The 57,252-nt window shown below is 74.2% G+C and carries 44 protein-coding genes, 3 tRNA genes and 1 pseudogene (2 of these 48 running past the window's edge); 12 read left to right on the forward strand and 36 right to left on the reverse strand.

Translation table 11 applies throughout. The annotated features are described in order from the left end of the window. Both QQS41_RS02020 and QQS41_RS02025 read left to right on the forward strand, forming a co-directional pair. On the forward strand, positions 1-371 hold the 3' end of the coding sequence (locus QQS41_RS02020) for an acyltransferase family protein (protein ID WP_448851026.1). Its footprint begins 1,855 nt before the window's first position; the window shows 371 of its 2,226 coding nt (coding positions 1,856-2,226); its start codon lies beyond the left edge, outside the window; the stop codon is at positions 369-371. A gap of 45 nt (positions 372-416) precedes the next feature. Continuing rightward, positions 417-2,972, forward strand: coding sequence for an acyltransferase family protein (locus QQS41_RS02025; RefSeq protein WP_448851027.1), 2,556 nt, complete (start codon positions 417-419; stop codon positions 2,970-2,972). A 138-nt stretch (positions 2,973-3,110) separates the two neighbouring features. Here QQS41_RS02025 and ffh read toward each other — a convergent pair whose 3' ends face one another. The 3 genes from ffh to ftsY form a co-directional block, all read right to left on the reverse strand. Continuing rightward, complete coding sequence (ffh, locus tag QQS41_RS02030) at positions 3,111-4,739, reverse strand: signal recognition particle protein (protein WP_448851028.1); 1,629 nt, start codon at positions 4,737-4,739, stop codon at positions 3,111-3,113. Positions 4,740-5,114: 375 nt separating this feature from the next. Then, a complete protein-coding gene (locus tag QQS41_RS02035) occupies positions 5,115-6,482 on the reverse strand; it encodes an ammonium transporter (protein WP_448851029.1) in 1,368 nt (455 codons plus the stop codon). Between the two features lie 1,442 nt (positions 6,483-7,924). Continuing rightward, entirely contained in the window at positions 7,925-9,679 is a 1,755-nt protein-coding gene (gene ftsY / locus QQS41_RS02040; protein WP_448851030.1) for a signal recognition particle-docking protein FtsY, read from the reverse strand. A gap of 170 nt (positions 9,680-9,849) precedes the next feature. On the opposite strand from ftsY, the gene QQS41_RS02045 reads away from it, so the two are divergent. After that, entirely contained in the window at positions 9,850-11,232 is a 1,383-nt protein-coding gene (locus QQS41_RS02045) for an FAD-binding oxidoreductase (protein ID WP_448851031.1), read from the forward strand. A gap of 330 nt (positions 11,233-11,562) precedes the next feature. Then, a complete protein-coding gene (locus QQS41_RS02050; RefSeq protein WP_448851032.1) occupies positions 11,563-13,062 on the forward strand; it encodes a metallophosphoesterase in 1,500 nt (499 codons plus the stop codon). Between the two features lie 37 nt (positions 13,063-13,099). On the opposite strand, the gene smc is transcribed toward QQS41_RS02050, so the two are convergent. From smc to QQS41_RS02135, 17 genes and pseudogenes are all read right to left on the reverse strand, one after another. After that, positions 13,100-16,684 (reverse strand): chromosome segregation protein SMC, encoded by a 3,585-nt coding sequence (gene smc / locus QQS41_RS02055; RefSeq protein WP_448851033.1) that lies wholly within the window; start codon positions 16,682-16,684, stop codon positions 13,100-13,102. A gap of 183 nt (positions 16,685-16,867) precedes the next feature. After that, the gene (locus QQS41_RS02060; protein WP_448851034.1) at positions 16,868-17,191 is read right to left on the reverse strand and encodes an acylphosphatase; all 324 of its coding nucleotides are present in this window, start codon (positions 17,189-17,191) and stop codon (positions 16,868-16,870) included. Then, entirely contained in the window at positions 17,188-18,648 is a 1,461-nt protein-coding gene (locus QQS41_RS02065) for an alanine/glycine:cation symporter family protein (RefSeq protein WP_448851943.1), read from the reverse strand. Before QQS41_RS02065 ends, QQS41_RS02060 begins: the two co-directional genes overlap by 4 nt. Before the next feature lie 240 nt (positions 18,649-18,888). Next, entirely contained in the window at positions 18,889-19,743 is an 855-nt protein-coding gene (gene mutM, locus QQS41_RS02070; RefSeq protein ID WP_448851035.1) for a bifunctional DNA-formamidopyrimidine glycosylase/DNA-(apurinic or apyrimidinic site) lyase, read from the reverse strand. A gap of 181 nt (positions 19,744-19,924) precedes the next feature. Next, on the reverse strand, positions 19,925-20,740 hold the full coding sequence (locus QQS41_RS02075) for a hypothetical protein (protein ID WP_448851036.1): 816 nt from the start codon (positions 20,738-20,740) through the stop codon (positions 19,925-19,927). A gap of 198 nt (positions 20,741-20,938) precedes the next feature. Further along, positions 20,939-21,670, reverse strand: coding sequence for a ribonuclease III (gene rnc, locus QQS41_RS02080; protein ID WP_448851037.1), 732 nt, complete (start codon positions 21,668-21,670; stop codon positions 20,939-20,941). Beyond that, a complete protein-coding gene (locus QQS41_RS02085) occupies positions 21,667-22,269 on the reverse strand; it encodes a YceD family protein (RefSeq protein WP_448851038.1) in 603 nt (200 codons plus the stop codon). Before QQS41_RS02085 ends, rnc begins: the two co-directional genes overlap by 4 nt. A gap of 40 nt (positions 22,270-22,309) precedes the next feature. Further along, the gene (locus QQS41_RS02090) at positions 22,310-22,669 is read right to left on the reverse strand and encodes a hypothetical protein (RefSeq protein ID WP_448851039.1); all 360 of its coding nucleotides are present in this window, start codon (positions 22,667-22,669) and stop codon (positions 22,310-22,312) included. A gap of 41 nt (positions 22,670-22,710) precedes the next feature. Continuing rightward, the gene (locus QQS41_RS02095) at positions 22,711-22,959 is read right to left on the reverse strand and encodes a hypothetical protein (protein ID WP_448851040.1); all 249 of its coding nucleotides are present in this window, start codon (positions 22,957-22,959) and stop codon (positions 22,711-22,713) included. Positions 22,960-23,170: 211 nt separating this feature from the next. Beyond that, a complete protein-coding gene (locus tag QQS41_RS02100) occupies positions 23,171-24,004 on the reverse strand; it encodes a DivIVA domain-containing protein (protein WP_448851041.1) in 834 nt (277 codons plus the stop codon). 75 nt (positions 24,005-24,079) lie between these two features. Further along, positions 24,080-24,559: a pantetheine-phosphate adenylyltransferase gene (coaD, locus tag QQS41_RS02105; RefSeq protein WP_448851042.1), complete on the reverse strand. Its 480-nt coding sequence runs from the start codon at positions 24,557-24,559 to the stop codon at positions 24,080-24,082. A gap of 141 nt (positions 24,560-24,700) precedes the next feature. Beyond that, positions 24,701-25,267 (reverse strand): annotated as a pseudogene (rsmD, locus tag QQS41_RS02110) (16S rRNA (guanine(966)-N(2))-methyltransferase RsmD); the annotation flags it as partial. Continuing rightward, the gene (locus tag QQS41_RS02115) at positions 25,264-25,572 is read right to left on the reverse strand and encodes a biotin/lipoyl-containing protein (RefSeq protein WP_448851043.1); all 309 of its coding nucleotides are present in this window, start codon (positions 25,570-25,572) and stop codon (positions 25,264-25,266) included. The pseudogene rsmD and the gene QQS41_RS02115, both read right to left, overlap by 4 nt. A 33-nt stretch (positions 25,573-25,605) precedes the next feature. Continuing rightward, positions 25,606-28,128, reverse strand: a complete 2,523-nt coding sequence (locus QQS41_RS02120; protein ID WP_448851044.1) for an ATP-dependent DNA helicase RecG — start codon at positions 28,126-28,128, stop codon at positions 25,606-25,608. 6 nt (positions 28,129-28,134) lie between these two features. Then, positions 28,135-29,823, reverse strand: coding sequence for a DAK2 domain-containing protein (locus tag QQS41_RS02125; protein ID WP_448851045.1), 1,689 nt, complete (start codon positions 29,821-29,823; stop codon positions 28,135-28,137). 10 nt (positions 29,824-29,833) lie between these two features. Continuing rightward, positions 29,834-30,502 (reverse strand): uracil-DNA glycosylase, encoded by a 669-nt coding sequence (locus QQS41_RS02130; RefSeq protein WP_448851944.1) that lies wholly within the window; start codon positions 30,500-30,502, stop codon positions 29,834-29,836. 80 nt (positions 30,503-30,582) lie between these two features. Next, a complete protein-coding gene (locus QQS41_RS02135) occupies positions 30,583-31,689 on the reverse strand; it encodes a thiamine-phosphate kinase (RefSeq protein WP_448851046.1) in 1,107 nt (368 codons plus the stop codon). Between the two features lie 68 nt (positions 31,690-31,757). Between QQS41_RS02135 and QQS41_RS02140 the strand changes: the two genes are divergently transcribed. Then, the gene (locus QQS41_RS02140) at positions 31,758-32,708 is read left to right on the forward strand and encodes a DUF3515 domain-containing protein (protein WP_448851047.1); all 951 of its coding nucleotides are present in this window, start codon (positions 31,758-31,760) and stop codon (positions 32,706-32,708) included. Positions 32,709-32,853: 145 nt separating this feature from the next. Here the strand turns inward: QQS41_RS02140 and QQS41_RS02145 are convergent, their stop codons facing one another. Then, entirely contained in the window at positions 32,854-33,948 is a 1,095-nt protein-coding gene (locus QQS41_RS02145) for a D-alanine--D-alanine ligase family protein (RefSeq protein WP_448851048.1), read from the reverse strand. A gap of 149 nt (positions 33,949-34,097) precedes the next feature. Beyond that, positions 34,098-35,096 carry an NAD(P)H-dependent glycerol-3-phosphate dehydrogenase gene (locus QQS41_RS02150; RefSeq protein ID WP_448851049.1) on the reverse strand — a complete coding sequence of 333 codons (999 nt, stop codon included), beginning with the start codon at positions 35,094-35,096 and terminating at the stop codon, positions 34,098-34,100. 847 nt (positions 35,097-35,943) lie between these two features. Between QQS41_RS02150 and QQS41_RS02155 the strand changes: the two genes are divergently transcribed. Further along, on the forward strand, positions 35,944-36,927 hold the full coding sequence (locus tag QQS41_RS02155) for a bifunctional NUDIX hydrolase/histidine phosphatase family protein (protein ID WP_448851050.1): 984 nt from the start codon (positions 35,944-35,946) through the stop codon (positions 36,925-36,927). Between the two features lie 197 nt (positions 36,928-37,124). Here the strand turns inward: QQS41_RS02155 and QQS41_RS02160 are convergent, their stop codons facing one another. From QQS41_RS02160 to leuC, 3 genes are all read right to left on the reverse strand, one after another. After that, a complete protein-coding gene (locus tag QQS41_RS02160) occupies positions 37,125-37,466 on the reverse strand; it encodes an HU family DNA-binding protein (protein WP_448851051.1) in 342 nt (113 codons plus the stop codon). A gap of 170 nt (positions 37,467-37,636) precedes the next feature. After that, positions 37,637-38,230 carry a 3-isopropylmalate dehydratase small subunit gene (leuD, locus tag QQS41_RS02165; protein ID WP_448851052.1) on the reverse strand — a complete coding sequence of 198 codons (594 nt, stop codon included), beginning with the start codon at positions 38,228-38,230 and terminating at the stop codon, positions 37,637-37,639. 111 nt (positions 38,231-38,341) lie between these two features. Continuing rightward, complete coding sequence (gene leuC, locus QQS41_RS02170) at positions 38,342-39,808, reverse strand: 3-isopropylmalate dehydratase large subunit (protein ID WP_448851053.1); 1,467 nt, start codon at positions 39,806-39,808, stop codon at positions 38,342-38,344. Positions 39,809-40,012: 204 nt separating this feature from the next. Here leuC and QQS41_RS02175 point away from each other — a divergent pair, with 204 nt between their 5' ends. After that, the gene (locus QQS41_RS02175; protein WP_448851054.1) at positions 40,013-40,768 is read left to right on the forward strand and encodes an IclR family transcriptional regulator; all 756 of its coding nucleotides are present in this window, start codon (positions 40,013-40,015) and stop codon (positions 40,766-40,768) included. Between the two features lie 289 nt (positions 40,769-41,057). Then, the gene (locus QQS41_RS02180) at positions 41,058-41,387 is read left to right on the forward strand and encodes a rhodanese-like domain-containing protein (protein ID WP_448851055.1); all 330 of its coding nucleotides are present in this window, start codon (positions 41,058-41,060) and stop codon (positions 41,385-41,387) included. Between the two features lie 784 nt (positions 41,388-42,171). On the opposite strand, the gene QQS41_RS02185 is transcribed toward QQS41_RS02180, so the two are convergent. The 6 genes from QQS41_RS02185 to QQS41_RS02210 all read right to left on the reverse strand — a co-directional run bounded on the left by QQS41_RS02185 (position 42,172) and on the right by QQS41_RS02210 (position 48,729). Then, on the reverse strand, positions 42,172-43,902 hold the full coding sequence (locus tag QQS41_RS02185) for an ABC transporter permease subunit (RefSeq protein WP_448851056.1): 1,731 nt from the start codon (positions 43,900-43,902) through the stop codon (positions 42,172-42,174). Next, entirely contained in the window at positions 43,899-45,392 is a 1,494-nt protein-coding gene (locus QQS41_RS02190; protein ID WP_448851057.1) for an ABC transporter substrate-binding protein, read from the reverse strand. The genes QQS41_RS02185 and QQS41_RS02190 overlap by 4 nt, the downstream gene beginning before the upstream one ends. Continuing rightward, positions 45,389-46,897 (reverse strand): MFS transporter, encoded by a 1,509-nt coding sequence (locus QQS41_RS02195; protein ID WP_448851058.1) that lies wholly within the window; start codon positions 46,895-46,897, stop codon positions 45,389-45,391. The genes QQS41_RS02190 and QQS41_RS02195 overlap by 4 nt, the downstream gene beginning before the upstream one ends. Beyond that, positions 46,894-47,574 carry an ABC transporter ATP-binding protein gene (locus QQS41_RS02200; RefSeq protein WP_448851059.1) on the reverse strand — a complete coding sequence of 227 codons (681 nt, stop codon included), beginning with the start codon at positions 47,572-47,574 and terminating at the stop codon, positions 46,894-46,896. The genes QQS41_RS02195 and QQS41_RS02200 overlap by 4 nt, the downstream gene beginning before the upstream one ends. Beyond that, positions 47,558-48,199, reverse strand: coding sequence for an ATP-binding cassette domain-containing protein (locus QQS41_RS02205; protein WP_448851060.1), 642 nt, complete (start codon positions 48,197-48,199; stop codon positions 47,558-47,560). Before QQS41_RS02205 ends, QQS41_RS02200 begins: the two co-directional genes overlap by 17 nt. Positions 48,200-48,656: 457 nt before the next feature. Next, a tRNA-Glu gene (locus QQS41_RS02210) sits at positions 48,657-48,729 on the reverse strand. A gap of 212 nt (positions 48,730-48,941) precedes the next feature. Between QQS41_RS02210 and QQS41_RS02215 the strand changes: the two genes are divergently transcribed. Further along, a complete protein-coding gene (locus QQS41_RS02215; protein ID WP_448851061.1) occupies positions 48,942-49,715 on the forward strand; it encodes a metal-dependent transcriptional regulator in 774 nt (257 codons plus the stop codon). A 477-nt stretch (positions 49,716-50,192) separates the two neighbouring features. On the opposite strand, the gene QQS41_RS02220 is transcribed toward QQS41_RS02215, so the two are convergent. Next, entirely contained in the window at positions 50,193-50,933 is a 741-nt protein-coding gene (locus tag QQS41_RS02220) for a flavin reductase family protein (RefSeq protein WP_448851062.1), read from the reverse strand. A 360-nt stretch (positions 50,934-51,293) separates the two neighbouring features. On the opposite strand from QQS41_RS02220, the gene nrdI reads away from it, so the two are divergent. Together nrdI and QQS41_RS02230 are read left to right on the forward strand one after the other, a co-directional pair. Continuing rightward, positions 51,294-51,716, forward strand: coding sequence for a class Ib ribonucleoside-diphosphate reductase assembly flavoprotein NrdI (gene nrdI, locus QQS41_RS02225; protein ID WP_448851063.1), 423 nt, complete (start codon positions 51,294-51,296; stop codon positions 51,714-51,716). A 77-nt stretch (positions 51,717-51,793) separates the two neighbouring features. After that, positions 51,794-53,542, forward strand: coding sequence for a formate--tetrahydrofolate ligase (locus tag QQS41_RS02230; RefSeq protein WP_448851945.1), 1,749 nt, complete (start codon positions 51,794-51,796; stop codon positions 53,540-53,542). A 198-nt stretch (positions 53,543-53,740) separates the two neighbouring features. Here the strand turns inward: QQS41_RS02230 and QQS41_RS02235 are convergent. The 3 genes from QQS41_RS02235 to gltX form a co-directional block, all read right to left on the reverse strand. Beyond that, positions 53,741-53,813 (reverse strand) — tRNA-Glu (locus QQS41_RS02235). Positions 53,814-53,834: 21 nt separating this feature from the next. Next, positions 53,835-53,906: transfer RNA gene (locus QQS41_RS02240), tRNA-Gln, on the reverse strand. Between the two features lie 247 nt (positions 53,907-54,153). Continuing rightward, positions 54,154-55,653, reverse strand: a complete 1,500-nt coding sequence (gltX, locus tag QQS41_RS02245; RefSeq protein WP_448851064.1) for a glutamate--tRNA ligase — start codon at positions 55,651-55,653, stop codon at positions 54,154-54,156. Between the two features lie 217 nt (positions 55,654-55,870). On the opposite strand from gltX, the gene QQS41_RS02250 reads away from it, so the two are divergent. After that, positions 55,871-56,962, forward strand: a complete 1,092-nt coding sequence (locus QQS41_RS02250) for an SLAC1 family transporter (RefSeq protein WP_448851065.1) — start codon at positions 55,871-55,873, stop codon at positions 56,960-56,962. A 28-nt stretch (positions 56,963-56,990) separates the two neighbouring features. Here the strand turns inward: QQS41_RS02250 and QQS41_RS02255 are convergent, their stop codons facing one another. Then, on the reverse strand, positions 56,991-57,252 hold the 3' end of the coding sequence (locus QQS41_RS02255; RefSeq protein WP_448851066.1) for a TIM barrel protein. 494 nt of this gene lie beyond the right edge of the window; the window shows 262 of its 756 coding nt (coding positions 495-756); its start codon lies beyond the right edge, outside the window; its stop codon occupies positions 56,991-56,993.

Raw genomic sequence — 57,252 nt, forward strand, 5'->3', positions numbered from 1 at the left:
TGGCGGAGGAGGACATCCCGGTGCTGGGCTTCCGCGACACCCCGTGGCCGGTGGAGGACGACCTCGAGCCGTACTACCCGGCCGAGTGCGTCGCCGCCGGCGGCGATCCGGTGGAGTGCGGCCCGCTGCGCGAGCTGTCCTACTCCCCCGTCGACGACGGCGTCGAGGCGCTCGCCGATCACCCGGGCGCGATGACCGTGGACGTGTCCGACGTCCTGTGCGGTCCGGTGCACTGCCCCGCGGTCATCGGCAACGTGTGGGTGTACCGTGACGACGACCACCTGTCCGACCACTTCGCCCGCTCGCTGACGCCCATGCTGCGCGACCTCATCGCGCCGCACCTGCGGAAGCTGGAGCGGGGCGGCGCCTGACGCCGGGTCGGGAATCCAGCCACGCGACGAGGAGGACGCGCCCGCATGACCGACGGAGCCGACGGGGACGATCGGGCCGACGCCGCCGAGGGGCGCGCCGGCGACGAGCCCGCCGACGCCGCCCGCGACGGCGCCGCGGGGATCGTCCCCGCGGAGCTCCGCCGCCCCGAGGCCATCGAGCCGGGCGCACCCGCGCCGGAGGACGCCCCTGCCGCGGACGAGACGGATGAGCGTGACGACGGCTCCCCCGCCGGCTCCGAAGCCGCCGACGCGAAGGACGACGCCGCGGACGCGGATGAGCGTGACGACGAGTCCCCCGCCGGCTCCGGGTCGTCCGACGCGGACGGGGACACGGACACGGACACGGACACCGACGGGGCCCTCTCCGAAGCCGACGAGAGCGACGCGGACGACGACGCCCCCGACTCCGACGACGCCTCCGCCGACGCGGACGACGCCCCCGACTCCGACGACGTGACGACGGCCACCGCCGCCGAGCCGCTGCCCGCCCGCCGCAACGATCTCGACGGCCTGCGCGGCATCGCCATCGGCCTGGTCGTGCTGTTCCACGTCTACGCCGGCAAGGTCTCCGGCGGCGTCGACGTGTTCCTGCTCCTGTCGGGCTTCTTCTTCCTCGGCTCGCGGCTGCGGTCGGCGGAGGACCCGTCGCGGCCCATCCGGCCGGTGGCGTGGGCGTGGCGGGCGATCCGCCGCCTGCTGCCGGCACTGCTGACGGTGCTGGCGGCGACGACCGCGGCGATATTCCTGTGGTTCCCGCAGCTGGCGACGCTGGACTTCGCCCGCCAGCTCACGGCGAGCGTCCTGTACTTCCAGAACATCGAGCTGTCCCGCCAGTCGGCGGAGTACGCGGCGGCGTCGGTGGACGTCTCGCCGCTGCAGCACCTGTGGTCGATGTCGCTGCAGGGGCAGTTCTACCTGGGCGCCATCGTCGTGGTGGCGGTGGTCGGCGCCATCGCCAGGGGCCGGACCCGCGCGGTGCTGGCGCTGCCGCTCGTCGCGGCGACGGCGGCGTCGTTCTGGTGGGCGTGGCACCTGGAGGGCGTCGATCAGGCGCAGAACTACTACTCCACGTGGTCGCGGATGTGGGAGCTGCTGCTCGGCGGCGCCCTGGCCGTCATCGGCGCCCGCGCCCAGCTGCCCGCGACGGTCGCGCGGTTCGCGGCGCCGGCGGGCCTGCTGATGATCATCGTCACGGGCGTCCTCTTCGACGGCGCCGCGCAGTTCCCCGGCCCGGCGGCGCTGTGGCCGGTGGCGGGCGCGGTGCTCATCATCATCTCGGCGCGCGGGGCGAACCCGGCGTCGTCGGCGCTGCGCTCCGGCCTGGCGCTGTTCCTCGGCCGCACCGCCTACGCGCTGTACCTGTGGCACTGGCCGCTGCTCATCCTGGCCACCGTCGCGCTGCCGGGCGACGACGAGCGCCCCGGGTTCCTGCTGGGCACCGCCGTCATCGCGGTGTCGGTGCTGCTGGCGTGGGCGACGCACCGCTTCATCGAGGAGCCGCTGCGCGACCGCCGCTCCTCCCGCCAGGCGGGGCGGGAGCTGGCGGAGCGCCGCTCCCCGCTGCCGCCGCTGCCGCGGACGTGGCCGGGCGTCGGCCGGGCCGTGGCGGGCATGGTGCTCGTCGGCGTCGCGGCGACGCTGCTGACGGTCCTGCCGAACCAGCAGCAGCGGCTCGACGACGCGTTCGCCGGCCGCCTCGACCCCACCCGCCACCCCGGCGCCCTGTCCGTCACGGACGACTGGGACGTGCCGGAGGGCGTGGAGCCGGGCCCCGACCCCGAGCTGGTGCGCGACCTGGTGCCCGGCCCGGGCCTCGACGACTGCCTGACGTGGGGCGACGAGGAGCCGGACCGCATCACCACCGTCAAGCGCGCCGGCCCGGGCGAGGGCGCGGAGTGCGTCTACGGCGACCCGGAGGGCGACCGCACCGTCATGCTCGTCGGCGGCTCCCACAGCGAGCAGTGGTTCCCGGCGCTGGACGCCGTGGCCCGCGAGCGCGGCTGGCGGATGCCGGTGGTGCTGCGGCAGGGCTGCGGTCTGGCGCTCGGCCCCATCGAGGGCGTCAACGAGGCGTGCCCCGAGTGGACGGAGGCCGTCGTCAAGCACATTGAAGAAGGGAAGCCGGACGCCGTCGTCTTCAGCGCCACCCGCCCCGAGGGCGTGGAGGGCTTCGAGGGCGACCGCGACGGCGACTACGTCCCCGACCCGTACGTGGAGTTCTGGGACGAGCTGGACCGGATGGGCGTGCCGTTCGTCGCGCTGCGCGACAACCCGTGGCCGACGGACGAGGAGGGCGTGCCGTTCGAGCCGACCGAGTGCGTCGCCGACGGCGGCTCGGAGGCCGAGTGCTCCTTCGACCGGAACATCGCCCTGGACCGGGAGAACCCGGCGGACCGGCTGCTGGAGGACTACGACGGCGCCCTGTCCGTCGACCTCACCGACGCCATCTGCCCGGGCGACGAGTGCCCGCCGGTCATCGGCAACGTGTACGTCTACCGCGACTCCAACCACCTGACGCAGGCCTACGTCCTGACGATGCAGACGGAGCTCTCCCGCCGCCTCGCCGGCTTCCTCCGCTAGGCGGCGCCGGGGCCGCGCGCGGGAGCCGTCGCAACGCCTCCCACCGCGCGCGACGGGGTGCGTGACGACGGACGCCGCCCGCGACCACGTGCGGTCGCGGGCGGCGTCGTCGTTCCCGGGGGCAGCCGGGGAGAAGGCCTAGCGGCGCTTGCGCTTCGGCCCGTTCTTGCCCTTCGCCGGCGGGCGGGCGGAGTAGCCCTTCGGCACGCCGCCGGGGCCCTGGGGGCCGCCGCCGAGGTCGAGCTTCGACAGGTCGATGTCGTCCATGCCCGGGGGCAGCTGGTCGCCGAACTGCTTCTGCAGCTCCTTCATGTCGGGCATGCCCTCCATGCCCGGCATCCCCGGCATCCCGGGCATCCCCTGCGGGCCCCGGCCGCCGCCGCCCTTGCGGCCCTTCTTGCGCTTGCGGTTGTTCTTGCGGCCGCCCGGCAGGCCCATGCGGCCGGCCATCTGGCCCATCATCTTCTTCGCCTCGTTGAACCGGTCGACCAGCTGGTTGATGTCCGAGACGGTGACGCCGGAGCCGTTGGCGATGCGCTTGCGGCGGGAGGCGTTGAGGATCTTCGGGTTGGCGCGCTCCTCCGGCGTCATGCCGCGGATGATCGCCTGCACCCGGTCGAGCTGCTTCTCGTCGACCATGTCGGCGATCTCCGACATCTGGGAGCCGCCCGGCATCATCTTCAGCAGGTTGCCGATGGGCCCCATGCGGCGGATCATCAGCATCTGCTCGAGGAAGTCGTCGAGCGTCAGCTCGCCGGTGCCCATCTTCGCGGCCGTGGCCTCCGCCTGCTTGGCGTCGAAGACCTGCTCCGCCTGCTCGATGAGCGTCAGGATGTCGCCCATGCCGAGGATGCGGTTGGCCATGCGGTCCGGGTGGAAGACGTCGAAGTCCTCCAGCTTCTCGCCCGTCGACGCGAAGAGGATCGGCTTGCCGGTGACCTCGCGGATCGACAGGGCGGCGCCGCCGCGGGCGTCGCCGTCCAGCTTCGTCAGGACCACGCCGGTGAAGTCGACGCCGTCGCGGAACGCCTGCGCCGTGGTGACGGCGTCCTGGCCGATCATCGAGTCGATGACGAACAGGACCTCGTCCGGGTTGATGGCGTCGCGGATGTCGGACGCCTGCTTCATCAGCACCTCGTCGATGCCGAGGCGGCCGGCGGTGTCGACGATGACCACGTCGTGGCGGTGCTGGCGGGCGAACGCCATGCCGCGGCGGGCGGCCTCCACCGGGTCGTCGCCGGACGTGCCCATCTCGTGGACGGAGTCGACGGCGGTGCCGGGGAACGGCGCGAACGTCGGGACGCCGGCGCGCTCGCCGACGATCTCCAGCTGCTGGACGGCGCCCGGGCGCTGCAGGTCGCACGCCACCAGCACCGGGGTGTGGCCCTGCTTCGCCAGGTGCTTCGCCAGCTTGCCCGCCAGCGTCGTCTTGCCGGCGCCCTGGAGGCCCGCGAGCATGATGACGGTCGGCGGGTTCTTCGCCATGTTGAGGCGGCGGGTCTCGCCGCCGAGGATCTGGATGAGCTCCTCGTTGACGATCTTGACGACCTGCTGCGCCGGGTTCAGCGCCTGCGACACCTCCGCGGAGGCGGCGCGCTCCTTGATCCGCTTGATGAAGGCGCGGACGACCGTCAGCGAGACGTCGGCCTCCAGCAGCGCCAGGCGGATCTCGCGGGCCGTGGCGTTGATGTCGGCCTCGCTCAGGCGGCCCTTGCCGCGCAGATCCTTCAGTGCGCCGGTGAGCCTGTCGGACAGCGATTCGAACACGTGGCGTCTGCTCCCTGTGTCTGTGGTCGGCGGGGTCGCGGCGGTCGACGGCCGCCGCCCCCGGTCGGGCTTCAACCCCGTAACCATACCCGCCGGCGTCCGCCGCCGGTCCAGGCGGTGCCGTGCGGCACGTGGGGTGCGGCGCGCGGCACGTGGCCCAGGGAGGGTCGCCGCGGGATGCGGCGGGCGCGTCGCCGGGCCGCGCGTGACGACGCCGACCGCTCCCCTCCCGCGCCGGAAACGCGCGGCCGCCCCGCCCGGCGGGTGCCGGGCGGGGCGGTGGACGTCGTCACGCGGAAACCGGTGGCGACGGAACGGGTGCGTCGGACGCGGCGGGCGACCCGGCCCGCGCGCCGTCCGCGCGGACCCGGGGCCCTAGCGGGCCGCGGCGGCGACGGGCTCCTCCTCGGAGGAGTCGGAGAGGAGCTCCTCGTCGTCGTAGCGGTAGGCGTCCTCTCCGTGGACCGAGGAGTCGATGCCCGCGGTCTCGGCGGTGCCGCCGATGCGCCAGCCCATCGTCTTCTTCAGCAGCAGCGCCAGGATGAGGGTGACGACGCCGGTGAAGGCCATGGCGACCAGGGCGATGACGATCTGGACGACGAAGAGCTTGAAGCCGTCGACGCCGCCGGTCAGCCAGCCCTTGTCGGTGGCCAGCAGGCCGACCGCCACGGTGCCCCACAGGCCGGCGACCAGGTGCACGCCGACCACGTCGAGGGAGTCATCGTAGCCGAAGCGGTACTTCAGGCCGACGCCCAGGCAGGCCAGCACGCCGCCGACCGCGCCGAGGATGAGGGAGGTCACCGGGGTCATCGTGCCCGCGGCCGGGGTGATGGCGACCAGGCCGGCGACGATGCCGGACGCGGCGCCCAGGGAGGTGGAGTGGCCGTCGCGGATGCGCTCCACGGCGAGCCAGGCGAGCATCGCGGCGGCAGTCGCGGCGGTGGTGTTCAGCCACGCCAGGCCCGCGGCGCCGTCGGCGGCGAAGGCGGAGCCGCCGTTGAAGCCGAACCAGCCGAACCACAGCAGCGCGGCGCCGAGCATGACCAGCGGCAGGTTGTGCGGGCGGTGCGGGGCCTGCATGAAGGACAGGGACTTGCCGATGACCAGGACCAGGACCAGGGCCGCCATGCCGGCGTTGATGTGGACGACGGTGCCGCCCGCGAAGTCGATGGGCGCGATGGCGGCGACGGTCTCGCCGTCCTCGGTGACGGTGCCGAACATCTTGGCGGCCAGGCCGGACTCGGAGTGGCTGAGCAGGCCGCCGCCCCACACCATGTGGGCCATCGGGAAGTACGCGAACGTCGCCCACAGGCCGGTGAAGACCATCCAGGTGCCGAACTTCACGCGGCCGGCCAGCGCGCCGGAGATCAGCGCGGTGGAGATGATGGCGAACGTCAGCTGGAAGCAGATGTCGATGACGTTGGCGTAGCCGTAGGCGCCCTCGACGTAGTTGCCCTCGGCGTCGACGATCTGGTCGGTGAGGCCGAACATCTCGAACGGGTTGGAGAAGATGCCCGCGATGGACTGGGTGCCGTAGGACATCGACCAGCCCCACAGGACGTAGATGACGCCGACGACGCCCATGGCGCCGAAGGACATCATCATCATGTTGATGGCGGCGCGGCGTCCGGCCATGCCGCCGTAGAACAGCGCGAGGGCGGGGGTCATCAGCAGCACGAGTGCCGCCGAGATGAGCATCCATGATGCGTTGCCCGAGTTTGTCATCATCTGATCCGGTGTCATCGAGTCTCCTCCGGTGGCACCGGGTCCGCAGAGCGGCCCGGTGGGGTCGTTTCCTTTGACGCTCCTGAGAATGCCGGGGCCGTGTTTCGCCGATTCGGCGCCGAAGGTTACGTGTTCATCTCCTTTCGTCACGTGATGCGGCCGTAATGGCGGTTTATTTTTCGTGTGCGTTACGACGGAATGCGAGGCCTGTTGCGCGGCCGCGGCGGGCGCCGGCGGGGTCGGCGGCGGGGCGCCGGCGGGGTCGGCGGCGGGGCGCCGGCGGGGTCGGCGGCGGGGCGCCGGCGGGGTCGGCGGCGGGGCCCTGCCGGGACTCCGTCGTGCCGCAGCCGCCTCCCAGGCTCGCCGCCGGGACTCCGCCGGCACGCCGCCGGGTTCCCGCCGGGCGCCGTACTCCCCCTCTCCGGCGTCAATATCTTCCGCATCGCGGAAACCGTGGGAGCCTGCACGCCCCCTCCCCTCTCCCACCCGCCGGCGCTGCGTCAACCCCGCCCCGCCGACCCCTCAACCCGGCCCCGACGGCCCTCAATGCCGCCCCGGCGGCCGACAACCCCGCCCACACCCGGGCGCCGGCACCCCGCACCAGGGGTTAACGCCCTTTAGCGGGCCCAACACCTCAAAACCGACCCCAAAACCCCAGGACCACTCGTGCGCCTGGCCCGCTAAAGCGCGTTAACCCCATCGGCATACGCGTTCCGATGCCCACGACCCGCCTCAGCGGCCCGCTCCACTCCTCTCCGCCCCTCGCCCGCCCGGCCGAACCCGTCCAACGCTCCTCCGTCGCCGGCCGGACGAACCGCGTGCCCCGAATCCACCGCCCCCATCCCCACCTGGCGGGGGTTAATGCGGTTTAGCGGCCCAAACACGATCCGGCACCTGGGGTTTTGCCGCCGAATCTGTCGCGTACGGGCCGCTAAATCCCGTTAACCCCGTCGACATGCACGGTCATGCGGGTTTACGAGTCCCCGGACCTGCAGCTTCGGCGCTCCCCGGCCCCGTCAGCCCCCAACCAACTCCGGCCATCGCCGACAACCGCCGGCCACCGCTGACCACCGCCCGGCTCCGGCCCGACAGGGGGTTAATGCGGTTTAGCGGGATGAACGCGATTCGGCTCCTGGGCTTTTGCCGCCGATTTCGTCGCGTTCATCCCGCTAAAAGCCCTTAACCCCTCGGACGCCGACGCTCCGGCGCCGGAAGCGCACTCCGCTGCCCTCCCTGAGCGAGTGAAAAGGGCTCCCCTCCCGAACAGGCGAAACGGCCAACGCCCCGGACACGTGAAAACCCCCGGACGGCCCCCGGCACGCGAAAAGGCCGCCGAGCCAGACGACCCGGCGGCCTCCACCGCGGCTACGCGGCACCGCGACACTGCAGCACCGAGGCTATGCGGCCCTGCGACACCGCGAAACCGCGGCTACGCAGCGACGCCCATCAGGGCAAAAGCACTACTTCCCCTTGCCGCCGAGCAGGGCGTCGACGAAGCCCTCCGGCTCGAACGGAGCGAGGTGGTCGGCTCCCTCGCCGAGGCCGACGAGCTTCACGGGCACGCCGAGCTCGTGCTGGACCTGGAAGACGATGCCGCCCTTGGCGGTGCCGTCGAGCTTGGTCAGGGCGACGCCGGTGATGTCGACGACGTCGCGGAAGATGCGCGCCTGCATGAGGCCGTTCTGCCCGACGGTGGCGTCGAGGACGAGGATGACCTCGTCGACCTTGGCCTTCTTCTCGACGACGCGCTTGACCTTGCCCAGCTGGTCCATGAGGCCCTGGGAGGTGTGGAGGCGGCCAGCGGTGTCGACGAGGACGACGTCGGCGCCCTGGTCGACGCCGGTGGCGACGGCGTCGAACGCGACCGAGGCGGGGTCGGCGCCCTCGGCGCCGCGGACGGTGTCGGCGCCGACGCGGCGGCCCCAGGTCTCGAGCTGGTCGGCGGCGGCGGCGCGGAAGGTGTCGGCGGCGCCGAGGAGGACCTTGTGGCCCTGGGCGACGAGGACGCGGGCGAGCTTGCCGACGGTCGTCGTCTTGCCGGTGCCGTTGACGCCGACGACGAGGACGACGGCGGGCTTGCCCTCGTGGGGCAGAGCGCGGATGGAGCGGTCCATGTCGGGGCCGCACTCCTCGATGAGCACCTCGCGCAGCAGGGCGCGGGCCTCGGCCTCGGAGGAGACGCCGCGGGAGGCGATGCGCTCGCGGAGCTTGTCGACGACGGACATGGTCGACTCGGCGCCCAGGTCCGCCATGATGAGGGTGTCCTCGATCTCCTCCCAGGCGTCCTCGTCCAGGTCGCCGGCGCCGAGGAGGCCGAGCACGGAGCCGCCGATGGCGGACTGGGAGCGGGCGAGGCGTCCGCGGAGGCGGCCGATGCGGCCCTCCGGGTCGTCGATCCGGTCGAGCTCCTGCGGCTCCGCGGGCGCCGGGGCGGCGACGGACTCGCCGGCGTCGACGGCCTCGGCCGGGGCGTCGGCGACCTCGGGGACGGGCTCGGCGTCCGGGTGCAGGGCCTGCGCATCGGCGTCCGCGGCACGCTCGTCATCGGAGGGCGTGACGACGGTTCCCTCCGCCTCGTCGGCGATCTCCGGCTCGACGTCGGCCGGGGGCACGGCGGTGGGGGCGATGGACTCGTCGGTCCGGTCGGCGGGGGCCTCCGGCTCCGGGGCGGCCTCCGGCTGAACCTCCGGCTCGGCCGGCTCGACGGCCTCCGGCTGGACCTCCGGCTCGACCGGCTTGACCTCCGGCTCCGGCTCGACCTCCGGCGCGGGCGCCGTGGCCTCCGGCGCAACCTCCGGCGAGGCCTTCGACTCCGGCTCAACCTCCGGCTCCGGCGTGGTCTCCGGCTCCGGCGCCGGCTCGGCCTTCGGCTCCGGCTTCGGCTCCGCGGGGGCGGCCGGCGGCACGACCGGCGGGGTCATCGGCTGCGCCGGCGCTTCCTTGTCCTTCCGCCCGCCGAGCTCCTGGCCGGGCAGGACCTCCGGCTCCTTCTCCTTCGCCGGGTCGGCGACGGCGGGGCCGGCGGAGAAGTTGAAGCCGCCCTGGGCCTGGTAGTTGCCCGACTTCTCCTCGCGGGTCAGCTCGCGCGGCTCCTCCTTCTTCTCCTCGAAGGAGATGGTGCGGTTCTTGCGCCGCACCGCCCCGACGATGAGGAGGATGGCGATGAGGAGGACGACGACGACCGCCGCAAGGATGATCCAGACGATAGGTTCCATGCCCCACAGTCTGGCAGCAGCGGCGCCGCCTGTCAGCAGCACCCCTCCGGCCGCCCCGCCCGGCGACGGCGGACACCGGCCCATCCTCCCCCGGCCGGCCCGCCCGCCGGCGGCCGCCCCGCCCTCCCCTCCGCCCGGAGCATGACGGGTCACCGTCTACGATGCCGACCATGGACAACGCCACCGCCCACCCCCGCATCCAGGACCTCATCGACGCGCTGCCGGACAAGGCCGTGCTGACGGACCCGGATCTGGTGGACACGCAGTCGCGGGACCACACCGACACCATCGCGCCCGGCCGCGCCGTCGCGGCGGTGCTCGCGACGTGCACGGAGGACGTCGTCGCCGCGGTGAAGTGGGCCGACGCCAACGAGGTCCCCGTCGTCACGCGAGGCGCCGGCTCCGGCCTGGCGGGCGGCTCCACGGCGACGGACGGCTGCCTCGTCATCTCCGTGTCGCGGATGCGGGACATCGAGGTCAACGCCCACGACTTCACCGCGCGGGTGCAGCCCGGCGCCGTCACGGCGGACGTCGACGCGGCGGCCGCGGAGTACGGTCTGATGTACGCGCCGGATCCGTCGTCGGTGCGGATGTGCTCCATCGGCGGCAACCTCGCCACCAACGCGGGCGGCCTGCGGTGCGTGAAGTACGGCGTCACCCGCGCCCACGTCCGCGACGTAACGGTGGTGCTGCCCGACGGGCGGGTGCTGAAGACGGGCCACCAGACGGTGAAGGGCGTGTCGGGCCTCGACCTCGTCGGCCTGTTCGTGGGGTCGGAGGGCACGCTCGGCGTCATCGTCGAGGCGACCGTGGCGCTGCTGCCGCGCCCGACGGACGAGCCGACGACGATCCTCGCCGGCTTCGACGACGTCTCCAACGCGATGGACGCCGTCGCCGACGCGATGCGCCGCGGCCTGGACCCCGAGCTGATGGAGTTCATGGACCGCAACACGCTGAAGGCCATCGACGACTGGAAGGGCACGGACTACTCCGGCTACGCGGGCCTGCTGCTGGCGCAGGTGCGGGGCGAGGGCGGCGCGGAGCGCGGCGCCCGGATGGCGGAGTGCTTCGAGTCGCACGGCGCGGTCGACGTGATGGTCGCGGAGACGCGCGCAGAGTCCGATCAGCTCGTGGAGATCCGCCGCCTGGGGCTGCCGGCCATCGAGCGGATGGGCCACTACCTGACGGAGGACATGTGCGTCCCGCGGTCGGCGCTGTCGGAGATGATGCGCCGCGTCGACGAGATCGCCGCCGCCCACGGCCTGACGGTCTACACGTGCGCGCACGCCGGCGACGGCAACCTGCACCCGGTGTTCGTGTGGGACGACCGCCCGGCGACGGAGATTCCGCCGGAGGTGTGGGCGGCCGCGAAGGAGATGTTCCGGGCGGCGCTGGAGCTCGGCGGGACGCTGACGGGCGAGCATGGCGTCGGCACGCTGAAGCAGGAGTTCCTCGCGGAGGAGCTCGGCGAGGTCGGCGTCGCGGTGCAGCGCGCCATCAAGGCGACGCTGGACCCGAAGGGCCTGTTCAACCCGGGCAAGGCGCTGGCGTAGCGCCCGCGTCGCGCGCCGCGCGCGGGTGCTGCGCCCGCGTGTTCGCGTGACGACGGCCGCCGCCCCGGCCCCGTGGCCCCCGCCCCCGCGGCGGGGGCTTCCGCATGTTCGCGTGACGACGGCCGCCGCCCGGGCCGGCCGCGCCGCGGAACCGTGCGGCGGGATCGTGCGGAGGGGCGGCCCGGCGCCGTTTCCCCGACGAATCCTCATGTGGCCGGATCGCCCTTTCCGCGTAACCTCCGGTTCACCCGGGTGCGAGGTTGAGGACACGTCACATTGGCATGGTGTCGCGCTGAGATGACCCGTCCCCGAACCGGAAAGAGCAGCCCCATGCCCCTGCGCCCCCAGTCCCGCGCCGTCCGCGGCGGCCTCGCCGCCGCCTCCGCCACCGCCCTCGTGCTCGGTCTGGCGCCGGCCGCCGTCGCCTCCCCGCTGGGGGACCTGCCGTTCGGCGGGCTGCTGCAGGCCGGCGAGGACGCCCCGGCCGCCCCGGTGAAGTCCGCGGGCGAGGTCCCGCAGGAGGACGCGGGCGCCGAGGGCGCGGGCGCGGAGGGCTCCGAGGGCGCCGGCGACGCCGCCGGCCCCGACGCCGACCACTCCGGCGAGCCGGCCGTCCCGGCGGGCGACCTCTCCCCCGCCCCGGCCGCCCCGTCGGACGAGGCGCAGGCGGCGGAGACCGCCTCCCGCATCGTCATCTCCCCGCTGGCCGACGCCTCCACCGCCGTCTACGTGTCCTTCCTGCTCCCGGCCCGCGGCGCGACCGTGGAGTACCGCCCGGCCGGCGGCGGCGAGACCGCGTCGGTTCCGGCGGACGCCGCCCCGGGCTTCGGCGGCTACCACCACACCGCGACCATCGAGGGCCTGGCCGCCGGCTCCGGCTACGAGTACCGCATCGTCCCCGCGGGCGAGCCGGCCGGCCCGTGGTACGCGTTCGACACCGCGCAGGCGGGCTTCGCCCCGTCGGACATCATCTTCTTCGGCGACGCGCAGAACGGCCTGGACACCGACTGGCCGGTCACCGCCCGCGCCGCCTTCGCCGGCGTGCCGGACGCGGACCTGCTGCTGCAGACCGGCGACCAGATCGACGTGGCGCTGGACGACGGGGAGTGGGCCGACTACTTCTCCGCCATGGACGGCGTGCCCGCGACGACGCAGATGCTGCACTCCATCGGCAACCACGAGTACACCGACGCCTCCGGCCAGGCGTTCCGCAACCACTTCGAGCACCCGAAGAACGGCCCGGCCCCCATCCAGGACTCGACGTACTACGTCGACCACCAGGGCGTGCGGATCATCTCCCTGTCCGCGAACTCGCTGTTCTACGGCAAGCAGGCCGCCTTCCTCGACGAGGCGCTGGAGTCCAACCCGCACCAGTGGTCCATCGTCATGTTCCACCAGCCGGTCTTCAACGGCTCCGACTCCCGCAACGACCCGAAGCAGTTCGAGGCGTTCGGCGAGATCATCGAGCGCCACGACGTCGACCTGGTGCTCAACGGCCACGACCACACCTACGCCCGCGGCCACATGGCGGACAACAACAAGGGCGACGGCACCAGCGACGGCCCGGTGTACGTCCTCGCCACCGCAGGCGAGAAGTTCTACGACGCCGGCCCGGAGAACCGCTCCTGGTCGGACAACGGCGCCGACCGCGTCGTGTGGGCGCAGGAGCTGTCGACCTACCAGCACATCGAGGTCGACTCCTGCCGCCTCGAGCTGACGGCCCACATCACGCTGGCCGGCGACGACCCGAAGTCCTCCTCCGGCGTCACCGAGGGCGTGCTGGACAACTTCACCATCGACAAGTGCGGGGAGGGGAAGGTCGTCCGCTAGGACCTCCGATCCCCCGACCCCGGCGCGGCCGGCGACGTCAGTCGCCGGCCGTTTCGCCGTCCGCGGCGCCGTCGGCACGGTCCGCCGGGTCCCCGGCCTCCGCGCCGTCCGCCGGCACCTCACCCGCCGCGACGGCCACCGGATCCGGCGCCGTGTTCGGCTCCGCCTGCCGCATGCGCTGGGAGATGACGCGCGTGACGCCGTCGCCCTGCATCGCCACGCCGTACAGGACGTTGGCGACGTCCATCGTGGGCTTCTGGTGCGTGATCACGATGAGCTGGGACGTCGACCGCAGCTCCTCCAGGAGGGCGATGAGGCGGCGCAGGTTCACGTCGTCAAGCGCGGCCTCGACCTCGTCGAGGACGTAGAACGGCGACGGCCGGGCGCGGAAGATGGCCACCAGCATCGCCAGGGCGGTCAGCGACTTCTCGCCGCCCGACAGCAGCGACAGGCGCTTGACCTTCTTGCCCGGGGGCCGGGCCTCCAGCTCGATGCCGGTGGTCAGCATGTCGTCCGGGTCGGTGAGCACCATGCGGCCCTCGCCGCCCGGGAACAGGGTGGCGAAGACGCGCGGGAACTCCGCCTCGACGTCGTGCCACGCCTCGGTGAACAGCCGCAGGATGGTCTCGTCGACCTCGTCGACGACGCCGAGGAGGTCCTTCCGCGCCTGCAGCACGTCCTCCAGCTGCGTGGCCAGGAAGCCGTGGCGCTCCTCCATCGCCTTGTACTCCTCCAGCGCCAGCGGGTTGACGCGGCCGAGGGAGCGCAGGTCCTTCTCCGCCTGCGTGCGGCGCTTCACCTCCGCGGCGCGGTCGAAGTCCTCGCCCGGGGCGTAGTCCGCCAGCAGGTCGTCGACGCCGATGCCCAGCTGGTCGACGATCTCCTTCTCCGCCTGGTCGACGCGCAGCTGCGCCTCGGCGCGGGCGATGTCGCCCTGGTGCGCGGAGTCCGTCAGGCGCGACAGCTGCTGGGCGGTGGCGTTGGCGCGGTCGCGGGCCTGGCCGAGCGCCGCGGTGACGGCGCGGCGGGCCTCGTCGCGGGAGTCGCGGTCGGCGGCCGCGCGCGCCAGGGCGGTCTCCACCCGGACGGCCAGGGCGCCGGCGAGGTCCTCGACGGCGGCGGCGCGGTCGCGGGCGGCGGCGCGGCGGCGCTGGGCGGCCTCGTGCCGGGCGCGGGACTGGCGCTCGGCCTCGGCGGTGCGGCGCAGGCGCTCGGCCTTGCCGCGGGATCCGCCGGCGCGCTCCTCCGCGGTGCGCAGCGCCAGCCGGGCCTCCGTCTCGACGGCGCGGGCCTGGGCCAGGGCGGTGGCGGTGCGGTCGCGCTCCTCCGTCGACGGCTCGTCGTCGGCCGGGTCCTCGTCGACGCGGGAGAGGCGGTCGGCGATCTCGTCGAGCTCGCCGGTCAGCGTCGCCACGCGGTTCTCGGCCTCGGTGCGCCGGGCCGTCGCCCGGGAGGCGTCGTGCTCCACCCCCGCCAGCGCGGACGCGGCGCGGGTGGCGTTGTCGCGCAGGGTCTTCAGGTGCCGCTCGTGGTCGCGCAGCGCGGCGCGGGCGGCGGCCGCGTCGGTGCGGCGGTCCTCCTCCTCCGCGGCGGCGCCGGACAGGACGCCGGCGAGGTCGGCGAGCTCGGCGCGGCGGGCCTCCAGCTCCTCGCGGGCGGCGGCGATGTCCGCGCCGACCTCGACGGAGCTGCGGGCGCCGCCGGCGCCGCCGGAGGCCCAACCCGGCCCGGCCAGGCGGCCGTCGGCGGTGGCGGCGCGCAGGCGGGCGTCGCCGTCGACGACCTCGCGGGCGGTGGCGGCGTCGGGCGCCAGAACGACATCGACCAGCAGCGCCGCCAGCGGGGCGGCGAGGTCCGCCGGGGCGGTGACGGCGTCGAGCGCCCACGTGCAGCCGTCGGGCAGGGCTACGTCGAGGCGCCACGTGGCGCCGTCGCCCGGTTCCAGGACGGTGGCGTGGCCCTCGGCGGCCTCGGCGAGCTCGCCGACCAGCCGGTCGGCGCCATCGCCGACGAGGGACTCCGCCGCCGGGCCCAGCGCCGCCGCGACGGCGGCGTCCCAGCCGGGGCGCACGGCGATGAGGTCCGACAGCGTCGGCAGGTCATGGCGCTTCCGCAGCCACCCGGCGCCGTCGGTCGCGGCGGCGCGGGCGGTGTGCTCCAGCGCCTCGATGCGCGCGGCGAGCCCGGAGATGGCGCGTTCGACCTCGCGCTCCGTGGCGCGCAGCTCCTTCAGGCGCGCGGTGGCGAGCTCCGCCTCGGCGCGGGCGCGCTCGTCGGCGTCGGCGAGGTCGGGGCCGGCGAGCTCGGCCCCGGCGACCTCGGCGGAGGCCTCCTCGGCGGCGTCGGCGGCCGCGGCGCGGCGCTCGTCGGACTCCCCGACCTGCTCGCCGAGGCGCTGCGCCTCCGCCTGCGCGGCCTCCAGGCGCGCGCGGAGGGACTCCTCGGCGGCGACGAGGCGGACGACGCCCTCGCGGCGGTCGGCGATGGCGCGGACGGCCGCGAGGTGCTCGGCCTCGGCCTCGCGGGCGGCGTCCTCGGCGTCGGCGAGCATCTCGCGGACGGACTCCAGGCGCTCGCGGGCGGTCTCCTCCGCCTCGTCGAGCTCCGCCTGCTCCGCCTCGGCGCGGTCGGCGCGGGCCTCCAGCTCGTCGGGGTCCTGGCCGGTCCACGGCACGGGCCCGCCGGCGGCGGCGCGGTCGGCGGCGATGCGGCGGGTGGCGGAGACGCGCTCCCCCAGGGCGGACAGACGGAACCACAGTTCGCGGGCGGCCTCGGCGGCCGGGGTGACGTCGTCGAGCTCCGCCTCCAGCTCGGTGCGGCGCTCGGCGGCGAGCTCCGCCTCCTCCTCCGCGGCGGCGACCTTCTCCGCCAGCAGGCGGGCGTTGCGGCCGACGTCGTCGAGCGCGGCGCGCAGGTCGACGAGGTCGGCGGCGGCGATGCGCAGCTTCGCGTCGCGCAGGTCGGCCTGGACGGTCTGGGCGCGGCGGGCGGCCTCCGCCTGCCGGGCCAGGGGCTTGAGCTGGCGGCGCAGCTCGCCGGTGAGGTCCTGCAGGCGGTCGAGGTTGGCCTGCATGGACTGGAGCTTGCGCTGGGCCTTCTCCTTGCGGCGGCGGTGCTTGAGCACGCCGGCCGCCTCCTCGATGTAGGCGCGCCGCTCCTCGGGCTTCGACTCCAGGATCTGCGCCAGCCGCCCCTGGCCGACGATGATGTGCATCTCACGGCCGATGCCGGAGTCGCTGAGCAGCTCCTGGACGTCCATGAGGCGGCAGCGGGAGCCGTTGATCTCGTACTCGCCGGCGCCGTCGCGGAACATGCGCCGCGTCACGGATACCTCGGAGTACTGGATGGGCAGCGCCCCGTCGGAGTTGTCGATGGTGAGCGTGACCTCCGCGCGGCCCAGCGGCTTGCGGCCGGAGGTGCCCGCGAAGATGACGTCCTGCATCGACCCGCCGCGCAGGGTCTTCGCGCCCTGCTCGCCCATCACCCACGCCAGCGCGTCGACGACGTTGGACTTGCCCGAGCCGTTGGGGCCGACGACGGCGCAGATGCCGGGCTCGAACTTCAGGGTCGTCGCCGACGCGAAGGACTTGAAGCCCTTGAGCGTGAGCGATTTGAGGTGCATGCCGGGGATGTTACTTGGCCGGGCGGGGCGCGCCGCAGGTGATCGGGGGTTCGCGCGTCGCGGGTGCCGTCGTCACGCGAATGCGGAGGCACCCCGCGGACCGTGGGGTGCGCGGGGTGCGGGGGTGCGGCGTCCCGCGTCGTCTTCGCTTTGCGACGCCCCGGGCGCGGCCCGTGCGCCGCCTCAGCGGCGGTCGAACCCGTCGTACTCCCCCTTCGGGTCTCCCCACAGGTCGACGACGAGGTCGACGGTCCCGGGCGTGTCCGGGCCGCGCAGCCAGGTCAGCAGGCCCCGGCAGGCGGAGCGCTCCCCCTCGGCGACGACGAGGACACGGCCGTCCGGGTAGTTCTTCGCGTACCCGGCCAGGCCCCGTTCGAGGGCCGCGGAACGGGTCGCCCAGCGGAAGCCGACGCCCTGCACGTGGCCGTGGACCCAGGCGACGAGGCGGGCCGGCTGCGCGTCGGCGGCGACGTCCTGCGCCCCGCGCTCCGAATCCCAGACGCTCACCGCTTCGCCTCGTGGTTCGCGGCGACGGTCATCGGGTCGGAGCCGTCCCAGCATTCGATGCGGCCGCGCAGGCCCGGGATGTCGTCGCGGTGGAACACCGGATTGACGCCCTTCGCCTTCTGCGCCGCGTAGTTGCGCAGCAGCAGCACGGCGACGCCGCCGAGAGGCAGGATGGCCGCGATGTTGATGGTGGCCATGAGGCCGGAGAACACGTCGGCCAGCGACCACACCAGCGGCACGGAGCCGATGGCGCCGCCGAGGACGCACAGCACGACCAGGCCGCGCATGCCGCCCATCGCCGCCTTGGACTTCGCCAGGAACGGCAGGTTCGCCTCGGCGTAGTAGTAGTTGCCGATGACGGAGGAGAACGCCAGGAAGAAGATGATGACGGTCACCGCGTGGGTGGCCCAGCCGCCGACCTGCGCCGCCAGGGCGGACTGCGTCAGAGACGTGCCCTCGGCGCCGGTGCCGTAGGTCGGGTCGGACAGCAGGATGATGACGGCGGTCATCGTGCAGACGACGAGGGTGTCGAAGTAGACGCCCAGGGTCTGGATGAGGCCCTGCTTGCACGGGTGCGACACCGACGCGGTGGCGGCGGCGTTCGGGGTGGAGCCCATGCCGGCCTCGTTGGAGAACAGGCCGCGGCGGATGCCCTGCATGACCGCGGTGCCGAACGCGGCGCCGGCGATCTGCTCGATGCCCAGGGCGTGCTTGACGATGAGCGCCAGCATCGCCGGCACCTCGGTGATGTTCAGCACCAGCACGACCAGGCCCAGGATGATGTACGCGCCGGCCATGACCGGGACCAGGATCTGGGTGACGCTGGTGATGCGGCGGACGCCGCCGAAGATGATGACGGCGGTGAGCAGCGCCAGGCCGACGCCGATGACCAGCTTCAGGGCCAGCGACTCGTTGCCCGTCGACTCCGCGACGGCGGCGGTGATGGAGTTGGACTGCACGGCGTTGAAGACGAAGCCGTAGGTCACGATGATGAGGATGGCGAACAGCACCGCCATCCACCGCCAGCTCTCGCCGAGGCCGCGGGTGATGTAGTACGCCGGGCCGCCGCGGTAGGACTCCTTGTCCTTCACCTTGTACAGCTGCGCCAGCGTCGACTCCACGAAGCTGGTGGCGCCGCCGATGATGGCCAGCAGCCACATCCAGAACACGGCGCCGGGGCCGCCGGTGGAGATGGCCACCGCGACTCCGGCGACGTTGCCCGTGCCGACGCGGGAGGCCGCCGAGATCGTGAACGCCTTGAAGGCGGAGATGCCCTTGACGCCCTCGGCGATGTCGGAGGGGCTCTCCGTGATCGCCCGGAACATCTCGGGCAGGTAGCGCACCTGCACGACGAAGGTGCGGACGCAGAAGTACAGGCCCGCGCCGACGAGCAGCACGATCATGAACTGCCAGTACCAGTCGTTCCAGGTTCCGACGGCGTCGACGGCCGTATCCATCCATTCCATGGGACAGAGCGTAAACCTCTGCCGAACAAAAGGGAACGGGCAGGCTTACCCCGCTTCGCCCCGCTTCCCCACCCCCGAACGGGCGGAGCCGGGCCGGTGGCGACGCCGGCGGGCCGCCGCCCGCGGACGCCCCCGGCGTGCCGGACCGCCGCGCCGCGGGTCCGCGCGTGCCGGACCGCCGCGCCGCGGGTCCGCGCGCGGGCCCGTGCCCTGCGGCGGCCGGTCGCGCGGCTACCGCTGGCAGGAGACGCAGAGGTACGACGACCGGTTCATGAAGTGGCGCCTGACGACGGGGCGCCCGCAGCGGGGGCACGGCTCCCCCGCCCGCCCGTACACCGCCAGGTCCCGGGAGAAGTACCCGGACTCCCCGTTGACGTGGACGTACAGCGCGTCGAAGCTCGTGCCGCCGGCGGCGATGGACCGCTCCATCACGGCGCGGCCCTCCCGCAGCAGCCGCGTCAGGCGGCGGACGCCGAGCTCGTCGGCCGGGGCCTCCCCGTCGACGCCGGCGGCCCACAGCATCTCGTCGGCGTAGATGTTGCCGATGCCGGAGACGACCTCCTGGTTCAGCAGCACCCGCTTGATGCCCGACGTCCGCCGCCGGAACGCATGCGCCAGCCGCACCGGCCCCCGCCGGTCGTCGGCCGTCGCCTCCAGCAGATCGGGGGCGACATGGGCCGCCGGAGCCGGGACGATGCGGCCGTCGTGCCGCGACGCCGCCGGGTCGCACGCCCACATCCACCCGAAGGTGCGCTGGTCGCGGAAGGCCAGGCGGGTCCCGTCGTCAAGCTCGATGCGGACCCGGACGTGCGGGTCGCCGTCGCGGCCCGGGATGACCAGCTGCCCCGACATGCCCAGGTGAACCAGCAGCATGCCGCCGTCGTCGAGGTCGAGCCACAGGTACTTGCCCCGGCGGTCGGCGCCGAGGACGCGCCTGCCGACGAGCCGGGCGGCGAGCTCCGGCGCCCCGCCCGGCTGGCGACGCACCGCACGATCGCGCAGGACGTGGACGCCGGAGACCCGGCGGCCGGTGACGTGCGGCGCCAGCCCCGCGCGGATGGTCTCTACTTCGGGCAGCTCGGGCATGATCATCGAGCGTACCCGGGACGCCGCGGGGCCCGGATGCGGGACGGCCCCGTTCCGGGCGGCCGCCCCGCGGACACGACGCGACCCCGCCCGGGGCATCCGTCATCCGGACACCCCGGGCGGGGTCATGCGCTGCGGTGGACGGGGCCGCCGGCGAAGCCGTGCCCCTTCCCGCCTATCGTCAGAAGCCGGAGCCCGAGACGAGCGCGTCCATCTCCTTGCCGTCCATGACGTCCGGATCGCACAGCAGCCAGCGGTCGCCCTCCTCGACGAAGCGGACCGCGGTGCCGTCCTCCTTCTGGACCATGGCGCTGCCGTCGTCCTGGATTTCGGCGACGAGGTTCTTCTCCTCGATCTCCCGGATCTCCTCGTCGCTGATGCCGGTCTGGCCCTCCCAGTCCTCCGCGGTGACGACCTCGTCCAGCTTCTCCACGGTGTCCGGGCTCATGCGGTACTCCTCGCACACCGTCTTGTTCATGTCCGCCGCCGACCGGACCTCGGCCAGCTCCAGGATGGTCTCCTTCGCGCCCGCCGCGGCCTTCTCCTCCTTGGACGGGGCCAGGAGGAAGTAGGCGGCGACGCCGATGACGGCGAGGAGCACAATGAGCCCGACGACGCCCAGGATGATCTTGCCGGCGCCGCCCGACGACTTCCCGTCGCCCGAGGCCGGCATCGCCGAGCCCTGGCCGTAGGGATTGCCCGGCTCGCCGGGCTGGCCCTGCTGGCCGGGCTGGCCCTGCTGGCCGGCCCACTGGCCCTGCTGGCCGGCCCACTGGCCCTCCTGGCCGGGCTGGCCCGGCTGGCCGGGCTGGCCGGGCTGGCCGCCCCACTGGCCCTGCTGGCCGGGCTGCCCCTGCGGACCGGGCTGGCCGGGCTGTCCCTGCGGGGCGCCATAGGGGTTGGCGGCACCGCCCTGGCCGGCTCCGGAGTTCCCGTAGCCGAAGGGCGCGTCGCCGGAGTCGCCGGAACCGTTCGAGGGGTCGTTCGGATTGGTCATCGTGGCCTCCGTCACCATCGTGCGAATGATTTGAACTGGATACTATTCAGGCTTTTCCATCTCCGCCACGTTTCCGAGCTCTCGAATCCGCAACATTTACGCGGCATTACGCGAAAATAGGGCGCCGGACGCGAAAAAGCGCCGCGCGCGGGAAGGAATCCTCCCCGCGCGCGGCGCGGAACCGGCGTCGGCCGGCGGTCAGTCCGACAGCGCCCCGTGGGCCTGGTGGGCGGCCTTCATCTCCGCCTCCTTCTTCGTCATGCCGGTGCCGGAGCCCCGCTCCCTCCCGTCGACGAGCACGACGACGGAGAACGTCCGCTCGTGGTCCGGGCCGGTGGACTCCACGCGGTACTCGGCGGCGGGGAGCTTGAGCTCCGCCAGGCGCTCCTGCAGCAGCGTCTTCCAATCGCGGCCGCGGGCCTCGGTCGGGGCGGCGTCGATCATCTCGTCGAAGAGACGCAGCACCACCTCGCGCGACGGCTCGAAGCCGTGGCGCAGGTAGATGGCGCCGAGCATCGCCTCGAACGTGTCGGCCAGGATGGAGTGCTTGTCGGCGCCGCCGGTGGCGGTCTCTCCCCGGCCGAGCAGCACGTGCTCGCCCAGGTTGATGCTGCGCGACAGGTCGGCGAGGGCGTACATGTTCACCACGCCGGCGCGCATCTTCGAGATGTCCTGCTCCGCGCGCTCCGGGAAGCGGCGGTACAGCTCCTCGGCGATGCACAGGCCGAGCACGGCGTCGCCGAGGAACTCCAGGCGCTCGTTGTTCGCCAGGTTGCCGTTCTCGTTGGCGAAGCTGCGGTGGGTCAGCGCCAGCTTCAGGTCCTCGTCCGGCAGGTCGACGCCGAACGCCTCCAGCAGCGGGGCATGGTCGACGCGGGCGAAGGCGGCCTCGCGGGCGGGCTCGCCGGTCAGGCGGCGACGGCGGCTCACCGGCGCTCCTCCCCGGCGTCGCCGGAGTCGGCGGCGAGGTCGCCGAACTTCTCCGCCAGCGCGGCCCAGCGCGGATCGGCCGGAGCCCCCTCCTCGCCGGACACGCCGTCGGGGGCGGGCACGCCCGTCTCGTCCTCCGCGCAATCGGCGTCCTCCACCGTCTCGCATGTCGGGTTGAACGGCAGCGCCAGCACGGCCTCGTCGATGACGGACTGCGTCAGGTCGGCGAGATCGTCGACGATCGGCGGCACCGCCTCGTCGTCGGCATCCTCGCCGTCCTCGTCGACGACGAAGCCGGAGCCGGCCGAGAACGCGACGGAGACGTGGACGTCGAGGTTCTCCCGCAGATCCGCCAGGCAGCGCACGCAGGTGCCGGACAGCGGGGCGGTCACGTCCGCGTCGACCAGGACGCCGCCGCCCAGGGGCGTGACGACGCCCGACACGGTGACTTCCGCGCCCGGCTCGACGCCGATCATCTCCGCGCCGATGCGCAGCGGCGCGGGGCCGGTGCGCTCGAAGGGCTCCGGGTGGCCGTCGCGCAGGACATGGCCGACGTCGATGACGAACGGGGACGATGCATCGGGGGTGTGAGCACTCATGATGGCAACAGCATACCCGCCGGGGGCGCGGCCCCCGGACCTACCAGCCGGGGCCGATGCCCAGCGCCAGCCACAGCGGCGACGTGAAGGCCAGCGTGCCCGCGACGAGCAGATCATGCGCCCGGGTCCGGGCGCCCAGGGCGATGACGCCCAGGCCGATGATGGAGACCGCGGCGATGAGGGCCCACAGCACGGGCCCGGAGTCGCCGAGGGTGCCGCGCTGCCACGCCAGCGACAGGACGCAGGCGACGGCGGCGGCGATCCACCCGCCGACGCGCGCCACGGTGCGGCTGCGCGGCGAGGCGGCGGGCGGGCGGACGCCCGGACCGGCGGCTCCTGCGGCTCCTGCGGCGCCGTCGCCGGGCGGTTCGCGTCGCGCGGGTTCGGTGCGGGGTTCCATGGCGTTCCTCCTCGGTCGTCCCTTCGTCCGCCGTCCTCCGCTCACGGGGCGAAGAACGGAGCCCACCAGGCGATGACCATCACCGGCGCGACGATGGACAGCACCGCCGCGGCCCACAGGTCCGGGCAGCGCGCCCGCCACGCGAGCACCGCGCAGGCGACGGCGCAGACGACGACGGCGATGCCGCACGCCAGCATCAGCGCGTCGCCGCCCATCCACCCCACGTGGCTCGCGACGTAGGCGGCGACGGCGAGGGACCAGCCCAGCCCCCTGGCGGCGGTGGCGGTCATGGCGGGCCTCCTCGTCCTCCCGGGTCCGGTCCGCGGGCGGCGCGCGCCCGGGACCTCGGTCACCGCCCAGGTGACGCCCCGCCGCACCTGGCCCGATAGGGCGCAACGACCATCGTTACCGGATGGAAACGCGAACGGCCCGGACCCCGTCGCAGGGGTCCGGGCCGCATGCGGGGCACGTCGTCACGCCCCGCCGGAGGCGAACCGGGGGCTAACCGCGGTCGTAGTCGCCGCGATCGCGGGAGTACGAGCGGGCCGGGCGCTCGGCGCGCTCGGACCGCTCCCCGCGGTCGCCGTCGCGATCGCGGTCGTAGTCGATGCCGCGATCCGGCTCGCGGTTGTAGCGGGACGCGGCGCCCGCGGCGCCGGCGCCCTTGCGCAGCGCCGCGCGATCCTTGGAGACGGTGCGCAGCGTCGACGACAGCGCGTCCTCGAACTCCGCGAGCTTGTTGTCGACGTAGACGTCGCACTCCCCGCGCAGGCGGTTGGAGTCGGCGTGCGCGTTCTCCACCAGGCGGCGGGACTGCTCCGTCGCCTCCCGCATGACCTCCGACTCGGAGATGAGGCGGGCCTGCTCCGCGAGGCCCTCCTGCACCGACCGGTCGTAGGCCTCGTTGCCGGAGCGCAGCAGGCGGTCGGCCTCGGCCGCGGCGCGCTCGGTGACCTCGCGGTACTCGCGGTCCGCGTCGTCGCGGCGGCGATCCGCGTCGTCCTGCGCCTTGGCGACGGTGGCGTGCGCGCGGTCCTCCGCGTCCTGGACCATCGCGTCGGCGCGCTGCCCGGCGTCCTCGACGAGGCGCGCGGCCTCCGCGTCGGCGTCCTCGACCGTGCGGCGGGCGGTCGCCTCCGCCTCGGCGATGATGCCGTCGCGCTGGTCCAGCACGTCCTGGGCGTCGTCCAGCTCCTGCGGCAGCGCGTCGCGCAGCTCGTCGAGCAGGACGAGGACGTCCCGGCGCGGGACCATGCAGTTGGCCGTCATCGGGACGCCGTAGGCCTCCTCGACGGTCTGGACGAGTTCATCAAGTGCTTCGAAGACGCGGAACATGCCCCCATCGTGCCAGGGAACGGGGGTTTTCGCGACGATCCCGGGCCGGAATCCCCGGCGCGTCGCGCCCGGCGGCTACCCCAGCCGGTTCTCCAGCGCGGCCAGCACCGGCGCGGGCACCAGCCCGTCGATGGATCCGCCGTAGCGGACGACCTCCTTCATCAGCGTCGAGCTGACGTGCCCGTAGGCCGGATCGGCCGGCAGGAACACCGTCTCGACGCCCGACAGGCGGCGGTTCATCTGCGCCATCGGCAGCTCGTACTCATAGTCGCCGGTGCTGCGCACGCCCTTGACCAGCACGGTCGCGCCGTGCTCCGTCGTCCAGTCGACGAGCAGGCCGGTGTGCGCGGCGACGTCGACGTTGTCCAGGCCCGCGGCGTCGACGCACTCGCGGATGAGGCGCATCCGCTCCTGCGGGTCGAAGAGCCCCTGCTTCGCGGGGTTGTGCGTCACCAGCACGGTGAGGCGGTCGAACATCGCCGCGGCGCGCGTGACGACGTCGAGGTGGCCGTTGGTCAGCGGGTCGAACGAGCCCGGGCAGACGGCGTGGCGCATGGGTCAGTCCTCCTGTGCGGCGTCGGTGCGGGCCGGCTCCGCGTCGTCGTCGACGGCGGTGTCGGCGGTCGCGCCGGACTCGGCGGCGGTGCCGGAGGCGGCGGCGGTGCCGGCATCGTCGCCGGCGGCCGCGCCGGCCGGCTCGCCGGTCCAGATGGCGGTGTCGAAGCGGGCGGCGCCGTGGATGCGGCGCTTGAGCTTCTGCTGCAGCGGCTCGTAGCCGGCGGGCCACACGGTCTCCGGGGAGGAGACGTGGCGCTCGACGGTGACGACGGCGTCGTCGGCGAGCGCCGGCTTCAGCGCCTCCAGCATCTCCCCGACCGCCTCGTCGATGAGCCCGTACGGCGGGTCGGCGATGACGCGGTCGAAGCAGCCGCGCGGCGCCGACGCCAGGTACGTGGAGGCCTTCACCTCGGCGAGCTCGGCGCCCGGCAGGCCGACGACCCCGATGTTGCGGCGGATGGCCTCGGCGGCCTGCGGCGCGTTCTCCACCATGACGGCGGAGGCGGCGCCGCGGGACAGGGCCTCCAGGCCCAGGGCGCCGGAGCCGGCGAACAGGTCGAGGACGTGGGTGCCCTCCAGCCCGAAGCGGGAGGACCAGGAGGAGAAGATGGCGGCCTTGGCCCGGTCGGAGGTGGGGCGGGTCTCCATGCCCTTGGGCGCGTGGAGCTTCCGGCCCCCGGCGATGCCGGCGATGATGCGCATCAGGCCTCGCCGTCCTCGGAGCCGTCGCGGCCCGGGGCGGGGGCGTCGGCGGCGTCGGCCGGGGTGATGCGCGCGACGGCGTCCCCGCCGGCGACGTCGGCGTAGTCGGCGGCGGCGACGTGGGCGACGACGCCCGGGCACGGGGCGACGACGGCGGCCTCCAGCTTCACGGCCTCGACGACGGCGACGGGCTGGCCGACGGCGACCTCGTCGCCCTCGGCGACCTGCAGGCGGGCGACCCCGGCGAAGGGGGCGCAGACGTCGACGGCCGCGGCGGCGGCCCCGGTGCTGGCGTTCGGCTGGTTCATGTCGCCCATCCTAAAAGACGGCGGCCGCCCGGCTCAGCCGCGGTCGAGGAAGTCCGACTCCTCGCGGGTGATGTCGGCCGTCAGCGCCGCGGCGGCGTCCGGGTCGCGGTCGACCATCGCGGCGGCGTCCTCCCGGGCGCGCTCCACGATGGCGCCGTCGACGGTGAGGTCCAGCAGGCCGAGTCCCGCCTGGCCCGACTGGTGCTCGCCGAGCACGTCGCCGTGGCTGCGGTGGGCGAGGTCGAGCTCCGCCAGGCGGAAGCCGTCGAGGGTGCCGGCGATGGCGTCGAGGCGCGCCCGCTCCGGGGTGCCCTCCTCGGTCATCGTGCACAGCAGGCACAGGCCGCCGGCCTCGCCGCGGCCGACGCGACCGCGGAGCTGGTGCAGCTGGGAGACGCCGTAGCCCTCGGCGCGGCGGATCATCATCACGGTCGCCTCCGGCACGTCGACGCCGACCTCGACGACCGTGGTGGAGACCAGGACGTTCGAGCGTCCCTCGGCGAAGCCGCGCATGATGCGGTCCTTGTCCTCGCCGCGCATGCCGCCGTGCAGGACGGCGATGCGGGCGCCGGGCAGCAGCCGGCGTGCGAGGCGGTGGACCTCCAGGACGGAGTCGTCGCCGGCCTCCGCGGCGATGGAGCCCGCCGGGATGGGCCGGCCGTCGGCCGTGAAGAGCATGCCGGCGGACCCGTCGCCCGGCCCGCTGCCCGGCGCGGCGCCGTCCGGCCCGTCTCCCGGTGCGGCCCCCGCCTCCGCCGCCGGGACGTCCTCGTCGTCGCCGTAGACGCGGACGGCGGGGTCGCCGGCGGCCAGCGCCAGGTCGATGGAGTCGTCGGAGAACGCCGCCTCGAAGGCGAGCTCCGCGTCGGTCGCCTCCGGCAGCCCGTCGGCGGGGTCGACAGGGGCCGGGGCGTCGTCACGCGACCACCCGCGCGGCACGATCGCGGGGCACACGATGAACGCGCGGTGCCCCGCGGCGAGCTCCTCCCCGATGCGCTCCCAGGCGCGCTCCTCCCACCGGGGCCGCTCCAGCGTCGGGACGACGGAGGTGGCGATGGCGCGCCGCCCGCCCGGCAGCTCCGTCAGGGTGGACACCTCGAGGTCGCCGAAGAACGTCATGGCGATGGTGCGCGGGATGGGCGTGGCGGTCATGACCAGCACGTGCGGGGTCATCCCGTCACGCCCGCGGTCGCGCAGCCGGTCGCGCTGGCGGACGCCGAAGCGGTGCTGCTCGTCGACGACGACAAGGCCGAGGTCGAAGAAGTCCACGCCGTCGGACAGCAGCGCGTGCGTGCCGACGACGACGTCGGCCTCCCCCGTCACCGCCCCCAGCAGCACGTCGCGCCGCTCCGCCGCGGGCAGCGAACCGGTCAGCAGGGCGACGCGGACGCCGGTGCCGGCGGCGTCGAACAGCGCGGCGAGCGTGCGGGCGTGCTGGGCGGCGAGCACCTCCGTCGGGGCGAGCAGGGCGCACTGCCGGCCGGCGTCGATGGCGCGGGCCATCGCCAGCGCGGCGACGACGGTCTTGCCGGAGCCGACCTCGCCCTGCAGCAGGCGGTTCATCGGGCGGGTGCGCGCCAGGTCCGCGTCGATCCGCGTGACGACGTCCGCCTGCCCGGCCGTCAGGGCGAACGGGAGCGACGACGCCAGCGCGGCGCGGACGGGGCCGTCGGCCGCCTCCCCGGCGGCGCCGCCCTCCCCGCCGGCGGCGGGATCGGGGGCGGCGCGGGTCCCGTCGTCACGCGCAGCACCCGGGGACGCGCAGGCCGGGGCGACGCGCGCGGCGGCGGCCCGGCGGCGCAGCGCGGTCTCGAGCTGGATCTCCAGCGCCTCGTCGTACTTGAGGCGCAGGATGGCCTGGCGCGGGCCTTCCGGCGGCGGGAAGTGCACCTCCCGCAGCGCGCGGTCGAACGACGGAAGGCCGCCGGGGACGTCCGGCAGCGGGTCCGGCACCGTCGGCAGCCACCGCACCAGCCGGTCGAAGTACAGGGCGACGGTGACGCCGGCGAGGCCCTTGCGGCCCCGGCGGACCGGCAGCCACGGCCGGGCGAACAGGCGGGTGAGCTCGGCGACGGACTCGGCGGCGTCGATGAGCTTCTTCAGCTTGCCGGTGGCCTGGCCGGGCGAGCCGTCGCGGTGCAGCGTCAGCAGGTCGCCGTTGGCCAGGTCCAGTCGGTCGCGGAAGGCGCGCAGCGTGCCCATCACCAGCAGCCGGTCGCCGCGCTTCAGGCGCCGGGTGAGCCACTGCTGGCCGAACACCGGCATGAGCAGCGTGGAGCGCCCGTCGCCGACGGTGATGCGGGCGGGCCGGCGGCCGCCGCCCGGGGCGGGGTGGGAGACGTCGATGACCTCCACCAGCGCGGTGATGGTCTGCCCGACGTCGCCGGGGCCGACGTCGAGGCCCCGGTCCTGGCCGATCCACTTCGACGGCATCATCGACAGCATCCCGCCGACGTCGGACACCCCGTAGGCGGCGCGCATCCGCTTCGCGGCGTCGGCGCCGATGGCCTCCGCCAGCGGCGTGCGCGCCGTGTCCGACCCGAGCCAGCCGAGCACGGCCGCCTACTCCACGCCGACGAGCATCAGGGACCCGATGCCCGCCGCGGCGTACGCGACGACGTCGACGCCCGGCGCGCTGCGGGCCAGGTGATCGCGCAGCGCCACCGCGGACTCCGGGCCGGCGTCGGCTCCGAGCAGCAGCGTCACCAGCTCCCCGCCGGAGCGCAGCAGCAGATCGGCCGCCTTCGTGCAGGCCTCGTCGGCGGTGCGGCCGACCGCGACGATGTCGCCGCCGACGAGCGCCAGCACGTCGCCGCGGCCGCACGGGCCGGCCATGGTGAGCCCCGGGCCGGGCGCCGGGCTGAGCACGGCGGTGCGCATGCCGGACGACGCCTCGCTCATCGCGTACGCGTCGACCGCCAGCGGCAGCGCCGGGTCGTGGACCGCCAGCGCCGCCAGGCCGTTGGCCGGGGTCGGGGTGGAGACGATGGTGATGGTCCGCTCCCCCGCGTGGGCGGCGAGCTCGACCTCCACCAGGCCGCGGTTGTCCAGCAGCCCGTTGGGCAGCAGCACGACCTCCCCGTCGCCGGGGACGCCGGAGATGGCGGCGACGATGCCGCCGACCGGGTCCTCCCCCGGTGCGACGGGCACGGCGCCGGAGGCGGCGAACAGATCCGCCAGCGGCCCCTCCGGGGTGAGCGCCAGGACGGTGCGGGCGGGCTCGGCGGGCCGCGCCACCGGCGCGAACACCGGCTCGATGCGGATGTCGCGGGGCCGGCCGGCCTCCAGCGCCGCCTCGATGACCTCGCCGGCGCGCAGCGTGTGGACGTGGACGGTCCGGCCGCCGCGGGTGTCGGCGCCGACGATGAGCGAGTTGCCCAGCTCCGCCAGCCGCTCCCGCAGCCGCGCGGCGGCGTCCGCGTCGCAGTCGATGCCGAACATGACCTCCAGCTCGGCGGCGTGCGCGGCGTCCGCGTGCGCCGAGGGGTCGGGGCGTGACGACGCATCCCGCGCGGCGCCGGCGCCCCCGGATGCGGCGGCGCCGGGCGCGCCTGCTCCGCGGGCGCCGGGGACGGCCGCCGTGATCGGCTCGCGCGGCCCGGGGTCGGCGCCGGCGGCGTCGGCCAGCGCGTCCAGGAGGATGACCAGCCCGGCTCCGCCGGCGTCGACGACCCCGGCCTCCTGCAGCGCCGGCAGCATCGACGGCGTCTCCGCCAGGGCGGTGCGGGCCTCGGCGGACGCGGCGGCGGCGACGTCGGCCAGCGCGTCGGAGCCGCACTCGGCGGCGGCGACGGCGGCGGCGCGCAGCACCGTGAGGATGGTGCCCTCGACCGGCTCGGCGATCGCCTCGTCGACCAGGTCGACGGCGTGGCGCAGGGCCCGGCGGACGTCGGCGCCGCCGACGGCGGGCCCGGCGGATTCGGCCAGGGCCCGCAGGACCTGGGACAGCACGGTGCCGGAGTTGCCGCGGGCGCCGCGGACGGCCCCGTCGGCGAGCGATGCGGCGATGTCGGCGGCCGGGGCGGCGTCGCCGGCGTCCTCCGCCGCGCGCAGGGCCGCCGCCATCGTCGCCGTCATGTTGGAGCCGGTGTCCGCGTCCGGCACCGGGAAGACGTTGAGGGAGTTCAGCTCCCCGCGCTGGAGCTCCAGCTCCGCCACGGCGGCGCGGGCCCAGCCCAGCAGGGCGGGCCCGTCGAGTCCTGCGGCGCCGCCGCCGGGGGCGGCCCCGTCCGCGGTGGCGTGGTCCGGCATGGGGGCCATGCTACAGCCGCCAGTCCACCGGATCCGCGCCCAGGCGCTCCAATTCGGCGTTGCAGCGGGAGAACGGGCGGGAGCCGAAGAACCCCCGCGACGCCGACAGCGGCGACGGGTGCGGGCTGCGGATGCACGGCGCGCCCTCCAGCAGCGGCTCGGCCGTCTGCGCGTCGCGGCCCCACAGGATCGCGACGAGCGGGCGGTCCCGGCGGGCGAGCGCCCGGATGGCGTGCTCCGTGATCTCCTCCCAGCCCTTCCGGCGGTGGGAGCCGGGGCTGCCCGGCCGGCACGTCAGCACGCGGTTGAACAGGGCGACGCCCTGGCGCGACCACGCGGTGAGATCGCCGTGCTCCGGCGTCTCGATGCCCAGGTCGTCGCGCAGCTCCCGGTAGATGTTCGCCAGCGACTTCGGCACCGGGCGCACGTGCGGCTGCACCGAGAAGCTGAGCCCCATCGCGTGCCCCGGCGTGGGGTACGGGTCCTGGCCGACGATGAGGACCTTCACCTCGTCGAACGGGTACGTGAAGGCGCGCAGCACGTCGGAGCCGGCGGGCAGGTAGCCGTGGCCGGCGGCGTTCTCCGCGCGCAGGAAGTCGCCCATCTCGTGGATGCGGCCGGCGACGGGGCCGAGCGCCTCGGCCCAGCCCTCCTCGACCGGCAGCGGCGCGTCGTGCATGTCCGTTCCCTCCGTTCGCTGCACCGGGTCCTCCGTCCCGCCCTTCGGCCCCTCCATCGGGTCCGCCATCGGGTCCGCCATCAGAAGCTCACCCATCCCGTCGCCTCGCCCGGCTCCTCGCCGCCGATGGTGACGAGCGGGGCCGGCGGCTTCGCGGGCGCGGCGCCCGTCGCCGCCCCCGTGCCCGCGCCCGGGATCGTGCCCGCGGCCGCCGCGGCGTCGCGCGAGCCCTCGACGGCGGAGCGCCCGGCGCGGACGACGCGGCCGATGACGCGGAAGTCGATGGGCGGCTCCCCCGCCGTGGTGCCCAGCAGCGTGTGGTCCTCGCCGCCGTGGAGCACCCACTCCCACGCGTCGGCGCCGAGGTGGTCGGCGGCGTCGAGCATGAGCTCGTCGGGGGCGACGGCGTCGCGGTCGAGGTCGATACGGACCCCTGAGGTCCGCGCAAGCTCCGCGAGGTCGACGAGCAGGCCGTCGGAGTTGTCGGTCAGGCAGTTGACCCCGGCGGCGCGGGCGACGGGGCCGCGGCCGTAGGAGAAGACGGGGACGCGGTGGGCGTCGACGAGCTCCCGGAACCGCTCCGGCACGTCCTCCGGCCGGCCGTGGCGGCGCAGCAGCGCCAGTCCCGCGGCGGAGCGGCCGATGACGCCGGCGGCGATGACCCGGTCGCCGGGGCGGGCGCCGGAGCGCATGAGCGGGCGGGCGGGGCCGCCGACCTCGCCGATGGCGGTGATGGACAGCGTCAGCCCGGCGCCGCCGACGACGTCGCCGCCGACGAGCTCCGCGACGCACCGGTCGCATTCGGCGACCATGCCGCGCGCGATGCCGACGACGACGTCCAGCGGCGTCGACTCCGGCGCCGACAGGCCCATGAGCAGCGCCCTGGGGCGGGCTCCCATGGCCTCGACGTCGGCGAAGTTCTGGATGGCGGCCTTGCGCCCGACATCCTCGGGCGTCGACCACGCGAGGTCGAAGTGGCGGCCCTCCACCAGCAGGTCGGTGGTGGCGACGTGGCTGGCGTTGGGCGTCGTCATCGCCAGCACCGCCGCGTCGTCGCCGTTGCGCGACGACGGGGCGACCTCCCGGATCGCCGCGATCACCGCGTGCTCGCCGACGTCCCCGACGGTGGGCCCGGGGCGGGCCCCGGAGGCCTCGTGCGGTGCTGTCCCGTGGTGCGGTTCGGTCATCGTCGCCGGCACGGATCCTTCCTGGGGTCGCGGGGGCCTCGCATGCCCCGGTGGGTAGGCTGGGCGGCATGGGAGACAAGGTTCAGCCCAAGGGTAACCGCCTGGGCATGGTCGTCGCGCTGGTGCTGGCCGTGCTGCTGGCCGCCGGCGTCATCGGCGGCGCGAAGATCGTCCAGGACAACGCCGCCCGGCAGCCGGTGGCGCTGTCGTCGCCGGAGATGCCGGAGGATGACAACCCGAAGTGCGCGGAGCTTCTGGACCGCCTGCCGGACCGGCTCGACGGCCTGGTCCGCGCCCCGCTGGCCGACCCGGCACCGCAGGGCGCGGCGGTGTGGCGCGACTCCCTCGACGACCGGGTGACGCTGCGCTGCGGCGCCCCGGTGCCCGTCCAGTTCACCCCGCTGGCGGAGACGGAGGAGATCGGGGGCGTGCAGTGGCTCGCGGTCGGCGACGGCGCCCCGGGCTCCGAGCTGACCACCTGGTACTCCGTCGGCCGCACCCCGGTCGTCGCCGTCACGGCCGACGCCGATCACCGCGACGACCTGGAGGACATCTCGAAGGCCATGGGCCCCGACGCCGACGCCGGCGGCGCCCCCGAGCCGCACGCCCTGCCGCTGGCGGATCTCGCCGCCCCGCATGACGACGACCGCTGCACCGCCTTCCGCGACGCGCTGCCCGCCGAGCTCGGCGAATTCCGCCGCCTCGAGGGCGACGCCGCCGGCTCCGTCCCCGGCCTGGTCGCCTGGGCCGACGGCACCGGCCAGCTGGTCACCGCCCGCTGCGGCGTCGAGGAGCCCGACGGCTACGAGGGCACCGACAAGCCCCTGACGCAGGTCGGCGAGATCGTGTGGTTCAATGAGCCCGCCGAGACCACCGGCGTCACCGGCACCTACTTCGCGCTGGGCCGGGAGCGCTTCGTCGCCGTGCACGTGCCGATGGCGCAGGCGTCGGGCCTGCTGCCCGCGTTCTCCGACGTCATCTCCGCGACGCTGGCCAACACCGCCCCGTCGGAGGAGTAGCGCCGGGGCGGGGAGCGTCGTCACGCGACGCCCCGCACCACCCCGAGCGTGACGACGGCCCGGGCCCCGCACCATGCGGGGCCCGGGCCGTGTCCGCGCCGGCCGCGGGATGCGGCCGGCAGAGGGTCCGTCGTCGCGGCCGGGGCTAGCGGACCGCGGCGAACGCCCGGCGCACCAGCGCGTCGAGCAGCTCCGGGTACGACCAGTCGGTCTTGGCGAACATCTGCGGGTACATCGAGATCGGCGTGAAGCCCGGCATCGTGTTGATCTCGTTGAGCACCGGGCCGTCGGCCGTGACGAAGAAGTCGACGCGCGCCAGGCCGTCGCACGACAGCGCGCGGAAGGTCGCCTTCGCCAGCTCCCGCACCCGCTCCGTCATGCCGTCGGCCAGCTGCGCCGGGATCTCCGCGGTGATGACGTCGTCGAGGTACTTCGTGTCGAAGCCGTAGAAGCCCTCCTCCGAATCCTCGATGCCCAGCAGGCGCGACGGCACCGACGTCGTCAGCTCCCCGTCCGGCAGCTGCAGCACGCCGCACTCGACCTCGTCGCCGACGATGCCCGCCTCGACGATGACCTTCGCGTCATGCTCCCGCGCCAGCGCCAGCGCCGCGTCCAGGCCCTCCGGGCCGTCGACCTTCGAGATGCCGATGGACGAGCCGCCGCGGGCGGGCTTGACGAACATCGGGAAGCCCAGGCGCTCCACGTCCGCGTCCGTCAGCTCCTCCCCGGCCAGCAGCACCACCTGATCGCCGATCGGGATGCCGGCGGCCTTCGCCAGCGCCTTCGTCGCCTCCTTGTCCATGCCCGCCGCCGACGCCAGCACGCCCGGGCCGACGTACGGCACGCCCGACAGCTCCAGCAGGCCCTGGACCGTGCCGTCCTCGCCGTTCGGGCCGTGCAGCACCGGGAACACCACGTCCACCGTCGCGAACAGCTCCCCCGCCCGGTCGCCGCCGATGCAGTGGAGCTCGCCGCGGCGCGCCGGCGCCGCCGACAGGGCCAGCTCCTGCGCCGACCCGTCGACCTCCGGCAGCTCGCGGCCGTCCGCCGACAGAGCCTCCGGATCGTCGACGCCGGCGACCCAGGTGCCGTCGCGGGTGATGCCGACCGGAACCACGTCGTACCGCGACCGATCGAGGTGCGCCATGATGGCGCCCGCGGAGATGCAGGAGACGCTGTGCTCGGGGCTGGCGCCGCCGAACACGACGGCGACGGTCTTGCGGGTGTCGGGCGAAGTCATGGGGAGCATCGTACCCCGGTGGGGCGCGACGCCCCGTGCGGCGGCGGGGCGGGGCGCCGCGGAGCGCGGCGGGCCCCGCCGTCACGCGGCAGCCGTCGTCACGCGCGACCCGTCATCCCGCGACAGCCGTCGTCACGCGTCGCAGAGCGCTACTCCGCCTTGCGGGAGCGGCCCATCAGCATGCGGATCGCCTCGTCGACCGACAGGCCCTCGTGGCACACCGCGCGCACCGCGTCGGTGATGGGCATCTCCACCCCGTGGCCGTGCGCCAGCTCCGACACCGACGTCGAGGAGATGACGCCCTCCGCCACCTGCCCGCGCGTCGCGTGCTGCGCCTGCTCGACCGTGTCGCCCTTGCCCAGCCGCTGGCCGAACGTGCGGTTGCGCGACAGCGGCGACGAGCACGTCGCGACGAGGTCGCCCAGGCCCGCCAGGCCCGCGAACGTCTTCTCCTGCGCCCCGGCCGCCGCGCCGAGGCGGGTGATCTCGGCGAGGCCGCGGGTGATGATCGTCGCCAGGGTGTTCTCCCCCAGCCCCTGGCCCGTCGCCATGCCGCACGCCAGCGCGATGACGTTCTTGCAGGCGCCGCCGATCTCGCAGCCGATGACGTCGACGTTCGTGTACGGGCGGAAGTACGGCGTCGCCACCGCCGCCTGCACCGTGCGCGCCCGGTTCTCGTCCTCGCACGCGATGACCGTCGCCGCCGGCTGCTCCGCCGCGACCTCGCGCGCCAGGTTCGGGCCCGACAGCACCGCGACCCGGTCCGGGGTGATGCCCGCGACCTCCGTGATGACCTGGCTCATCCGCTTGCCCGACGACCGCTCGATGCCCTTCGCCAGGCTCACCAGCGTCGCCTCCGGGCCGATGGCGTCCCTCCAGACCTCGAGGTTGCCTCGCAGCGTCTGCGACGGCACGCCGAGCACCACGATGTCGGCGCCGTCGAGCGCCCGCTCCGCGTCCGACGTGGCGGTGATGCCCGCCGGCAGGCCGAGGCCCGGCAGGTAGTCGCTGTTCTCCCGCATGATCTGGATGCGGCGGGCCTGCTCCTCGCGGCGGGACCACAGGTTCACGGAGTTGCCGGCGTCGGCGAAGACCTTCGCCAGCGTCGTCCCCCACGAGCCCGCGCCCATCACGGCCACCTGCACCATCGTCGGCTCCTCTCGTCGCGCTCCGCCGGGTCTGCGGCGCCCGGGCATCGGTGGCGCCCGTGCGGCGGCTGCACCGGTCCGGCGGTCCCGTCCCGCCCGGCATTCCCGGTCGCCCGGGCTGCTTTTGCCGACCAGCATAGCCGCGGGCGCACGCGCCGGGACCGCGTATCGGATGCGGCGCCGGAGCAGCCGGGCCGGACGCGGCGGCGCTGCCGGACCGGAGGCGCTGCCGGGCCGGCGGCGCTGTCGAGCGGGAGACGGACGGCCTCGACGTGGGCGGCCCACCGCCACCCCGACAGGGGTTAACGCGGTTTAGCGGCCCATACGCGACAAATCCGGCGCCAAAACCCCAGGAGCCGAATCGCGTTTGGGCCGCTAAATCACGTTAACCGCCGAGCGGGCCCTGCCGCGCGAGCCGGAATCCCCGTCCACGACCAGGGGACGGCCCTCGGTCGCCGGAGCCGGTCCGGGGACGGCCGCCCGGCGCCCGCGCCAGTCCGAGGACGGTCGCCGGCCGCTCGCGCCGGCCCCGGGAACGGCTCCGGGGGCGCGCGCCGCGCCTCGCCGGCACGCCGCCACGGCGGTTAATGCGCTTTACCGGGCCCAACACCTCAGAATCGCCCGCAAAACACCAGGGCCGATCGTGCGTCTGGCCCGCTAAAGGCCGTTAACCCCGGTGGCCGCCCTTCGCGCGCAGCGCAAACGGCCTCGGCGGCTCCACACGACCGGACCCGCGCATCTCCCCGGCACCCGCCCCGCCCCGCTCCGCCGGGCCGACCCGGCGGCCCGGCCATATACTCGGACGGGTCCCCACCCAGCCCGCGACCGAGGAGATGACCCCTTCCGCATGGCCCTGCACGAGAACGACAAGGACAAGGTCAACGACACGTCGTTGACCGGCCGCCACCGCATCATCGGCTCGAAGCCGGGCCGGGATTTCACGAAGCCGACGTTCGCCGCGGGCGCGGTCCTGTGGCGCGGCGACGCCGCCGCCCCGGAGGTCGCGGTCATCCACCGCCCGTCGTACGACGACTGGTCGCTGGCGAAGGGCAAGCTCGATCCGGGCGAGAACCTGCCGGCGACGGCGGCCCGCGAGATCGAGGAGGAGACGGGTTTCTCGGTCCGCCTGGGCAAGCTGCTGGGCCACGTGGATTATCCGGTGACGGGCCGCACGAAGGTGGTCTGGTACTGGACGGCGGAGGTGCTGGAGGGCGAGTTCACGCCGAACGACGAGGTCGACGAGCTCCGCTGGGCCTCCTTCGACGAGGCGGCGGATCTGCTGTCGTACGACCTCGACGTCGAGGTGCTGGAGAAGGCCCGCAAGCGCCTGGCGGCGGAGCCGGACACGCGCATCCTCTACGTCCGCCACGCCCGGGCGCACGCGCGGAAGAACTGGAGCGGCGACGACGATCTGCGGCCGCTGGACAAGAAGGGCCGCCGGCAGGCGGAGCTGCTGGTGTCGCAGGTGGCGCCGTTCCGCCCGGAGCGCATCTACGCCGCGGAGCCGGATCGGTGCTCGCAGACGGTGGCGCCGATGGCGGCGGAGCTGGGCCTCGACGTCGAGGTCGACGATCTCTTCGGCGACCGCGCGTGGCTGGGGTCGATGGTGGACGCGCAGCGCCGGTTCATGGACGTCGTCGCCGAGGGCGGCGTGAGCGTCGTGTGCGCGCAGGGCATGGTCATCCCGGACATGATCGCGTGGCTGTCGGCGCAGGGCACGCTGCCGCTGGCGGAGATCGACGCGAAGAAGGGCTCGATGTGGGTCCTGGGGTTCAACGACGGGTGCTTGACGACGGCGGACTACTACGCCTCCGCCCTCCCCGTGAAGTAGCGGGCGGCCGGGCGCGCGGCGCGGCGGCCGCGGGGCGTCCCGCTTCCCCGGCGCCGCCGGGGCGGGGTCCCCGCCCCGGCCGGGCCGGTGGGCGCGGGCGGGCGCGGATCCCGTCGTCACGCAGCTGCCGCGCATCGCGCGACCACGCGAAAGGGGCCGGATCGGGAGAACCCCGATCCGGCCCCTTTTCGGTGCCCCTACACGTCGAATCCGCGGTGGGAGGAGCTGCGCCGCACGGAGATGCGGCCCTCCTCCGGGGACCGGCCCTCCTTGACCACGGAGCGGAAGTATCCGCCCGGGCGGAACGCCGGGGTGCGGGTGGCGGGGACCGGGACGGTTTCGCCGGTGTGGGGGTTGCGCGCGGTGCGGGGGGCGCGCTCGCGAGGCTCGAAGGTGCCGAACCCCATGATGGTCACGGACTCCCCGGAGGCGACCGCGCGGACGATGATGTCGAGGGTGTTCTCGATCGCCCGCGCCGCAGCCGTCTGGGGGATGGCGAGCCTCGCGGCCAGCTCCTCGACCAAGTGCGCCTTGTTCATGTGCAGGCCTTCCGCATCAAGGGGTGAACGTGATGTACGGGAGCGCCTGGCACGGAACGGTTGACCCGTCCCCTTTGGCGCGTCCATTATCCGAAGATAATGTCCCGAACACGATTCAACAACATCGACACGGTGTGAAATACAACGCGCTACCTGGATTTATGTGCTTTTCATGAGAGAGTGCGAGGCTTGAACGAGGGGCGCGATTCCTCAAATGCACGAATACCGGTCTCATTTCGGAGCGTCAGCGAGATGTCGTCGAGGCCCTCCATGAGACGCCAGCGGGTGTAGTCGTCGACGTCGAAACGCAGCACCGCATCCCCCGCCGACACCGTCCGGTTCTCCAGATCGACGGTCACCTCGAGCCCCGGATCCTCGTCGAGCAGCTTCCACAGCAGCTCGATGTCGCCCTGCTCCATCTGGCCGGCCAGCAGACCCGCCTTGCCGGAGTTGCCGCGGAAGATGTCCGCGAAACGGGACGACAGGACGGCGCGGAAGCCGTAGTCCATGAGCGCCCAGACGGCGTGCTCGCGCGACGAGCCCGTACCGAAGTCCGGGCCCGCGACGAGCACGGAGCCGGCGCGGTAGGCGTCCTGGTTGAGCACGAAGTCCGGCTCGTTGGTGCGCCAGTTGTTGAACAGGCCGTCCTCGAAGCCCGAGCGGGTGACGCGCTTCAGGTAGACGGCGGGGATGATCTGGTCGGTGTCGACGTTCGAGCGGCGCAGCGGCACCCCGACGCCGGTGTGGGTGGTGAACTTCTCCATGATGGCTGGTCCTTTGGTCGTGTCCGGAGGTCCGGGTCCGGGTTCCCGGCGGGCCGGTCGGCGGCCCGCCGGGCGCCCGGTGCGCGGTCCTTGCCGGTCCGGTGGTCGGGGCTAGACGGCGGCGCCGGCGAGCTCGGCGGGCTGCAGGTCAGCGGGCGACGCGAAGTGGCCGGAGACCGCGGTGGCGGCGGCGACGGCGGGGCTGACGAGGTGGGTGCGCCCGCCCTTGCCCTGGCGGCCCTCGAAGTTGCGGTTCGAGGTGGAGGCGCAGCGCTGGCCCGGCGTCAGCTGGTCGGGGTTCATGCCCAGGCACATGGAGCAGCCGGGCATGCGGAACTCGGCGCCGGCGGCGGCGAAGACCTCCGCCAGGCCCTCCTCCTCCGCGAGCTCGCGGACGCGGGCGGAGCCGGGGACGACGAGCATGCGCACGCCGTCGGCGACGCGGCGGCCGCGCAGGACGTCGGCGACGGCGCGGAGGTCCTCGATGCGGCCGTTGGTGCAGGAGCCGACGAAGACGACGTCGACGCCGATCTCGCGCATCGGGGTGCCGGGCTCGAGGTCCATGTACTGCAGGGCGCGCTCGGCGGCGATGCGGTCGGCCTCGTCGGTGAAGTACTCCGGGAAGGGGACCTCGTCGCCCAGGCCGATGCCCTGGCCGGGGTTGGTGCCCCAGGTGACGAACGGGGTGAGGGCGGAGCCGTCGATGTCGACGACGGTGTCGAACTCGGCGTCGTCGTCGGTGCGCAGGGAGTCCCAGTACTCGACGGCGCGGTCCCACTCCTCGCCCTGCGGGGCGTGGGGGCGGCCCTTCAGGTAGTCGTAGGTGACCTGGTCGGGGGCGATCATGCCGGCGCGGGCGCCGGCCTCGATGGACATGTTGCAGATGGTCATCCGCGCCTCCATCGACAGCTTCTCGATGGCCTCGCCGCGGTACTCGATGACGTGGCCCTGGCCGCCGCCGGTGCCGATCTTGGCGATGATGGCCAGGATCAGGTCCTTCGACGTGACGCCGGACTGCAGCTCGCCGGAGACGTTGACGGCCATGGTCTTGAACGGCTTCAGCGGCAGCGTCTGGGTGGCCAGGACGTGCTCGACCTCGGAGGTGCCGATGCCGAAGGCCATGGCGCCGAACGCGCCGTGGGTGGCGGTGTGGGAGTCGCCGCAGACGACGGTCGTGCCGGGCTGGGTGAGGCCCAGCTGGGGGCCGACGACGTGGACGATGCCCTGCTCGATGTCGCCCATCGGATGCAGGCGGATGCCGAACTCCTCGGCGTTCTTGCGCAGGGTGGCGATCTGGGTGCGCGAGGTGGGCTCGGCGATGAGGTTGATGGCGCCGCCGGCGATGCCGGTGTCGGTGGGGACGTTGTGGTCCTCGGTGGCGATGGTGAGGTCGGGGCGGCGGACCTGGCGGCCGGCGAGGCGGAGGCCGTCGAACGCCTGCGGGGACGTCACCTCGTGCAGCAGGTGGAGGTCGATGTAGATGAGATCGGGTTCGCCGTTCTCACCGGGCGTGACGACGTGGTCGCGCCACACCTTCTCGGCGAGCGTCTTCGGGGCCGCTGCGTCGGCGGAGCTCATGGGTCACCTCGTGGTTGGTCGTTCTTCGGCTGGTCCGGGGCGCCGCGGGGTGCGGCGTCCGGGGGTCGCGTCCCGGCGATCCGGGGTCCGGGTGGTGCGTGACGACGGGGTCCGCGGGCGTTTCCGGGGGCTGTGCCCGGGGCGTGCGGCGTGCCGTCGTGGCGCCCACTCGAATCCCAGATTATGGGATGCTAATATCATGGCATGAGACAGACTAGCACACGGGACGACGCCCCCGAATCGGCCCCCGAGGGCCCCGGCGCCCCGGCCAGCGGCATCAAGGTCCTGGACCGGTCGGTGCGGATCCTGACCACCGTCGCCGACGGCGCGTGCACCCTGACGGAGCTGTGCGACCGGACGGGCCTGCCGCGCGCGACCGCGCACCGCCTGGCCACGGCGCTGGAGGTCCACCGCCTGCTGGCGCGGACGCCGGACGGGCAGTGGACGGCCGGGCCGGGCCTGGCGGATCTCACGCCGGTGGCGTCGGATCTGCTGGCCGACGCCGCGGCGCACGTCCTGCCGAAGCTCATGGAGACCTCCGGCGAGTCGGTGCAGATCTATCGTCTCACGGGCGACACCCGCACCTGCATCGCCTCCCTGGAACCGGCGTCCGGGCTGCGGAACACGGTGCCGGTGGGATCGCGGATGCCGCTGACGGCGGGTTCGGCGGCGCACGTGTTCCTGGCGTTCGGCCCGGAGTCGCTGGCCGCGCGGATCCTGCCGGAGGCGAACTTCGGCCCGGACGAGCTGGCGCGGGTGCGCGAGCGCGGCTGGGCGGAGTCGGTCGGCGAGCGCGACGCGGCGCTGGCGTCCATCTCTGCGCCGGTGATGGATTCGTCGGGCGAGATGACGGCGGTGCTGAGCGTCTCGGGGCCCGTGGAGCATCTGACGCCGTCGCCGTACGAGGCGTGGGGCCCGGAGGTCCTGGCGGCCGCCCGCGAGATGGGCTCGCGACTGTAGGCCGCGGGCCCTCCGCGGCGCCTACGCGGCCCCGGAGCCCTCCCCTTTTCCACCCCGGGGCGACGGCAGCTCCCCCTTTCCGCCGACGCCCCGCCCACTTCCCGGCGGCACCCCTCCCTCTCCTGCCGGCCGGTACCCCTTCCCTTACCGCCGGCCGCCTTCCCCTCCCTCCCCTTCCCGCCAAACCCTCCCCTTTGTCCACCCGTCCACCCCCGGACGAGTGCCCATCCGATACCCCGCGGGGTACCGTGTCGACATTCCGTTTCCCCTGAAGGCGAGGTTTTCCGCGATGTCCCTGTTCGGCGGTCTGTTCGGCGATGATTCCAAGATTTCGGCGGAGGAGGCCGTGGCCCGCGTCGGCGACGGCGGCCGCCTGCTCGACGTCCGCGGCGCGGGCGAGCGCGCCTCGCTGGCCCCGAAGAAGTCGACGCACATCCCGCTGCCGGACCTGCCGTCCCGGATGGCGGAGCTGCCGCGCAACCGGACGATCGTGTGCGTGTGCGCCCGCGGCCCGCGTGCGAAGGCCGCGGCGCGCCAGCTGCGGTCGGCCGGCTACGACGCGTACTGGTTCGCCGGCGGCGTCCGGGCGTGGGGCCAGGCCGGCGGCGCCCTGAAGTAGCCCCGTACCGGCTCGCCCCGCACCGGACCGCTCCTTTTCGTTCGCCCCTCCCCCGACCCCTCCGAACGCAGCCCTCCGGACCCCTGCTTTCCGACCCCGGCGCCGAGGGAGTTAATGCGATTTAGCGGGATGAACGCGACAAAATCCGGCCCAAAACCCCAGGACGCCGCTCGCGTTCATCCCGCTAAACCTCGTTAACCGCCTGCCCCGACCACGAAACCCGCTGCCCCGGCGACGAAGCTCTCCGCCACGGCTACAGGACGCCGGTTGAGGCCGCGAACCCCGGCTCCGTTGCCGCTCATCCTGGCCTCGTCGCCGCTCATCCCGGCTCCATTGCCACCCATCTCGGCCCCGCATGCGGTTAATGCCCTTTAGCGGGCCCAACACCTCAGATCGGGCGACAAAACCCCAGGACCATTCGTGCGTTGGGCCCGCTAAAGCGCGTTAACCGCCCACAGCGGGGCTCGACGCCCGCCGGAACCGCCCGCCGCGACCGCTCCGACATGGGCCCCGCCGACCGCCACAACGGGTTAATGGGATTTAGCGGCCTGAACGCGTCAGAATCCGCAGCAAAACCCCAGGACACGAATCCCGTTCAGGCCGCTAAACCTCGTTCACCCCGGATGGGTGCCGGCAGTGAAGGACGCCGGTCACGAAAGGCCCCGGCGGTGCGGACGGCGCCCTCCCCGGGAACGACGACGCCGCCCGGCTCCCCGAGATGAGGAGCCGGGCGGCGCCAACCAGGCGGCGCGCTGCCGAACCGCCGGCCAGGCGAAACCCGCCGTCAGACCTTCGCGGCCCGACGGTCCGTCAGCACCGCGGCGAGCACTCCGAGGGCGACCAGGCACACCGTCGGGCCGAGCGCCATCCACGGCGCGCGGGTGAGGTATCCGGTGGCCTCGTTGAGCACGACGCCCCACTCGGGGCTGTCGTGCACGGCGCCGACGCCGAGGAAGCCGAGGGCGGCCAGCGCCAGCGCGTTGTGCGCGATGCGGCCGACGGCGTGCCGCACCGTGGCGGGCACGGTGATGGGCAGGACGTGGCGGCGCAGCAGGTGCCCCTTGGAGGCGCCCATGATCTCCGCGTACCGGTAGTGGCCGGTGGCGCGGGCCTCCTCCGCGACGGCGGCGCAGTGCGCGGCCAGCGGGATCCAGCCGGCGAGGATGACGGCGATGGCCGCGGTCCACGTGGACGGGCCGAAGACGCCGGCGAGGATGAGGCCCATGAGGATGGCGGGCATCGCGTTGAGGGCCTCGCCGATCTGCTGCACCCAGCGGCCCATGTGGCCCAGCACGATGCCGAGCACCGCGCACACGGCGGTGATGATGACGGCGACGCCGATGGAGTACACGGCGCCGTCGGCGAGCCGAGCCCACAGGTCGCGGCCGAGCTGGTCGGTGCCCAGCGGGTGGGCGGTCGACGCGTCGGCGAGCCGCGCCGTCGGGTCGATCGACGCGTCCCGGAACAGGCCGGCGAACACCAGCACCAGCGGCACGAGCGCGACCCACGCCCACACCATCGACGGGCCGCGCTGCGGCGCCCTCGCCGCCGCGAGCCCGGCGACGTCGCCCTCCAGCGGGGCGAGCAGCCGGCGGCGCAGGAAGTGCGTCAGCAGGCCGATGACGGCGCCGAGGACGAGGACGATGGTGACCGCGGCCTGGATGACCGGGATGTCCTGGTCCTGGGCGGCGGAGACGACGGTGCGGCCGAAGCCCGGGATGTTGTAGGTGACCTCGACGGCTGCGGTCGCGGTGACGGTGCCGGCGAAGTACAGTGCGAGGATCGGGATGGTGGGGATGAACGCGCGGGCCAGCAGGTGGCGGGCGATGACGCCGGTGCCGACGCCGTTGACGCGCCACGACTCGACCCACGCCTCGCCGCAGGCGGCGTCGGCCGAGATGAGCAGCACGCGGCCGTACATGCCTCCGGCGGCGACGGCGAGCGCGATGACGGGCAGCACCATGTGCAGCGGGCCCTCCCATCCGGAGATGGGGAACCAGCCGAGCTTGAGCGCGAAGATCCACATCAGCACGACGGCGAGGACGAAGTCCGGCAGGGCGGAGAGCCCGGCGAGGACGGTGGCCGCCGCTCCCCCGGGCCGGCGCCCGCGTGCGGCGGCGGTGAGTCGGGGCGTGACGACGGCGACCGCGATCAGCGTGGACACCACGAGCGCGGCGAAGGTCAGCGAGATGGAGATGCCGAGGCCGCCGAGCGCGGCGCCCATGGCGTCCTGGCCCTGGTCGACCCAGGAGGGGCCGAAGTCGCCGAGCAGCGGCCCGGACACCCAGCCGGCGAGGGACTCCCAGGGGGTGGACGGGAGGTCGAAGTCCTCGCGGATGCGGGCCAGCAGCTCGGGGGTCGCGGCGCGCTGGGCCTCGCGGGCGCGGAGCACCGACAGGGCGGGCTCGCGTCCGGTGAACCAGGGCAGCATCGTCGTCAGGAGGTTGCCGGCGAGGACGGCACCGGCGGCGATGGCGACGGGCCCGACGATGGCCCGGATCCGCGTGCCCGTCATGAGCGGGAAGTCTCCACGGTCACGAAGTAGCGCTCCATCGGGTCGAGGTTGACGTTCTCGACGTCGCGGGTGCCGACGTGGGAGTGCTCGAAGCTGATCGGCACGACGATGCCGGAGGCGACGAGCTCGCCGGCGATTTCGGCGGCGCGGCGGAGGCGGCCCTCATCGTCGCCGAGCTGCCCGGCCTCCTCGATCTTGGCGTCGAAATCCGAGTCGCACAGCTGGGAGAGGTTGTAGCCGCCGTCGCAGGTGTAGTCGGACTCGAGGTAGGCGACGGGGTCGGAGGCGCCGAGCATGTAATTGCGGGAGCCGACGACGGCGTCGAATTCGCCGTCCATGAGCTGGGGCTCGAGGGCCTCGAACTCGCCGGTGACGACCTCGACGTCGAAGCCGGCCTTGCGCAGCTGCTCGGCGACCACGGAGGCGACCTCGGGCAGCTCGGGGCGGTCGGTCCAGGTGGCGAGGCGGACGGTGCCGCGGCCCTCGCCCGGGTCGACGAGGTCGCCGGGCTCGACGTCGGCCCACTCCTGGTCGGGGTTGAACAGGTGGCCGTCGGCGGCGGTGGCGTGGCCCTCGTAGATGGTGTCGACGATGAGGCCGTCGTCGATGGCCTCGGCGGCGGCGGTGCGCATGGCCTCGTCGGCGAAGACGCCCTTCTCGGTGTTGAGGTTGAGCAGGACGCCGCGGGTGAGGGTCTCCTCGTTGACGTCGGCGTCGCCGAGGTCGGCGAGCTGGGCGACGGGGAGGGCCTGGGCGATGTTGACGTCGCCGGCGCGCAGGGCGTTGGCGCGGGTGGCGGCCTCGGGCATGAAGGTGACGTCGAGGCCGGCGGCGCCGGGCTCGCCGCCCCAGTAGTCGGGGTTGGCGTCGGCGGTGAAGCCGGTGGCGCCGTCGAGGGAGACGATCTTGTAGGGGCCGGTGCCGTGGCCGACGGGGTCGGGGTTCTCGCCGCCGTAGGCCGCCTCGGCGAGGATGACGGTGCCGGCGTCGGAGAAGCGGCGGACGAGGACGGGGTCGTCGGAGTCGGTGGTGACGGTGAGCTCGCGCTCGCCGGTGGCCTCGAAGGTGAAGTCGCCGTCGCCGAGGCCCTCGGGGCGGGTGGCGGCGTCGGCGGCGTCGCGCAGGGCGTTGGCGGCGGCCTCGGCGGTCAGCGGGGTGCCGTCGTGGAAGGTGACGCCCTCGCGGAGGGTGAAGACGGCGGTGCGCTCGTCGGGGGTGTCCCAGGATTCGGCGAGCGCGGGAACGACCTTGGCGTCCTTGTCGACGTTCACCAGGGTCTCGGCGACGCCGGTGCGGGTGTTGGTCAGCGCGTCGTCGGAGTACGGCGACAGGCCGGCGACGGGCTGGAAGGCCATGGCGAAGGAGATGCGCTCGCCGGCCTCGCCGGAGCCGTCGCCGCCGTCGGTGAAGCAGCCGCCGAGGGTGAGGGCGGTGCCGGCCGCCACGGCGATGGCGGTGGCGCGGCGCAGCCGCGGGTGTCGGGTGGTCATCGGTCGTCTCCTGTCGTCGGGGATGGGGTCGTGGAAGTTCGGGTGGCGTCCGCGTGCGCGGGGTCGCCGTCGTCACGCGCGTCGCGGGACGCGGCGCGTTCGCTGTTGCTTTGCGACGTGCCGGGCGCGGCCTCCGCGCCTCCCGCACGGCGCTGCGCCATGCGGCGCAGGCCGTAGGCGGAGACGCACATGACCGCGGCCAGGACCAGCCACGGGACGGTCGCGGCGGCGCCGGGCGCCTCGGCGGCGTCGAGCATCCCGCCCAGCGCCGTCGACGCGATCAGCACGGCGAGGCCGCCGAAGCTGCTGAGGAAGCCGTAGTAGCTGCCCAGGTCGCGGTTGCCGCCGAGGTCGCCGACGAGGTCGCGGGCGACGGGCACGGCGATCATCTCGCCGAGGTTGAGCAGCAGCACGAACACCAGGGCGGGCAGCAGCGCGGCGGCGCCGGGGATCTCGAACGGCGCGGCGGCGGCGACGACCGCGAAGGACGCGGCCATGACGGCGAAGCCGGCGGTGAGCGCCGCGGGGGCGCCGGCCTTCTCGGCGCGGCGGTGCACCGGTCCCTGCAGGGCGATGACCCAGATGGACGCGATGGCGAAGAACCAGCCGAGCAGGGCGTCGGAGCCCGTCGCGCGGCGCAGCTCCACCGGCAGCGCGAGGTACTGCTGGTTGTAGGCGACGAGGTACGTCGAGTACAGCGCCGCGAAGGCCAGGAAGGCGCGGTTGCGCAGCACGCCGCCCCACGCGGCGAGCATGGAGGCGGGGCGGACGCGGTCGGCGCCGCCGTCGGGGGCGGCCGGGTCGTCGGCGGCGTCGCCGGGGACGGGCCCGGCGGGGTCGGCGGCGGGGCCGTCGGAGGCGCGCGCGGCGTCAGCGGCTGCGTCGGCGGCCGCGGCCTGCGCCGCTCCCCCGGCGTCGGCGCCGATGCGGCTGCGCGACAGCATCACGGCGTGGGCGGCGAAGATGAACGCGAACACCGCGGCGCCGACCATGCACACCAGCCGGAAGCCGACGGGGATGAGCGCGGCGCCGAGGACGGGGCCGACGAGCACGCCGATGCGCGACCACGCGGCGTCGAGCGCGAAGATGCGCGATCGCGTGACGACGCCGGCCCGCTCCAGCTTCAGGCCCTCCACCGCCAGCGTCGACTCGACGGCCGGGGAGAACAGGGCGGCGGCGAAGCCGATGAGGATGACGCCGGCGATCATCCACGGCACCGACGGGGCGAGCCCGGCGACGACGAAGCCGGCGATGCGCAGGGCGACGCCGATGAGCAGGATGGGCCGCGGCCCGAACCGGTCGGACAGGCCTCCGCCGAGGAAGAACAGGCCCTGCTGGCTGAACGTGCGCAGGCCGAGCACCAGGCCGATCGCGGCGCCGCCGGCGCCGAGCGGGCCGGCCATCTGCACGGCGATGAACGGCACGACGAGGTAGAAGCCGACGTTGAACAGCATCTCCGTCAGCAGCAGGATCCGCACCGTCACCGGCAGGCCGCGCATGCTCACGGGGCGAGCTCCGTCGCGGCGTCGGCGAGCAGGCGCGTGGCCTCGTGGGAGGGGTCGTCGAGGATGCCGACGGGGCCGGCCTCGACGCAGCGGCCGGCGTCGAGGACGACGACGTGGTCGCACAGCGAGCGGACCGTCGGCAGGTCGTGGGTGACCAGGACGACGGTGGCGTCGGCGGCGGACAGCACGCCCTCGAGCAGCTCGGAGGTCGCGCGGTCGAGGGCGGAGAACGCCTCGTCGGCGATGATGAGGCCCGGGCGGGACACGAGGGCGCGGGCGACGGCGGCGCGCTGGCGCTGGCCGCCGGACAGCTCGCCGGGGCGGCGGTCCAGCAGCGACTCGTCGAGGCCGAGGGAGGCGAACAGCTCCGGGAGGCGGCCGGCCGCCTCGGCGGCGGCGTCGGAGCCGCCGGCGATGACGACGGGCTCCAGCACGCAGTCGCCGACGCTCATGGCGGGCATGAGCGAGCTGCCGGGGTCCTGGGGGATGTAGCCGACGGCGCGGGCGCCGGTGTCGCAGCTGCCGCGGTCGGGCGCGAGCATGCCGGTCATGACGGAGATGAGCGTCGTCTTGCCGGCGCCGGAGCGGCCGATGACGCCGACGCGGGCGCCGTCCGGGACGCTGAACGTGACGCCGTCCAGGCGCCCGTCGACGGTGACGTCAGTGCAGGTCAGCATGGTCCACCTCCGTGATCGCGCCGTGCTCGACGCGGATGACGCGGTCGGCGACGCGCTTCGCGACGCCCATGTCGTGCGTGGAGACCACCAGCGCGGCCCCCGTCCGGACCGTCGCCTCCCGCAGCGCGTCGGCGACGGCGAGGGTGGCGATGGAGTCGAGGGAGGAGGTGGGCTCGTCGGCGAAGATGACGTCCGGGTCGCGGCTGAGCGCCGCGGCGATGGCGACGCGCTGGCGCTGGCCGCCGGACAGGCGCAGCGGGTGGCGGCGGGCCTGCTCGTCGGTGATCCCGCAGGCGCGCAGCGCCTCGTCGGCGCGCTCCTCCGACCCGGCGACGAGCGCGACCTGGCGCCGGCAGCGCACGAGCGGGTTGAGGGAGCCGAGCGAGTCCTGGGCGACGAAGCCGACGGTGCCGTGGCGCTCCACGGAGCCCTCGACGGCCAGCGGCTCGGCGACGAGGCCCGCCAGCAGGCGCAGCAGCGTCGTCTTGCCGGAGCCCGACGGCCCCGTCACGGCGATGCGCTCCCCGCGCCGGATGACGAGCTCCGGGACCGACAGCAGGGTGGTCTCCCCCGCCGTCACCGCGGCGTCGCGCACGTGGACGCACGTCCGGCCCGTGTCCGCCATGGGCACCTCCGCTTCCGGTCGACCGCCGGGACCATCCCAGCGGCGCCGGGGCGGGGCCCCGGCGGCCACGCGCCCGGGTTCGGCGACGGCGTGCCGTCGTGCTCCTGGGCGGCGCGGCGGCCCCGGTGCGCCCGGACGGGCGGCACGGCGGGGCCGATTATGGAAACAAGGATAATGGAAACGGTTTTCGACAACAAGGCCGGCCCCTCAGTCCACGGCTGCACGATTGCCCGCATCGTTGCTGCGCACCCGCGCAAATGCAGTTGCATCCCGGCCGGCCGGGCCCGCCGCACGGATGCGCCGCCCGCCCCGAGGGGACGGTCCCGCGGACGACGGCGCAGGCCGACGGGCGCGCGAAGGCGCCGGACGAGCGGAAGGGACGGGCACCCCGGGGCACCGGGAAAGGCCCGGGCATACGACAAGGCCCCCACCTTCCGGTGGGGGCCTGCCGCTTTCGTACCCCGTACGGGATTTGAACCCGTGCCGCCGCCGTGAGAGGGCGGTGTCCTGGGCCGCTAGACGAACGGGGCTCGGACGGCGCTTCCGGGGCGACCCGGCCGCGCTGACCTGGACTACATTAGCAAGCACCCCATTCCCCGCCTAATCGGCAGGTCAGGGGGCAGATCGGGGCGTCGTCACGCAACCGCGGAACACGATGGAAACCGGGCCGCGGGCGACGGCGGGCGACCCCGCGCCGCGCGCCCCGTTCCCCTGCCGCGCACGGCGGGATAAGGTTGGCCTCATGCATCTCGAGGACCTCACCGACAGCGCGCAGAACTACCTCAAGGCTCTGTGGGCGCTGTCCGAATGGGAGGCCGTGGCGGTCACGCCGTCCATGCTGTGCGACTACCTCAACCTGAAGCCGTCGTCCGTCTCCGACCAGATCCGGCGGCTGACGAAGCAGGGGCTCGTCGACCACGCCCGCTACGGCTCGATTTCGCTGACCCCCGAGGGCCGCGAACTCGCCGTCCAGATGATCCGCCGCCACCGGCTCCTCGAGACGTTCCTCCACTCCGCCCTCGACTACGGCTGGGACGAGGTCCACGACGACGCCGAGCGCCTCGAGCACGCCGTCTCCGAGCGGCTGCTCGAGCGCATCGACGCCAAGCTCGGCCACCCCACCCGCGACCCCCACGGCGACGTCATCCCCGCCGCCGACGGCACCATCGTCGACGCCGACGCGCAGGCGCTGACGTCGCTGGCCGCCGGCGACGAGTTCGTCGTCCGCCGCATCAGCGACCTCGACCCCGGGCTGCTGCGCCACCTCGAGGGCACCGGAGTCCTTCCCGGCACGCGGTGGCGGCTGGCCGACGCCGGCGTGCACTCCGGCGTGCTGGTGCTGTCGCCGCTGGATGCGGCTGGTGCAGGCTCGGCGGGTGCGGGCACGGCCGCCGATGCCGATTCCCCCGCCGCCCCGGCCACACCGGCCGACGCCCCCGCCACCCCGGCCGGCGACGTCCCGCTGGGCCGCGAGGCCGCGGAGGCCATCCGAGTGCGCGTCCGGCCGCGGAAGTAGCGGGACCGCGGGCGGCGCCGGCCCCGCGCACGACGTCCATGCCGGACGCCGCGGATTCCGGCCATGCCGCCGCCTTGGCCCACTCCCGGGCGCAGCCGACTCTCCCGCACCGCGGCCCTTCACCTGCGTCCGTGCCGGCTAATGCGATTTAGCGGCCCAAACGCGACAGAATCCGCCGGGAAACCCCAGGTGACGGATCGCGTTTGGGCCGCTAAGCCGCGTTAACCCCTTCCGGATAAGCATTCCCGGCGCGCCTGCCGCGCGAAACGCCCCGGCCCGGCCCCGGTCGGCCGCCGTCGACGCCATATCCACCTGGCGACGGACTTCCGACCCCAGTGCCGGGGCGCCACCGAGCCGCTCCCGCCGCCATCCCGTCCGGTTAATGCGCTTTACCGGGCCCAACGCACGAAAGCCCCTGGGCTTTTGCCGCCGGATCTGAGGCGTTGGGCCCGCTAAAGAGCGTTAACCCCTCCAGCATCACGATTCGACGACGCCAGAGCCGCTAGGGGATGGCATTCGGCGGCACCGCCGGGACCGCGAGTCGATGACATTCGACGGCGTCAGACCGCACGGCGGCGGCAGTCGGCGACGCCGCGACCGCGAAGTGGCCCGAGTCGTCGGCGCCATCCGGCGGCGGCATTCTCCGGCGCCACGGCGTCGGCCGCACCGCCCCCGCCGACCTACGCCCGGAACGGCGACGACGGCCACCCGCGCCGCGACACCAGCGGCGGGTCCGCGTGCGGCGGCAGCAGCGACTCCGCGACCTGGCACAGCAGCATGCGCGCCCCGCCGACGGGCACGACGGTCAGCACCCGCGCCCGCAGCCGCCCGTTGACGCCGGGGATGGCGGGCAGACCCGCGGGCCCGGGGTCGCCAGCCGACCGCCCCGAACCTGTCGACGCCCGGCGCGGCGAACACCTCCGCAATCGCCCCGTCGCCGGCGGCCAGCGCGTGGACGAGCATCTGGCCGGCCTCCTCGATGGCCAGCCACTCGGGCAGCGCCGCGGGGACGGCCAGGGAGAACATCGCGGGGTCGGCGGAGACGGGCGCCAGCGCCGACGTCGTGAAGCCGACCGGCTGCCCGTCGCGGTCCAGTCCCGTGACCACCCACGTTCCGGCGGCGCAGCGGGACAGGAAGCCGCGCAGGCCCTCGGCCTGCTCGTTCGGCAGGTTGGACGGGGCCGGCCCGGCGGCCGCTCCCCCATTCTGGTCGCGCATCGCGCTCACCCCTTTACGGTCTTACGTAGTTGTGATTACTGTACAGCGCATCCGCGATCGGCCCGGTCCGCCCCGATCGCACCGCGCGCCACGTCCCGCCCGATGCCGGGCCTCCGGTCCTCGGCCCGGGGACGCACCCGACCTGCACCAGATGCCTCGCGCGCACCCCGGGCCCCGCCGGCCCACACCCCGGGCGCCGCATCCGCGCCCCCCCCTACCCGGGCGGACCACGGAGAACCCCGACAACCCGCAGACCCACGAACCCCGCCGCACCCGGAGAACCCGGAGAACCCCGACACCCCGGAAACCGCCCAGCCCGAACAACCCACGGAACCCAGAACCCCAGAGAACTGGAGCATCATGGCGAGCCTCGTCTACTTCTCCTCCGCATCCGAGAACACGCGCCGTTTCGTCGAGAAGCTCGGCGTCGACGCGCACCGCATCCCCCTGCGCCGCACGGAACCGCCGCTGCACGTCACGGACCCGTACGTGCTGATCCTGCCGACGTACGGCGGCGGCACCGAGGACCGCGCGGTGCCGAAGCAGGTCATCCGCTTCCTCAACGACCCGGACAACCGGGCGCTCATCCGCGGCGTCATCACGTCGGGGAACACGAACTTCGGCGACGGCTACTGCGTGGCGGGCCGGGTCATCGCGCGGAAGTGCCGCGTGCCGGAGCTGTACCGCTTCGAGCTGATGGGCACCGACGAGGACGTCGCGACGGTGCGCGAGGGCCTGCGCCGCTTCTGGGCGTCGGACCCCGCCGCGCCCGGCGCCGCGTGAGCACCCGGGCCGCGTCCGGCGCCTCCGCGTGACGACGTCCCCCGCCGCGCGGCGGTAGTTTCGGGATCGTGAGCGACATGAACCGCACCGTCCCGTCCGACGTCGAGATCGCGCAGGCGCACCGGGCCCGGCCCATCGCCGAGATCGCGGAGGAGGCGGGGATCCCCGCCGACGCCCTCATCCCCTACGGCGCGACGAAGGCGAAGATCGACCTGGCCCGCCTGGGCGCCGCGAACCTGCCGGACGGCGGAACCGGGGACGGCACCGCGGGCGATGCGGGCGACGAGGGCGACGGCACCCCCGCCGCCCAGCGCGCGAAGCTGGTCCTCGTCTCCGCGATGTCGCCGACGCCGGCGGGCGAGGGCAAGTCGACGGTCCTCATCGGCCTGACGGACGCCCTCGCCGACGCCGGGCTGCGGGCCATCACCGCCATCCGCGAGCCGTCGCAGGGCCCGGTGATGGGCCTGAAGGGCGGCGCGTGCGGCGGCGGCTACTCGCAGATCGTGCCGATGGAGGACATCAACCTGCACTTCACCGGCGACTTCCACGCCATCGCGGCGGCGACGAACACGCTGGCGGCGCTGGTGGACAACCACGTCCACCAGGGCAACCGGCTGGGCATCGACCCGCGGACCATCACGTGGCAGCGGTGCGTCGACGTCAACGACCGGTCGCTGCGCCACGTGGTGACGGGCCTCGGCGGGCCGACGTCGGGCGTGCCGCGGGAGACGGGCTTCACCATCACCGCGGCCAGCGAGCTCATGGCGGTGCTGGGTCTGACGACGTCGATGGACGACTTCACCGAGCGGGTCTCCCGCATCCTCGCGGGCTTCACCTTCGACGGGAAGCCCGTGACCGCCGGCGACATCGGCGCGACCGGCGCGGTGACGGCGCTGATGCGCGACGCGGTGAACCCGAACCTGGTGCAGACCCTCGGCGGCGCCCCGGCGTTCGTCCACGGCGGCCCGTTCGCGAACATCGCCCACGGCTGCAACACCCTGGCGGCGACGCAGACGGCGTCGCGCTTCGCCGACGTCGTCCTCACGGAGGCCGGCTTCGGCGCCGACCTCGGGGCGGAGAAGTTCTTCGACATCAAGGCCCGCGCCGGCGGCCTCGACGTCGCCGGCTGCGTGCTGGTGGCCACCATCCGGTCGCTGAAGCACAACGGCGGCGCCGACCGCGACAGCCTGGGCGAGGAGGACGTCGCGGCGATGCGCCGGGGCGTCGCGAACCTGGAGCGCCACGTCGGCATCATCCGCTCCTTCGGGGTGGAGCCGGTGGTGGCGCTCAACCTGTTCTCCTCCGACACCCGGGCGGAGAGGGACTGGCTGCGCGGCTGGGCGGCGGACGCGGGCGTGGCGTACGCGGAGGCCGACGTATGGGCCCGGGGCGGCGCCGGCGCGGCGGACCTGGCGGAGACGCTGCTGGCCGTCATGGACCGCGCCGATTCCGCCTCGCACCCGCTGTACGACCCGGCCGAGGGCGTGGAGGCGATCATTGCGACGCTTGCCGAGCGCATCTACGGCGCCGCGTCCGTCGAGTACTCCCCGCAGGCGCGCAAGGATCTGGCGCTGCTGCACCGCCACGGCTGGGACCGGCTGCCGGTGTGCGTGTCGAAGACGCCGTACAGCTTCTCCGACGACCCGTCCCTCCTGGGCGCCGCCTCCGGGCACGTGCTGCACGTCCGGGAGCTGCTGCCGCGCCTCGGCGCCGGTTTCGTCGTGGCGCTGACGGGCTCGGTGATGACGATGCCGGGCCTGCCGAAGAAGCCCGCCGCCGAGGGCATCGCCGTCGCCCCCGACGGCCGGATCACGGGCCTGTTCTAGGCGGGGTGCGCCCGGCGGGACCGGTCGCCGCGGGCGCGGGTCGGGGTGGTGCGTGACGACGCCTCCCGCCCCGGCCCCCGCCCCCGGGCCGACTCCGGCGCCCGCCCGGGTCCCGCGTGACGACGCCTCCCGCCCCGGCTCCCCGCCCCGGACACGACGAAGGCCCTCCCACCGAAGTGGGAGGGCCTCGCCTCGTTGTACCCCGTACGGGATTTGAACCCGTGCCGCCGCCGTGAGAGGGCGGTGTCCTGGGCCGCTAGACGAACGGGGCGCAGACTTCCGAGGAAGTCAGCTGGCCTACCAGGACTCGAACCTAGAATGGCTGAACCAGAATCAGCTGTGTTGCCAATTACACCATAGGCCACCGTGCGTTGGTTCCCGGTGGAGTTCCGGTCGCCGCTGCAACGGGGATTACTATAGGCAGAATCCCGGATACGACACAAATCCCCTGGTCAGCGCCGGAAAATGACAGCCATGCAAGACGCTGTGGCGGCACTTGGCCCCGTGGCGCCCACCGCCGGGGCACAGCGAAACCCCGCCCGCGGCCGGCGGTCCGGCCGCGGGCGGGGTTCGTCGTCACGCGCGGGCGCCGCGGGGACGCGGAGTCCGCGCTACTGCTGCGCCTCCGCCGGCCACGGGGTGACCTCGCGGGCGGCGCGCAGGCGCGCGAGCGTGCGCTCGCGGCCGAGCAGCTCGATGGACTCGAACAACGGCGGGGAGACCTGCTGCCCGGAGACGGCGACGCGCACCGGGGTGTAGGCCTTGCGGGGCTTGAGCTCCAGGCCGTCGATGAGGGCAGCCTGGAGGGCCTCCTCGATCTTCTCCGTGCGGAACTCCTCCTCCGGCAGCGCCTCGAGCGCGGCGATGGTGGCGTCGAGCACCGGCGCCGCGGCCTCCTTGAGGTTCTTGCGGCCGGCGCGCTCGTCGATGGAGAAATCGGCGTCGTCGACGAAGAGGAAGGACACCAGGTCCCACGCCTCGCCGAGGGTCTTCACGCGGGTCTGCACCAGGGAGGCGAGGAACGCCCAGTCCTTCGCCGGGTAGTCGGCGGGCAGCTCGTCGTGGCGGTCGGCGAGGTAGACGCGCAGGCGGGTGGCGAAGTCCTCCGGCTCGAGCAGGCGGATGTGCTCGGCGTTGATGGCGTCGGCCTTCTTCTGGTCGAAGCGGGCCGGGTTGGCGTTGACGTCGGCGACGTCGAACGCGGCGACCATCTCATCCATCGTGAACACCTCGTTGTCGGCGCTGATGGACCAGCCGAGCAGGGCGAGGTAGTTGAGCAGGCCCTCCGGCAGGAAGCCGTTGTCGCGGTGGATGAACAGGTCGGACTCGGGGTCGCGCTTGGACAGCTTGCGGTTGCCCTCGCCCATGACGAACGGGAGGTGGCCGAAGCGCGGGGCGCCGTGGCCGATGCCGATGCGCTCCAGCGCGCCGTACAGCGCGATCTGGCGCGGGGTGGAGGACAGGAGGTCCTCGCCGCGCAGGACGTGGGTGATCTCCATCAGCGCGTCGTCCAGCGGGTTGACCAGGGTGTACAGCGGCTCGCCGTTGGAGCGGGCGATGACGAAATCCGGCACGGAGCCGGCCTTGAACTCGACGCGGCCGCGGACCAGGTCGTCGAACGCGATGTCCTCGTCCGGCATGCGCAGGCGGATGACGGGCTTGCGGCCCTCGGCGCGGAACGCCTCCTTCTGCTCCTCGGTGAGGTCGCGGTCGTAGTTGTCGTAGCCGAGCTGCGGGTTCTCGCCGCGGGCGCGGCGGCGCTCCTCGACCTCCTCCTTCGTGGAGAAGTCCTCGTACGCCTCGCCGGACTCCAGCAGCTTCGCCAGGACGTCGCGGTAGATGTCCTTGCGCTGGGACTGGCGGTACGGGCCGTGCGGGCCGCCGACGTCGATGCCCTCGTCCCAGTCCAGGCCGAGCCAGGTCAGGGCTTCGATGATCGCCTGGTACGACTCCTCCGAGTCGCGCGCCGCATCGGTGTCCTCGATGCGGAAGACGAAGGTGCCGCCGGTGTGGCGGGCGTAGGCCCAGTTGAACAGGGCGGTGCGGACCAGGCCCACGTGGGGCGTGCCGGTCGGCGACGGGCAGAAGCGGACGCGAACATCAGAAGACATGCCCCGAATCGTAGCGGGCGGGGCGACGTCGCCGCCGTGCCGGTCGGCCGCCGGTCGCGCGGGGCCCGGCGGCCGCGTCCGCGCGCGGGTGCGCGCGTGTCCCGGGGTTCGCGTGACGACGCCCACCGCCCCGGCTCCCCGCCCGCCGCCCGGGGGTGGCGCCGGCCCTCCCCGGGGGATGCCGGTGGGGGCATCCGCGGTGGTAGCGTCCGGGTCCGTGAACGAGCAGAACGATCCCCGCCCCGGCGACGCCGCGCCGGAGGCCGCGGGCGCCCCGGGCGCCGACTCCCCCGCCGCGGCGGGTCCCGTCGCAAAGCACTCCCTCGCGGACCGGCTGCGGGCGACCCCGCTGCCGCTGTTCGCCGTGGTGATGGGCACCGCCGGCCTGTCGACGGCGTGGCGGCGCGCGGAGCTGACGCTCGGCGTGCCGGGCGTCATCGCGACCATCCTCTTCGTCGGCGCCGCCGTCGCCTACGTCGGGCTGCTGGCCGCCTACGCGTTCCGCGCGGCCACCGCCCGCGGCTCCTTCCGCGCCGACGCCGTGCACCCGGTCAAGGCCACGTTCCTGTCGTCGACGACGATCAGCCTGCTGCTGCTCGCCGGCGCCGGCCTGCCCGTCCTGCCGGTGCCGGTGACGCAGGCGATGTGGTGGATCGGCGCCGTCGGCCACCTCGTCCTCATGCTGGTGACGCTGCGCATCTGGATGCGTCCCGACATCGTCCTGAAGCACGTCACCCCGGCGTGGTTCATCCCGGTGGTCGGCAACATCGTCACCCCCATCGCGGGCGTGCCGCTGGGCCACACGTCGTTCTCGATGTTCAGCTTCTCCACCGGCCTGGTGCTGTGGCTGGGCCTGCTGCCCATCGTGCTGTTCCGCCTGTTCCTCCACGACCACCGGCTGCCCGCCCCGATGGCGCCGACGGCCCTGGTGCTGGTCGCTCCCCCGGCCGTCGGCTCCATGTCCGCCGCGCAGATGTTCGGCGTCCCTCCGTCCGGCGACGGCCTCCTGGCCTGGGGCCTGTTCTGCGCCGCCGGCGCGTTCCTGCTGCTGTGCCTGACGACGCTGCCCGAGATCTCCGCCGCCCCCTTCGGCATCCCGCACTGGGCGATGTCATTCCCCCTGGCCGCCTACGCGTCGGCGACCCTGTTCTTCGAGCCGACGCTCGGCGTGATCATCCTCGCCTTCGCGTCCATCGTCATCGCGTGGCTGTGGGCGAAGACCGTCGCGGCGATCGTCAAGGGCGGCATCTTCGCCCCCGAGCCGGCGCCGGCCGCCGCCCCCGCCGCCGCTCCGGCCCCCGGCGACTAGCCGTTTGCGCGGCGGGCCGTCTCCCGGCCTAGCCGTTCCACTCGGCGGCGACGTGCCCGCCGTACCCGGCCCCGTTCAGCTCCGCGACCCAGCGGGCGAGCAGGGCCGTTCCCGTGCCCGGGGCGCCGCGGCCCGGGGAATCGGCGACCTGGACGTGCTCCGGCAGCGGCACGCGCCCGGCGGACGCGTCGGCGAGCCAGCGGTCGACGTCGGCGCCGAGCTCCGCCAGGTGGAAGAAGTCGAGCAGCACGCCGCAGCCGGTCTCCCCCGCGAGGTCCGCGGCGAGCCAC

The organism is Corynebacterium sp. 335C (assembly GCF_053525695.1).

What these genes read in the sequence shown, in the direction of transcription:
- coaD (WP_448851042.1), bottom strand. Translation starts at nt 24,559, where the DNA reads ATGCGCCACGCCGTCTGCCCGGGCTCGTTCGACCCGCTGACCAACGGC.
- leuD (WP_448851052.1), bottom strand. Translation starts at nt 38,230, where the DNA reads ATGGAGAAGTTCACCACCCACACCGGCGTCGGGGTGCCGCTGCGCCGC.
- nrdI (WP_448851063.1), top strand. Translation starts at nt 51,294, where the DNA reads ATGGCGAGCCTCGTCTACTTCTCCTCCGCATCCGAGAACACGCGCCGT.
- QQS41_RS02125 (WP_448851045.1), bottom strand. Translation starts at nt 29,823, where the DNA reads ATGCCGGACCACGCCACCGCGGACGGGGCCGCCCCCGGCGGCGGCGCC.
- QQS41_RS02065 (WP_448851943.1), bottom strand. Translation starts at nt 18,648, where the DNA reads ATGGATACGGCCGTCGACGCCGTCGGAACCTGGAACGACTGGTACTGG.
- QQS41_RS02035 (WP_448851029.1), bottom strand. Translation starts at nt 6,482, where the DNA reads ATGACACCGGATCAGATGATGACAAACTCGGGCAACGCATCATGGATG.
- QQS41_RS02205 (WP_448851060.1), bottom strand. Translation starts at nt 48,199, where the DNA reads ATGGCGGACACGGGCCGGACGTGCGTCCACGTGCGCGACGCCGCGGTG.
- smc (WP_448851033.1), bottom strand. Translation starts at nt 16,684, where the DNA reads ATGCACCTCAAATCGCTCACGCTCAAGGGCTTCAAGTCCTTCGCGTCG.
- QQS41_RS02095 (WP_448851040.1), bottom strand. Translation starts at nt 22,959, where the DNA reads ATGACCGCCACCGCCGCCAGGGGGCTGGGCTGGTCCCTCGCCGTCGCC.
- QQS41_RS02085 (WP_448851038.1), bottom strand. Translation starts at nt 22,269, where the DNA reads ATGAGTGCTCACACCCCCGATGCATCGTCCCCGTTCGTCATCGACGTC.
- QQS41_RS02140 (WP_448851047.1), top strand. Translation starts at nt 31,758, where the DNA reads ATGGGAGACAAGGTTCAGCCCAAGGGTAACCGCCTGGGCATGGTCGTC.
- QQS41_RS02150 (WP_448851049.1), bottom strand. Translation starts at nt 35,096, where the DNA reads ATGGTGCAGGTGGCCGTGATGGGCGCGGGCTCGTGGGGGACGACGCTG.
- QQS41_RS02130 (WP_448851944.1), bottom strand. Translation starts at nt 30,502, where the DNA reads ATGCACGACGCGCCGCTGCCGGTCGAGGAGGGCTGGGCCGAGGCGCTC.
- QQS41_RS02160 (WP_448851051.1), bottom strand. Translation starts at nt 37,466, where the DNA reads ATGAACAAGGCGCACTTGGTCGAGGAGCTGGCCGCGAGGCTCGCCATC.
- QQS41_RS02180 (WP_448851055.1), top strand. Translation starts at nt 41,058, where the DNA reads ATGTCCCTGTTCGGCGGTCTGTTCGGCGATGATTCCAAGATTTCGGCG.
- QQS41_RS02145 (WP_448851048.1), bottom strand. Translation starts at nt 33,948, where the DNA reads ATGACTTCGCCCGACACCCGCAAGACCGTCGCCGTCGTGTTCGGCGGC.
- QQS41_RS02190 (WP_448851057.1), bottom strand. Translation starts at nt 45,392, where the DNA reads ATGACCACCCGACACCCGCGGCTGCGCCGCGCCACCGCCATCGCCGTG.
- QQS41_RS02045 (WP_448851031.1), top strand. Translation starts at nt 9,850, where the DNA reads ATGGACAACGCCACCGCCCACCCCCGCATCCAGGACCTCATCGACGCG.
- QQS41_RS02135 (WP_448851046.1), bottom strand. Translation starts at nt 31,689, where the DNA reads ATGACCGAACCGCACCACGGGACAGCACCGCACGAGGCCTCCGGGGCC.
- leuC (WP_448851053.1), bottom strand. Translation starts at nt 39,808, where the DNA reads ATGAGCTCCGCCGACGCAGCGGCCCCGAAGACGCTCGCCGAGAAGGTG.
- QQS41_RS02025 (WP_448851027.1), top strand. Translation starts at nt 417, where the DNA reads ATGACCGACGGAGCCGACGGGGACGATCGGGCCGACGCCGCCGAGGGG.
- QQS41_RS02230 (WP_448851945.1), top strand. Translation starts at nt 51,794, where the DNA reads ATGAACCGCACCGTCCCGTCCGACGTCGAGATCGCGCAGGCGCACCGG.
- QQS41_RS02215 (WP_448851061.1), top strand. Translation starts at nt 48,942, where the DNA reads ATGCATCTCGAGGACCTCACCGACAGCGCGCAGAACTACCTCAAGGCT.
- QQS41_RS02090 (WP_448851039.1), bottom strand. Translation starts at nt 22,669, where the DNA reads ATGGAACCCCGCACCGAACCCGCGCGACGCGAACCGCCCGGCGACGGC.
- QQS41_RS02220 (WP_448851062.1), bottom strand. Translation starts at nt 50,933, where the DNA reads ATGCGCGACCAGAATGGGGGAGCGGCCGCCGGGCCGGCCCCGTCCAAC.
- QQS41_RS02075 (WP_448851036.1), bottom strand. Translation starts at nt 20,740, where the DNA reads ATGACCAATCCGAACGACCCCTCGAACGGTTCCGGCGACTCCGGCGAC.
- QQS41_RS02050 (WP_448851032.1), top strand. Translation starts at nt 11,563, where the DNA reads ATGCCCCTGCGCCCCCAGTCCCGCGCCGTCCGCGGCGGCCTCGCCGCC.
- QQS41_RS02155 (WP_448851050.1), top strand. Translation starts at nt 35,944, where the DNA reads ATGGCCCTGCACGAGAACGACAAGGACAAGGTCAACGACACGTCGTTG.
- QQS41_RS02115 (WP_448851043.1), bottom strand. Translation starts at nt 25,572, where the DNA reads ATGAACCAGCCGAACGCCAGCACCGGGGCCGCCGCCGCGGCCGTCGAC.
- QQS41_RS02175 (WP_448851054.1), top strand. Translation starts at nt 40,013, where the DNA reads ATGAGACAGACTAGCACACGGGACGACGCCCCCGAATCGGCCCCCGAG.
- QQS41_RS02100 (WP_448851041.1), bottom strand. Translation starts at nt 24,004, where the DNA reads ATGTTCCGCGTCTTCGAAGCACTTGATGAACTCGTCCAGACCGTCGAG.
- QQS41_RS02200 (WP_448851059.1), bottom strand. Translation starts at nt 47,574, where the DNA reads ATGCTGACCTGCACTGACGTCACCGTCGACGGGCGCCTGGACGGCGTC.
- gltX (WP_448851064.1), bottom strand. Translation starts at nt 55,653, where the DNA reads ATGTCTTCTGATGTTCGCGTCCGCTTCTGCCCGTCGCCGACCGGCACG.
- mutM (WP_448851035.1), bottom strand. Translation starts at nt 19,743, where the DNA reads ATGCCCGAGCTGCCCGAAGTAGAGACCATCCGCGCGGGGCTGGCGCCG.
- ftsY (WP_448851030.1), bottom strand. Translation starts at nt 9,679, where the DNA reads ATGGAACCTATCGTCTGGATCATCCTTGCGGCGGTCGTCGTCGTCCTC.
- QQS41_RS02185 (WP_448851056.1), bottom strand. Translation starts at nt 43,902, where the DNA reads ATGACGGGCACGCGGATCCGGGCCATCGTCGGGCCCGTCGCCATCGCC.